The sequence below is a fragment of the Nocardia sp. NPDC058519 genome, assembly GCF_042719755.1.
Classification (GTDB): Bacteria; Actinomycetota; Actinomycetes; order Mycobacteriales; family Mycobacteriaceae; genus Nocardia.
In genome coordinates, this window is record NZ_JBHXNK010000028.1 from 1 (window position 1) to 57,671 (window position 57,671).

General features: G+C 69.3%; 43 protein-coding genes and 3 pseudogenes (1 of these 46 running past the window's edge). 34 read left to right on the forward strand and 12 right to left on the reverse strand.

What is annotated here, in order from left to right:
• From ACFWPK_RS26330 to ACFWPK_RS26340, 3 genes are all read left to right on the forward strand, one after another.
• Positions 1 to 16,757 (forward strand): non-ribosomal peptide synthase/polyketide synthase (locus tag ACFWPK_RS26330; protein ID WP_378920134.1); only part of this gene is annotated, 16,757 nt, incomplete at its 5' end.
• 264 nt (positions 16,758 to 17,021) lie between these two features.
• Positions 17,022 to 18,353 (forward strand): M16 family metallopeptidase, encoded by a 1,332-nt coding sequence (locus tag ACFWPK_RS26335; RefSeq protein ID WP_378920276.1) that lies wholly within the window; start codon positions 17,022 to 17,024, stop codon positions 18,351 to 18,353.
• Between the two features lie 103 nt (positions 18,354 to 18,456).
• Complete coding sequence (locus ACFWPK_RS26340; RefSeq protein ID WP_378920136.1) at positions 18,457 to 19,971, forward strand: tetratricopeptide repeat protein; 1,515 nt, start codon at positions 18,457 to 18,459, stop codon at positions 19,969 to 19,971.
• Here ACFWPK_RS26340 and ACFWPK_RS26345 read toward each other — a convergent pair.
• A complete protein-coding gene (locus tag ACFWPK_RS26345; RefSeq protein WP_378920138.1) occupies positions 19,968 to 20,309 on the reverse strand; it encodes an ArsR/SmtB family transcription factor in 342 nt (113 codons plus the stop codon). The two genes, ACFWPK_RS26340 and ACFWPK_RS26345, sit on opposite strands and share 4 nt — an antisense overlap.
• Positions 20,310 to 20,416: 107 nt before the next feature.
• Between ACFWPK_RS26345 and ACFWPK_RS26350 the strand changes: the two are divergent.
• Positions 20,417 to 21,609, forward strand: a pseudogene (locus tag ACFWPK_RS26350) (MFS transporter).
• A 41-nt stretch (positions 21,610 to 21,650) separates the two neighbouring features.
• Here ACFWPK_RS26350 and ACFWPK_RS26355 read toward each other — a convergent pair.
• A complete protein-coding gene (locus ACFWPK_RS26355; protein WP_378920278.1) occupies positions 21,651 to 22,046 on the reverse strand; it encodes a VOC family protein in 396 nt (131 codons plus the stop codon).
• Positions 22,047 to 22,181: 135 nt separating this feature from the next.
• Here ACFWPK_RS26355 and ACFWPK_RS26360 point away from each other — a divergent pair, with 135 nt between their 5' ends.
• Positions 22,182 to 23,288, forward strand: coding sequence for an alcohol dehydrogenase catalytic domain-containing protein (locus ACFWPK_RS26360; RefSeq protein ID WP_378920140.1), 1,107 nt, complete (start codon positions 22,182 to 22,184; stop codon positions 23,286 to 23,288).
• Here the strand turns inward: ACFWPK_RS26360 and ACFWPK_RS26365 are convergent.
• The gene (locus ACFWPK_RS26365; protein ID WP_378920142.1) at positions 23,272 to 24,471 is read right to left on the reverse strand and encodes an MFS transporter; all 1,200 of its coding nucleotides are present in this window, start codon (positions 24,469 to 24,471) and stop codon (positions 23,272 to 23,274) included. The genes ACFWPK_RS26360 and ACFWPK_RS26365 overlap by 17 nt on opposite strands.
• Before the next feature lie 54 nt (positions 24,472 to 24,525).
• On the opposite strand from ACFWPK_RS26365, the gene ACFWPK_RS26370 reads away from it, so the two are divergent.
• The 8 genes from ACFWPK_RS26370 (at position 24,526) to ACFWPK_RS26405 (ending at position 31,324) form a co-directional block, all read left to right on the forward strand.
• Entirely contained in the window at positions 24,526 to 25,269 is a 744-nt protein-coding gene (locus ACFWPK_RS26370; RefSeq protein WP_378920144.1) for an AraC family transcriptional regulator, read from the forward strand.
• Between the two features lie 88 nt (positions 25,270 to 25,357).
• Entirely contained in the window at positions 25,358 to 26,104 is a 747-nt protein-coding gene (gene dapB, locus ACFWPK_RS26375) for a 4-hydroxy-tetrahydrodipicolinate reductase (protein ID WP_378920146.1), read from the forward strand.
• Between the two features lie 53 nt (positions 26,105 to 26,157).
• Positions 26,158 to 26,598, forward strand: coding sequence for a hypothetical protein (locus tag ACFWPK_RS26380; RefSeq protein WP_378920148.1), 441 nt, complete (start codon positions 26,158 to 26,160; stop codon positions 26,596 to 26,598).
• Positions 26,599 to 26,605: 7 nt separating this feature from the next.
• Positions 26,606 to 27,058 (forward strand): flavodoxin family protein, encoded by a 453-nt coding sequence (locus ACFWPK_RS26385; RefSeq protein WP_378920150.1) that lies wholly within the window; start codon positions 26,606 to 26,608, stop codon positions 27,056 to 27,058.
• 115 nt (positions 27,059 to 27,173) lie between these two features.
• Entirely contained in the window at positions 27,174 to 27,848 is a 675-nt protein-coding gene (locus ACFWPK_RS26390; protein WP_378920152.1) for a response regulator, read from the forward strand.
• Positions 27,845 to 29,059, forward strand: coding sequence for a sensor histidine kinase (locus ACFWPK_RS26395; protein ID WP_378920154.1), 1,215 nt, complete (start codon positions 27,845 to 27,847; stop codon positions 29,057 to 29,059). The genes ACFWPK_RS26390 and ACFWPK_RS26395 overlap by 4 nt, the downstream gene beginning before the upstream one ends.
• On the forward strand, positions 29,059 to 30,084 hold the full coding sequence (locus ACFWPK_RS26400) for a hypothetical protein (RefSeq protein ID WP_378920156.1): 1,026 nt from the start codon (positions 29,059 to 29,061) through the stop codon (positions 30,082 to 30,084). Before ACFWPK_RS26395 ends, ACFWPK_RS26400 begins: the two co-directional genes overlap by 1 nt.
• A gap of 40 nt (positions 30,085 to 30,124) precedes the next feature.
• Positions 30,125 to 31,324, forward strand: coding sequence for a winged helix-turn-helix domain-containing protein (locus ACFWPK_RS26405; RefSeq protein WP_378920158.1), 1,200 nt, complete (start codon positions 30,125 to 30,127; stop codon positions 31,322 to 31,324).
• A gap of 9 nt (positions 31,325 to 31,333) precedes the next feature.
• Here the strand turns inward: ACFWPK_RS26405 and ACFWPK_RS26410 are convergent, their stop codons facing one another.
• Complete coding sequence (locus tag ACFWPK_RS26410) at positions 31,334 to 31,780, reverse strand: hypothetical protein (protein WP_378920160.1); 447 nt, start codon at positions 31,778 to 31,780, stop codon at positions 31,334 to 31,336.
• Positions 31,781 to 31,894: 114 nt separating this feature from the next.
• Here ACFWPK_RS26410 and dapA point away from each other — a divergent pair, with 114 nt between their 5' ends.
• On the forward strand, positions 31,895 to 32,803 hold the full coding sequence (dapA, locus tag ACFWPK_RS26415; RefSeq protein ID WP_378920162.1) for a 4-hydroxy-tetrahydrodipicolinate synthase: 909 nt from the start codon (positions 31,895 to 31,897) through the stop codon (positions 32,801 to 32,803).
• Positions 32,800 to 34,899, forward strand: coding sequence for an RNase J family beta-CASP ribonuclease (locus ACFWPK_RS26420; RefSeq protein ID WP_378920164.1), 2,100 nt, complete (start codon positions 32,800 to 32,802; stop codon positions 34,897 to 34,899). Before dapA ends, ACFWPK_RS26420 begins: the two co-directional genes overlap by 4 nt.
• A gap of 68 nt (positions 34,900 to 34,967) precedes the next feature.
• Here the strand turns inward: ACFWPK_RS26420 and ACFWPK_RS26425 are convergent, their stop codons facing one another.
• Positions 34,968 to 35,522, reverse strand: a complete 555-nt coding sequence (locus tag ACFWPK_RS26425) for a hypothetical protein (protein ID WP_378920166.1) — start codon at positions 35,520 to 35,522, stop codon at positions 34,968 to 34,970.
• A 34-nt stretch (positions 35,523 to 35,556) separates the two neighbouring features.
• Positions 35,557 to 35,940, reverse strand: a complete 384-nt coding sequence (locus ACFWPK_RS26430; protein ID WP_378920280.1) for a DUF4189 domain-containing protein — start codon at positions 35,938 to 35,940, stop codon at positions 35,557 to 35,559.
• A 296-nt stretch (positions 35,941 to 36,236) separates the two neighbouring features.
• Here ACFWPK_RS26430 and ACFWPK_RS26435 point away from each other — a divergent pair, with 296 nt between their 5' ends.
• Positions 36,237 to 38,789 (forward strand): DNA translocase FtsK, encoded by a 2,553-nt coding sequence (locus tag ACFWPK_RS26435; protein WP_378920168.1) that lies wholly within the window; start codon positions 36,237 to 36,239, stop codon positions 38,787 to 38,789.
• Between the two features lie 439 nt (positions 38,790 to 39,228).
• On the forward strand, positions 39,229 to 40,209 hold the full coding sequence (locus tag ACFWPK_RS26440; protein ID WP_378920170.1) for a TerC family protein: 981 nt from the start codon (positions 39,229 to 39,231) through the stop codon (positions 40,207 to 40,209).
• 64 nt (positions 40,210 to 40,273) lie between these two features.
• On the opposite strand, the gene ACFWPK_RS26445 is transcribed toward ACFWPK_RS26440, so the two are convergent.
• Both ACFWPK_RS26445 and ACFWPK_RS26450 read right to left on the reverse strand, forming a co-directional pair.
• Entirely contained in the window at positions 40,274 to 40,558 is a 285-nt protein-coding gene (locus ACFWPK_RS26445) for a YciI family protein (RefSeq protein ID WP_378920172.1), read from the reverse strand.
• Between the two features lie 28 nt (positions 40,559 to 40,586).
• Positions 40,587 to 41,153, reverse strand: a complete 567-nt coding sequence (locus ACFWPK_RS26450; protein ID WP_378920174.1) for an amino-acid N-acetyltransferase — start codon at positions 41,151 to 41,153, stop codon at positions 40,587 to 40,589.
• A 256-nt stretch (positions 41,154 to 41,409) separates the two neighbouring features.
• On the opposite strand from ACFWPK_RS26450, the gene pgsA reads away from it, so the two are divergent.
• The 5 genes from pgsA (at position 41,410) to ACFWPK_RS26475 (ending at position 45,078) form a co-directional block, all read left to right on the forward strand.
• A complete protein-coding gene (gene pgsA / locus ACFWPK_RS26455; RefSeq protein WP_378920176.1) occupies positions 41,410 to 42,045 on the forward strand; it encodes a CDP-diacylglycerol--glycerol-3-phosphate 3-phosphatidyltransferase in 636 nt (211 codons plus the stop codon).
• The gene (locus ACFWPK_RS26460) at positions 42,042 to 42,533 is read left to right on the forward strand and encodes a CinA family protein (RefSeq protein ID WP_378920178.1); all 492 of its coding nucleotides are present in this window, start codon (positions 42,042 to 42,044) and stop codon (positions 42,531 to 42,533) included. Before pgsA ends, ACFWPK_RS26460 begins: the two co-directional genes overlap by 4 nt.
• Before the next feature lie 91 nt (positions 42,534 to 42,624).
• A complete protein-coding gene (locus ACFWPK_RS26465; RefSeq protein WP_063004535.1) occupies positions 42,625 to 43,077 on the forward strand; it encodes a helix-turn-helix domain-containing protein in 453 nt (150 codons plus the stop codon).
• A gap of 195 nt (positions 43,078 to 43,272) precedes the next feature.
• Positions 43,273 to 44,097 (forward strand): phage shock protein PspA, encoded by an 825-nt coding sequence (pspA, locus tag ACFWPK_RS26470; protein ID WP_056811431.1) that lies wholly within the window; start codon positions 43,273 to 43,275, stop codon positions 44,095 to 44,097.
• Between the two features lie 105 nt (positions 44,098 to 44,202).
• On the forward strand, positions 44,203 to 45,078 hold the full coding sequence (locus ACFWPK_RS26475) for a hypothetical protein (RefSeq protein ID WP_378920180.1): 876 nt from the start codon (positions 44,203 to 44,205) through the stop codon (positions 45,076 to 45,078).
• A 60-nt stretch (positions 45,079 to 45,138) separates the two neighbouring features.
• Here ACFWPK_RS26475 and ACFWPK_RS26480 read toward each other — a convergent pair whose 3' ends face one another.
• Together ACFWPK_RS26480 and ACFWPK_RS26485 are read right to left on the reverse strand one after the other, a co-directional pair.
• Complete coding sequence (locus ACFWPK_RS26480) at positions 45,139 to 46,632, reverse strand: carboxylesterase/lipase family protein (protein WP_378920182.1); 1,494 nt, start codon at positions 46,630 to 46,632, stop codon at positions 45,139 to 45,141.
• Positions 46,633 to 46,699: 67 nt separating this feature from the next.
• Positions 46,700 to 47,395, reverse strand: coding sequence for a maleylpyruvate isomerase family mycothiol-dependent enzyme (locus ACFWPK_RS26485; RefSeq protein ID WP_378920184.1), 696 nt, complete (start codon positions 47,393 to 47,395; stop codon positions 46,700 to 46,702).
• Positions 47,396 to 47,559: 164 nt separating this feature from the next.
• On the opposite strand from ACFWPK_RS26485, the gene ACFWPK_RS26490 reads away from it, so the two are divergent.
• On the forward strand, positions 47,560 to 47,727 hold the full coding sequence (locus ACFWPK_RS26490; RefSeq protein WP_378920186.1) for a hypothetical protein: 168 nt from the start codon (positions 47,560 to 47,562) through the stop codon (positions 47,725 to 47,727).
• A 23-nt stretch (positions 47,728 to 47,750) separates the two neighbouring features.
• Positions 47,751 to 48,461: a PIG-L deacetylase family protein gene (locus ACFWPK_RS26495; protein WP_378920188.1), complete on the forward strand. Its 711-nt coding sequence runs from the start codon at positions 47,751 to 47,753 to the stop codon at positions 48,459 to 48,461.
• Between the two features lie 16 nt (positions 48,462 to 48,477).
• Here ACFWPK_RS26495 and ACFWPK_RS26500 read toward each other — a convergent pair whose 3' ends face one another.
• Positions 48,478 to 49,035 (reverse strand): HD domain-containing protein, encoded by a 558-nt coding sequence (locus ACFWPK_RS26500; protein ID WP_378920190.1) that lies wholly within the window; start codon positions 49,033 to 49,035, stop codon positions 48,478 to 48,480.
• A gap of 115 nt (positions 49,036 to 49,150) precedes the next feature.
• On the opposite strand from ACFWPK_RS26500, the gene ACFWPK_RS26505 reads away from it, so the two are divergent.
• The 3 genes from ACFWPK_RS26505 (at position 49,151) to ACFWPK_RS26515 (ending at position 51,824) form a co-directional block, all read left to right on the forward strand.
• On the forward strand, positions 49,151 to 50,305 hold the full coding sequence (locus tag ACFWPK_RS26505) for a glycosyltransferase (RefSeq protein WP_378920192.1): 1,155 nt from the start codon (positions 49,151 to 49,153) through the stop codon (positions 50,303 to 50,305).
• A gap of 96 nt (positions 50,306 to 50,401) precedes the next feature.
• Positions 50,402 to 50,593, forward strand: a complete 192-nt coding sequence (locus ACFWPK_RS26510) for a DUF3046 domain-containing protein (RefSeq protein ID WP_378920194.1) — start codon at positions 50,402 to 50,404, stop codon at positions 50,591 to 50,593.
• A 7-nt stretch (positions 50,594 to 50,600) separates the two neighbouring features.
• Positions 50,601 to 51,824 (forward strand): phosphotransferase, encoded by a 1,224-nt coding sequence (locus ACFWPK_RS26515; RefSeq protein ID WP_378920196.1) that lies wholly within the window; start codon positions 50,601 to 50,603, stop codon positions 51,822 to 51,824.
• A gap of 10 nt (positions 51,825 to 51,834) precedes the next feature.
• Here the strand turns inward: ACFWPK_RS26515 and ACFWPK_RS26520 are convergent, their stop codons facing one another.
• Entirely contained in the window at positions 51,835 to 52,350 is a 516-nt protein-coding gene (locus ACFWPK_RS26520) for a CGNR zinc finger domain-containing protein (RefSeq protein ID WP_378920282.1), read from the reverse strand.
• Positions 52,351 to 52,479: 129 nt separating this feature from the next.
• On the opposite strand from ACFWPK_RS26520, the gene ACFWPK_RS26525 reads away from it, so the two are divergent.
• The 7 genes and pseudogenes from ACFWPK_RS26525 to ACFWPK_RS26555 form a co-directional block, all read left to right on the forward strand.
• Positions 52,480 to 52,941 (forward strand): VOC family protein, encoded by a 462-nt coding sequence (locus tag ACFWPK_RS26525; RefSeq protein ID WP_378920198.1) that lies wholly within the window; start codon positions 52,480 to 52,482, stop codon positions 52,939 to 52,941.
• A 39-nt stretch (positions 52,942 to 52,980) separates the two neighbouring features.
• On the forward strand, positions 52,981 to 53,862 hold the full coding sequence (locus ACFWPK_RS26530) for a pyridoxamine 5'-phosphate oxidase family protein (protein WP_378920200.1): 882 nt from the start codon (positions 52,981 to 52,983) through the stop codon (positions 53,860 to 53,862).
• Positions 53,863 to 53,884: 22 nt separating this feature from the next.
• The gene (locus ACFWPK_RS26535) at positions 53,885 to 54,334 is read left to right on the forward strand and encodes a nuclear transport factor 2 family protein (protein ID WP_378920202.1); all 450 of its coding nucleotides are present in this window, start codon (positions 53,885 to 53,887) and stop codon (positions 54,332 to 54,334) included.
• Between the two features lie 172 nt (positions 54,335 to 54,506).
• Positions 54,507 to 55,544 carry a recombinase RecA gene (gene recA / locus ACFWPK_RS26540; protein ID WP_067460620.1) on the forward strand — a complete coding sequence of 346 codons (1,038 nt, stop codon included), beginning with the start codon at positions 54,507 to 54,509 and terminating at the stop codon, positions 55,542 to 55,544.
• A gap of 424 nt (positions 55,545 to 55,968) precedes the next feature.
• Positions 55,969 to 56,517: pseudogene (locus ACFWPK_RS26545) on the forward strand (regulatory protein RecX); the annotation flags it as partial.
• Between the two features lie 159 nt (positions 56,518 to 56,676).
• A pseudogene (locus tag ACFWPK_RS26550) lies at positions 56,677 to 56,835 on the forward strand (recombination regulator RecX); the annotation flags it as partial.
• Between the two features lie 209 nt (positions 56,836 to 57,044).
• On the forward strand, positions 57,045 to 57,671 hold the 5' portion of the coding sequence (locus ACFWPK_RS26555; RefSeq protein ID WP_378920284.1) for an ABC transporter permease. Its footprint extends 24 nt past the window's final position; 627 of the gene's 651 nt are visible here — the first part of the coding sequence; it begins with the start codon at positions 57,045 to 57,047; its stop codon lies beyond the right edge, outside the window.

The following is a 57,671-nucleotide window of genomic DNA, read 5'->3' on the forward strand; positions in this document are numbered from 1 at the left end:
GGCTGTCGGCGACCACCGACATCGCGATCGGCACGCCGGTGTCGGGGCGTGGTGAGCGCGCGCTCGATGATCTCGTCGGCATGTTCGTCAACACCCTCGTCCTGCGCACGGAGGTGACACCCGCGACTTCGTTCATCGAACTGATCGCCCAGGTCCGCGAGAAGGACCTCGCCGCCTTCGGCCACGCCGACGTGCCGTTCGAGCGCCTTGTCGAGGTCCTCGATCCGGTTCGCTCCACCGCCCGCAACCCCCTGTTCCAGGTGATGCTGTCCCTCGACGAGGACACCCGGAGCGCACTCGCGCTCCCCGGCCTCACCGTCGCCGGTTTCGACCTGCCCACCGGTGTCGCCAAGTTCGACCTGGAGCTCACTCTCACCGAACACCGCGACGACAACGGCACTCCCACCGGCATTTCCGGCGCCTTCCTCTACGCCACCGACCTGTTCGACGCCACCACCATCGCCACTTTCGGTACCCGCTTGGACCGCATCCTCACAGCCGTCCTCGCCGACCCGGCACGCGCTGTCGGCGACCTCGACTTCCTCGACGCCGCCGAGCAGACCCACATCCTGACCACGTGGAACGACACCGCCGCCGAGACCGACCACGCCGCGACTCTCGCCTCGCTTCTCGCTGACCGAGCTGCCGCAACGCCCGACGCGATCGCCGTGGTCGTCGACACCGACCCCACCGCGGCCGATGCCATCGCCGCACACCGCGCCGGGAGTGCAGTGCCCGAGATGCTGCGTGCCGCTGTCGATTCCATGGCAGCAGTGGAGCTTTCGTACGCGGAGTTCGGTGGTCGTGTCGCACGGCTGGCCCGCCATCTGATCGGGCTCGGGGCGGGTCCGGGCTCGCTGGTCGCGGTGGCGATGCGCCGTGGTGTGGAGCAGCTGGTCGCGGTGCATGCGGTGCTTGCGGCCGGTGCTGCGTATGTGCCCGTCGATCCGGATCATCCGGTCGAGCGGACCGCTGACGTGCTGGGGCAGACGGCACCAGTCTGTGTGCTGACATCGGCTGGCAGTGGTGTGGCCGACGGGGATTCGGTGCTGGAGGTCGACACGCTCGACCTGTCGGGACTGTCCGGCGATCCGATCACCGATGACGAGCGGGTGGCACCGCTGCGCCCCGAGCACCTCGCGTACGTGCTGTTCACGTCGGGTTCCACCGGCAGGCCGAAGGGCGTGGCCGTGCCGCACAAGGCCGCGGTGAACCAGTTGCTGTGGTTGCAGCGGGAATACCCGCTCGGTGTCGACGATGTGGTGCTGCAGAAGACACCGTTCACCTTCGACGCTTCGGTGTGGGAACTGCTGTGGCCGTTGCAGGTCGGTGCGCGGCTGGTGCTCGCCACCGCCGACGGGCATCGCGACCCGGCGTACCTGGCGGCAGCCACCGTGCGGCATCGGGTGAGCGTTGTCCAGTATGTGCCCTCGGTACTCGCCGCCGTCGTGGCGGAACCGGCTTCCGCGCAGGCGGATTCGCTGCGATTGGTGTTCGCGGGTGGTGAAGCGCTGACGGCCGACCTGGCGCGGCGGGTGCGCATGAGCACCGGGGCGACCGTGGTCAACCTGTACGGCCCCACCGAAACCGCCATCCAGGTCACCACGCACGAGGTCGGTGATGAGCGCAGTGCCACGGTGCCGATCGGTGTGCCTGTCGCCGATACCCGTGTGTACGTGCTGGATTCGCGCCTGCATTCCGTGCCCGCGGGTGTCCCGGGTGAGCTGTATGTGGCGGGCGCGCAGCTCGCCGACGGCTACCACGGCCGCACCGACCTCACCGCCGAACGCTTCGTCGCCGACCCCTTCGGCACGGGCGAACGCCTGTACCGCACCGGCGACCTCGTCGCCTGGCGCACGGGACCCGACGGCCCGGCGCTGCACTACCTGGGCCGTACCGACTTCCAGGTGAAGCTGCGCGGACTGCGCATCGAGCCCGCCGAGATCGAAGCCGCGATCGCCTCCGTTCCGGGCGTCAGCCGTGTCGCCGTCCTGGTCCGCTCGGACGAAGGCAGGCCCGACCAGCTCGTCGCCTATGTCGTCCGTGCTGTCGCACCCGAGGTCGACATCGCCACCACGGTCGGCGGCACCGATTCCGATGCAGCCGATGCGGTTCGTGCGAGCGATGTCGCGCCAACTGTTTCGGGGCCGGCCGCTTCGGCGGTCCCCGCCCCCGCCGACCTCGACTCCGCAATCGCCGCGACCCTGCCCTCCTACATGGTTCCGGGCGCCTACGTCTTCCTCGACGAGTTGCCCGTCAATGCTTCCGGCAAGCTCGATCGCCGCGCACTGCCCGCGCCGGAATCGCGGCAGCTCGACTATCGGGAGCCCACCACCGCCACCGAGAGGGTCGTTGCAGCGACCTTCGCCGGGGTGCTCGACCTGGACCGGGTCGGCGCGGGCGACGATTTCTTCGCACTCGGGGGCAACTCCCTGCTGGCGACCCAGGTGGCGGCGCGGCTCGGTGCCGCGCTGGACGCGCGGGTCCCGGTGCGGGAGCTGTTCGAGGCGAGCACCGTCGATGGACTCGCTGTGCGGCTGGACGCGCTACGCGGCACCGGCAGCAGGCGTGGACCCGTGGCAGGTCAACGCCCGCAGCGGATTCCGCTCTCGCCCGCGCAGCAGCGGATGTGGTTCCTGCACCGCTTCGCCCCGGACTCCGCCGCCTACCACATTCCGGTCGCGATCCGGCTCAGCGGCGAACTCGACCCGGACGCGCTGCGCGGTGCGCTGGGTGACCTGATCGCCCGGCACGAGACCTTGCGCACCACCTATCCCGAATTCGACGGGCAGGCAACGCAGCTCGTCGGATCACCGTTCGTGCCCGACCTCGCTGTTGCCGATGTCGACGCCGATGACGTGCCCGCGGCGGTGGTCGCAGTCCTCGCCGGTGGTTTCGATATCACCACCGAGGTGCCGGTGCGCGCCGCACTGCTCCGGGTGGCGGCGACCGAACACGTGTTGGTGCTCGTGGTGCACCACATCGCGGCCGACGGCTGGTCGATGGGCCCGCTGACCCGCGATCTGGTCACCGCCTACGCCGCCCGCGTGGCGGGTGCGCCACCGCGGCTGCCCGCGCTGGCCGTGCACTACGCCGACTACGCGCTCTGGCAGACCGAAGGACTCGGCAGTGCCGACGACCCGGACGCACCGCTGGCCCGCCAGCTCGGGTACTGGACCCACCGGCTCGCGGGCTTGCCCGATGTCTTGACGCTGCCCGCCGACCGGCGCAGGCCGCTGATCGCCTCCAACCGGGGCGCCACCTTCATCACCGCCCTCGGTGCCGACCTGCATCGCGGGATCGAGGAGTTGGCTCGTGCGCACCGCGCCACCCCGTTCATGGTGCTGCACGCGGGCCTTTCGGTGCTGCTGGCACGGCTCTCGGCCGGTGCCGACATCGTTGTCGGTACACCCGTGGCCGGTCGCGGCCATCGTGAGCTCGACGACATCGTCGGCATGTTCGTCAACACGCTGGTGCTGCGTGCGCGGGTCCGCGCCGATACCCGCTTCGGCGATCTGCTCGACGAGGTCCGCGCGGATGATCTCGATGCCTTCGACAATGCCGATGTGCCGTTCGAAAGCCTGGTCGACGCGCTGAATCCGGCTCGGTCACAGGGTTATTCGCCGCTGTATCAGATCTCGCTCGCACTGCAGAACCAGCGCAGGACCGCGTTCGAGCTGCCCGGTCTCACCCTGTCGGGGCTGGCGCTGCCGGACGCGCCGATCGAAGTGGATCTGGACTTCACCTTCGTCGACCGTTTCGCGCCCGACGGTGCGCCCGACGGCCTCGACCTCGAACTGCGCTACGCCACCGATCTTTTCGACGCCGAGACCGTCGCGACGATGGTGGGGATGCTCGAGCGGGTGCTGCGGGACGCGGTCACGGCGCCCGGCACCGCTGTCGGTGACCTCGCCCTGCTCGCGGACACCGACGAGATCACGCTGCCGGTGGGTCCCCACGGCGATGTGGTCGCACTCGAGGGTGCACTGACTGAGCTGGGCGTGCGCGCCCCACTCGCGGCGCACCTGCTCGATGCGGCGGCCGCGCGTGCTCCGCAGGCGGTCGCGGCGGTATTCGAAGGTGTCGAGATCACCTACGGGGCGCTCGCCGCCAGGGCCAACCGGTTCGCCCGCCGGTTGATCGAATGCGGAGTCGGCCCGGAAACACCGGTGGCCGTCGCCGTTCCGCGCAGCATCGAACTGCTGGTGGTGCTGCACGGTGTGCTCGCCGCCGGTGGCGTGTACGTGCCGATCGACGCGGGCCAGCCCGCCGAACGCATCGGGCAGGTGCTGGCGACCGCTACGCCGCGACTCGTCGTTGTCGCGTCCGCCGGAGACCTCGACCATGTGGACAGCGGCATCCGATCCGCCACGGCCTCAGTGCATTTCGCTGCCGCGTCGCGCTCCGGTTTCCCGGTGCTCACCGTCGCCCAGCTCGAGGAATCGGTGCGCGGCACCGTCACCGGAGCTCCGCTCACCGATGCCGAACGCCTTGCGCCGCTGCACCCCGAGCACCCGGCGTATGTGCTGTTCACCTCCGGCTCCACCGGCACACCGAAGGGTGTGCTCATCTCGCATCGCGCCGTCGTCAATGAAATCTGCTGGCTGCGTGGCGAATACAACATGACAGCAGCGGACCGTTTCCTGCAGCGCGCGCCGCTCACCTTCGACGTCTCGCTCTGGGAACTGCTGGCTCCCGCCCTGCTCGGTGCCCCGCTGGTGCTGCTGCGTCCAGGCGGTCACCTCGACCTGGCGTATCAGGCGCGGGTGGTGCGTGAGCAGGGCGTCACCATCATGGAGATCGTGCCGTCGGTGCTGGCCGCGATGCTGGCCGAAGGGCTCGGTGACGCGCTGAGTGGGCTGCGGATGCTGCACGTGGGCGGCGAGGAACTGCCCGCCCCGCTGGCTGCTACCGTGCTCGCCGCGATCCCCGGCGAGCTGCACAACACCTATGGCCCGACCGAAGTGGCGATCACCAGTACTTTCCAGCGGATCACGGCGCCGGTCGAGCAGACCGAGCTGCCCATCGGCAGGCCCACCTGGAACGTGCGCGCCTACGTCCTCGACGAGCGCCTGCACCCGGTGCCCGGCGGTGTGGCGGGAGAGCTGTATCTCGCGGGTGACCAGCTGGCCCGCGGCTATCTCGGCAGGCCCGACCTGACCGCCGACCGCTTCGTCGCCGATCCGTTCGGGGCCGACGGTGCCCGCATGTACCGCACGGGCGACCTCGTTCGCCGCGATCGGACGGGTGCGCTGATTTACCTGGGCCGCAACGACTTCCAGGTGAAGATCCGTGGCCTGCGGATCGAGCTGGGTGAGATCGAGGCCGCGCTCGGCGACGCACCCGGCGTCACCCACGCGACTGTGCTGCCCGCCATCGACGATGCCGGGCGGCAGTGTCTGGTCGGGTACGTCGCGGGCGAGGTCGACAGCGTGGCAGTGCGCGCGCACGTCGCCGGCCGGGTGCCCGCGTACATGGTGCCCTCGCACCTGGTCGTGCTCGACACTGTTCCGCTCAACTCCGCGGGCAAACTCGACCGGGCCGCGCTACCGGCCGCCGACCTGTCCACCACCACCGAATACGTGGCGCCGCGACCGGGTGCGCAGACCGCTCTGGCCGGCGTGATCGGTGAACTGCTCGGGGTGGCGCGCATCGGTGCCAACGACGACTTCTTCGCCGTCGGTGGCAATTCGCTGCTCGCTATGCGGCTCGTCGCCCGAGCCAACGCGGCCCTCGGCAGTGCGCTGGACGTGCGGGATGTGTTCGACGCACCGACCGTCGCCGGACTCGCCGAGCGGGCGGGCACCGGCCTCGAACAGTTGCCGCCGCTGACCGTCGTGGAACCGCGCCCGGATCGAATCCCGCTGTCGCTGGCGCAGACTCGCCTGTGGCTGCTGAACCGGATCGATCCCGAATCGGCCGTCTACACCCTGCCGATCGCCCTGCGCCTGACCGGCGACCTCGACACCGCTGCCCTGTGGGCGGCGCTCGCCGATGTCCTCGACCGGCACGAATCACTGCGCACCGTCTTTCCAGAAGACGCCGACGGCCCGACCCAGGTCGTCCTGCCCGTCGAGGCGGTATTGCCCGCCACCGTCGTGCGCGAGATCGCCGAGGCCGATCTGGCCGACACCGTGCGGACCATCATCGGCGAGGGTTACGACCTGACCAGCCAGCCCCCGCTGCGCGCCGCGCTGCTGCGTCGCCAGGCGCGGGTCGCAGCTGCGGACCGCCGATCCGATGAGGCGGTGGGCGGTGCTGTTTCGCGTCCCGCTGCTGTGGCTTGTGCGGGTTCGCACGAGACCGAGCATGTGCTGGTGCTCGCGGTGCATCACATCGCCGCCGACGGTGTGTCGACGACGCCGCTGGCACGTGACCTGATCGCTGCCTACGCCGCGCGCGCCGCGGGGATCGCACCGGCGTGGGAGCCGTTGCCGGTGCAGTATCCGGACTTCACCCTCTGGCAGCATGCCGCGCTCGGCGATGCGAGTGACCCGGAGTCGCGGCTGGCGCGGCAGTTGGCGCACTGGCGTCACGAATTGGCCGGGATCGCACCGGTTCTCGAACTGGCCACGGACCGGCCCCGGCCACCGGTACGCACGGGTGTGGGTGGGGCTGTCGGGTTCGATGTGCCCGCCGATGTCGTCGCGGGGATCGAGGCGCTGGCTCGCCGACACGGGGTGTCCACGTTCATGGTGGTGCACGCGGCGTTCGCGGTGCTGCTGTCTCGTCAAGGTGCCGGTGCGGACGTTCTCGTCGGCACGCCGGTCGCCGGGCGGGCCGATGCCGCGCTCGACGATCTCGTCGGCATGTTCGTCAACACCCTCGTATTGCGGACGGCGGTCGATGCCGGTGCCGGGTTCGGTGAGCTGCTCGCCGAGGTGCGGGCGGCCGATCTGCGGGCCTTCGCGAATGCCGATCTGCCGTTCGAGCGGCTGGTCGACGAGCTGAATCCGGTTCGCTCCACGTCGTATTCGCCGATCGCGCAGGTGATGCTGGCGTTCGAGCATCGCGAGGACACCACCATCGAACTGCCCGGGTTGCGGATCGACGAGTTCGCGCTGCCGGCAGCGACAACCCAGTTCGATCTGTCCCTGGCGATCAATGAGATCGTCGGTGCCGCAGGGGAACCCGGAATGCGCGGGTGGCTGCGCTATGCCACCGATCTGTTCGACGCCGACACGGTGGCTTCGTTCGGTGCGCGGTTCGTGCGGGTGCTTAAGGCTGTTGTCGCCGATGACACCGTCGCGGTCGGTGAGATCGAGTTGCTCGATGCCGCCGAGGCCGCGCAGCTCACGGCGTGGAACGACACCGCGGCTGCGCTCGACACCGACGCCACGCTGGTCTCGTTGTTCGCGGCGCGGGCCGCGCGCACCCCCGACGCGATTGCCCTCGAGTTCGAGGGACAGCGGATCACCTACGGCGAGTTCGCGGTTCGTGTCGCCCGCCTGGCTCGGTGGCTGATCGCCGAGCAGGTCGGACCCGGCGCGGTCGTCGGTGTCGGGCTGCGGCGTGGCATCGATCTGCTGGTTGCCATCTACGCCGTGCAGGCCGCGGGCGCCGCGTACCTGCCGCTGGATCCCGACCATCCGGCCGACCGGATCGCCGATGTCCTGGCGACCGCGGCTCCCGTCTGCGTGCTGGCCGCCGCCGACTTCCCTGAAACCGGCTCGAGCCCAGCCCTGCCCGACACGACGCGCACTGTCGAGCCCGCCTCGCTCGACCTGTCCGGGTTCGCCGCTGACCCGGTGACCGATGCCGATCGGATCCGGCCGCTGCGCGGCGCCGATCTGGCGTATGTGCTGTTCACCTCCGGCTCGACGGGTAAGCCCAAGGGCGTCGCGGTTACCCACACCGCGATTGTCAACCGCCTGGTCTGGATGCAGGATGCCTACCGGCTCGACGCCGCCGGCATCGTGCTGCACAAAACGCCGATCACCTTCGACGTCTCGGTGTGGGAACTGTTCTGGCCCTTGCAGATCGGCGCCACCCTGGTGATCGCTCGTCCCGACGGGCACCGCGACCCGGCGTACCTGGCCGAGCTCATCACCCGCACCGGAGTCGGCGTCGCCCACTTCGTGCCGTCGATGCTGGCGGCCTTCCTCGCCGAACCGCTCGCCGCCGAGTGTGTTTCGCTGCGGCAGGTGTTCGCGTCCGGTGAGGCTCTGCCCGCCGCCGATGCCCAGCGCCTGCGCGCGCTGATCCCCGGTGTCGCCGTGCACAACCTGTACGGACCCACCGAGGCCGCTGTCGACGTCAGCTTCCACGAGGTCACCGACGCCGATATCGCCACGGTGCCGATCGGCGCCCCGGTCGCCAACACCGCCCTGCACGTGCTGGACGCGCGCCTGCGCCCCGTTCCTGTCGGCACACCGGGTGAGCTGTACCTGGCCGGCGTACAGCTGGCGCGCGGGTACCTCGGCCGCCCCGACCTGTCCGCCGACCGCTTCGTCGCGAACCCGCTCGGCGCTCCCGGCGACCGCATGTACCGCACCGGCGACCTCGTGGTCCGCACCCGCTCGGGTGAACTGGAATACCTGGGCCGCACCGACTTCCAGGTGAAACTGCGCGGCCTGCGCATCGAGCTCGGCGAAATCGAAGCCGTACTCGCCGGACTCGACACCGTTGAACGTGCCGTGGTCACCGTCCGCGACGACGGCACCGGTGACTACCTCACCGTGTACCTCGTTCCCGCGCAGCGGATCCGGGAGGGTGGGTCGATCGACGCATCCGAGGCGATGGCGACTCGCGCGGCCCGAGACGCCCTAGTTGTCGGTCTGGCGCCGGTGGGCGATGCTGCCGCGTCGTCCGACGGTGCTGCCGTCGCCGAACGCGCTCACAGCGTCGCCGGTTCGGTTCCGGTGGTTGACCTCGATGTGGTGAAAGCCGCATTGCAGCAAGCTCTCCCGGCCTACATGGTGCCGAGCGCGTTCGTCGTGCTCAGTGAGTTCCCTGTGAACGCTTCCGGCAAGCTCGATCGACGCGCTCTGCCCGCACCGGAGCTGGTCGCTCGCGCATTCCGGGCCCCGGCCACACCGTCGGAGCTTCTGGTGGCGGGGGTTGTCGCCGAGGTCCTCGGCGTCGAACCGGTCGGTGCCGATGACGACTTCTTCGATCTGGGCGGCAACTCGCTGATCGCGACCCGGGTCGCCGCGCGCCTCGGGGCCGCGCTGGATCGACAGGTGCCCGTGGCGCGGATCTTCGAGACGCCGGTAGTTTCCGCGTTGGCCGCCGCGCTCGATGCCGAGGCCGGTGCGGCGCGACTGGCGCTGGTGGCGGGGGAGCGGCCTGCTTCGCTTCCGCTCTCGCCCGCCCAGCAGCGCATGTGGTTCCTCAATCGATTCGATCCGGATTCGGCCGGGTACAACGTGCCGATCGCGGTGCGGCTCAGCGGTGTGCTCGACCTGGACGCGCTCGCCGCCGCGGTGGACGATCTCATCGGTCGCCACGAAGTGCTGCGAACCTTCTACCCCGAGACCGCCGCCGGACCGGAGCAACGGATCCTGTCCGCCGCCGAAGCCGGTGTCGCACTGCGGGTTCGCGATGTCGACGCGGCCGAGATCCTGGCGGCGGTGACGGCGCTGGCCGCCACCACCTTCGATGTCACCGCGGGTGTGCCGTGGCAGGTGGTGCTGTACCGGATCAGCGCCGACGAGGCGGTGCTGGCCATGGTGGTGCACCACATCAGCGCCGACGGTTCGTCGATGCCGCCGCTGGTGCGTGACCTGATGACGGCCTACCTCGCACGCCGCGACGGTGCGGCACCGCGGTGGACGCCGCTGCCGGTGCAGTACGCCGACTACGCGCTGTGGCAGCGCGCCGTGCTCGGCGACGAAGCCGACCCGGACTCGATGGCCGCCCGCCAGCTCGACTTCTGGCGCGGCGAACTCGCCGATCTGCCCGATGAGCTGGCATTGCCGCTGGATCGCCCACGCCCGACGGTGCGCGATCTCGCCGGTGGGACCGTGCCGGTGACACTCGACGCGGATACGCACGCCCGACTCAGCGCGCTGGCTCGGGAATCCGGGGCCACGCTGTTCATGGTCGTGCACACCGCGTTCGCCGCCCTGCTCGGGCGACTCTCGGGCAGCGCCGATATCACCGTCGGCACACCGGTTGCCGGGCGTGGCGAGGCCGCGCTCGAAGACTTGATCGGCATGTTCGTCAATACACTGGTCTTCCGTACCCGCCTGCGGGCGGGAGAGTCGTTCCGGCAGTTGCTGATTCGCCAGCGTGCGACCGACCTCGCGGTGTACGCCAATGCCGAGGTGCCGTTCGAACGCCTCGTCGAGGTGCTCGATCCGGCCCGCTCCACCGCCCGGCACCCGCTGTTCCAGGTCGGCTTCTCGTTCCAGAACTTCGAGCGGGCCGAACTGGCGCTGCCCGGGATCACCGTGTCGGGGCTCGACACCGAGAACGAACTGTCGCAATTCGATCTGCACCTCATCGTCAGCGACGAGTACGCGACCGACGGGACCGCCGCCGGTGTCACGGGCGTACTCACCTTCGCGCACGACGTTTTCGACATCGAGACCGCCACGACGATCGGTGCCCGTCTGGAACGGCTGCTCACCGCCGTCGCCGCCGCACCGCACACTGCGCTGGATTCCCTGGATGTGCTCGAGCCCGCCGAGCGGCACCGCATTCTCGAGCAGTGGAATGCCACCGCCCATGAAATCGACCGCACCGAGACGCTGCTCACGCCCTTCCAGGCTCAGGTGGCGACCCATCCGGCTGCGACCGCGCTCGTGTTCGACGGCACGGAACTGACCTACGCCGCCTTCGGCGCGCGGGTGAACCGGCTCGCCCGTCATCTGATCGCGGAGGGCGTCGGCCCCGATGTCCTCGTCGCCCTGGCGATGCGGCGTTCGATCGACCTCGTCGTCGCGATGTACGCGGTCCTCACCGCCGGTGGTGCCTACGTGCCCGTCGACCCCGACCACCCCGCCGAACGTATCGCGCAGGTCCTCGACACCGCCCGTACCCACCTCGTACTGACCACGATTCGGGACCAGTTCGCCGCTGCTGCGGTCGTCGGATCCGGCGCATCGGCGGGGGTGAGCTTCGACAACTCAGCCGGGGGCGTCCTCGCGGCCGCCGGCTCGAACCCGCGGATTGTCACAGTGGACGACCTCGACACCGACGGCTATGCCGATCACCCGGTCGCCGACGGCGAACGTCTTGCGCCGCTGCGGGATTCGAACCTCGCCTACGTGCTGTTCACGTCCGGCTCGACGGGCAAGCCCAAGGGTGTGGCGATGAGCCATGCCGGGATTCGCAATCAGATCGCCTGGCTGATCGAGCAGTACGGTCTCGACGGCGACGACGTGTACCTGCAGAAGTCGGCGGCCGGTTTCGATCTGTCGGTGTGGGGCTTCTTCGCTCCGCTCGCCGCCGGGGCGACCCTCGTGCTCGCCACACCCGACGGGCACCGTGACCCGCTGTATCTGGCGGAACTGGTTGCCGCGCAGCAGATCACCGTCGTCGACTTCGTGCCGTCGATGCTGGCGATGTTCGCCGCGCACGCCGACGCCGATCAGCTGCGGAGCCTGCGGCTGGTCTTCGCGATCGGCGAGGCGCTCACCCCGGAGACGGTGGCGGCGCTGCGGGTGAAATCGGCTGCGGCCGTGCACAACCTGTACGGGCCCACCGAGGCCGCCGTATCGGTGACCGCCTGGCCTGCCGACGGCGCGACCGGGCAGACAGTGCCGATCGGTCGGCCCGAGTGGAACACCAGGGTCTATGTGCTCGACGAGCGGTTGCGGCCGGTGGCGCCAGGCGTCGCCGGTGAGCTGTACCTGGCCGGTGCGCAGTTGGCGCGCGGCTACCTCGGCCGACCCGACCTGTCGGCGGATCGCTTCGTCGCCGACCCGTTCGCGGGGTCCCGCACGGCGGGTGCCCGCATGTACCGCACCGGCGACCTCGTGCGCTGGACTCGCGACGGCGTGCTCGTCTACCTGGCACGCATCGACTTCCAGGTGAAGTTCCGTGGTCAGCGCATCGAGCTCGGCGAGATCGAGACCGCGTTGCAGGGGCTGGACGGGGTCAGTCAAGCGGCGGCGGTGGTCTCGCCGAGCGCGACCGGTGATCGGCTCGTCGGTTACGCGGTGCCGACGCCGGGCGCCCAGCTGGACCCGGCTGCCCTGCGGTCTGCCGTGGGCGCGGTGTTGCCGTCGTACATGGTGCCGTCGGTGATCGTCGTGCTCGACGCGTTCCCGCTCAACACCTCCGGCAAGCTCGACCGGAAAGCCTTGCCCACACCGGAATTCGTGGCAAGGCCGTTCCGGGCCCCGGTCAGCGCGGCGCAACGGGCGGTGGCCGAGGTGTTCGGCGCGGTACTCGGGCGTGAGCAGGTGGGGCTCGACGACGACTTCTTCGAACTCGGCGGCAACTCGCTCGTCGCGACCAGGGTCGCGGCCCGACTCGGCGCGGCATTGTCGACCCGGGTGCCGGTGCGGACCCTGTTCGAAGCGACCACCGTGGTCGACCTGGCCGCGGTGCTCGACGGCCGGGCAGGCAGTGGCGCGGGGATCGCGCTGATGTCGGGCGAACGACCGGCGCGGATTCCCCTGTCGGCGGCCCAGCAGCGCATGTGGCTGCTCAACCGCCTCGATCCCGCGTCCGCCGCCTACAACATCCCGATCGCGGTGCGGCTCACCGGCGATGTCGACGCCGGTGCGCTGGCCGCCGCGGTCACCGATGTGCTCGACCGGCACGAGGTGCTGCGCACGGCCTACCCCGCGATCGACGGGATCGGGCACCAGACGGTGTGGGAGTTCGTGCCTGCGCCGGTGGTGGAGACCGTCGATCCGATCGCGGTACCGGCGATCGTCGCGGCCGAGATCGGGCGTGGATTCGATGTCACCGTCGCACCGCCCGTGCGGGTGCGCGTACTGCGCTGTGCCACCGACGAAGTCGTGCTGGTCGTGGTGATCCATCACATCAGCGCCGACGGATTCTCCGCCGGGCCGCTGCTGCGCGACACCACCGCCGCCTACCTCGCCCGTCGTGCGGGCACCGAACCCGGCTGGGCGCCACTGGAAGTCCAGTACGCCGACTACACGCTGTGGCAGCGTGCGGTGCTGGGCAGTGAGGACGACGCGGAATCGGTCGCCGCACGGCAGCTGCGATTCTGGCGCGGCGAACTGGCCGGGCTGGCCGGGCTGCTCGAACTCCCCGTCGACCGGCCACGTCCGGCTGTCGCATCGCATCGTGGCGCGAGTGTCGACATTGTTGTGCCGCAGTCTGTTTGGCAGCGGGTGGGGCAGTTGGCCCGTCGCAGCGACGTCAGCGAGTTCATGGTCGCCCACGCCGCGCTGGCCGCGTTGCTCGCACGGCTGAGCGGCACCGGCGACATCGCGATCGGCACCCCGGTGGCGGGTCGCGGTGAGCAGGCACTCGACGATCTCGTCGGCATGTTCGTCAACACGCTGGTGCTGCGAACCGGTGTCGACCCTGCCGCCTCGTTCGCCGCGCTGCTGCGCGAGGCCAGGCGGGTGGACCTGGATGCCTTCGAGCATGCGGAGGTGCCGTTCGAGCGGCTCGTCGACGTGCTCGACCCGAACCGCTCCGCCGCGCACAGCCCACTGTTCCAGGTGATGCTGGCCTTCCAGAACCTGGCCGCGAGCCCGGTCGAGGTGGTCCTGCCCGACCTCACCGTGACCGGACTGGAAGCCGACGCCGCCATCGCCAAGTTCGACCTGGACCTGGTACTCACCGGCACCACCGACGGTGGCTGCGCGGTGAGCCTGACCTACGCCACCGATCTGTTCGACGCCGAGACGGCCACCCGCATCGCCGACGGCTACGTGCGGATGCTCGACGCGGTGACGGCGAACCCGGAGGAATCGGTCGGCGATGTCGACCTGCTCACCGACGACGACCATCGGATGCTCGACAGCTGGTGCGACACCGCGCATCCGGGTCGGATCTCCGACACGGCCGGTGCACGGATCGCAGTGACAGCCGACGCCCTCATCGAGAGCGCTCGCGGCTCAGCGGAGTCCGACCGCAGAGTCGCCGCAGCGCCGAGCGAGATGACACTGCCGGACGTCACCCGGCGTGCCGACGTTCTGCCCACAGCGTTCGATCGCCAGGTCGCTGCGACACCGGACGCCCCCGCGCTCGTCGACGGTGACACGGTTCTCACCTACGCCGAGTTCGCGGCGCGGGTGAACCGGCTCGCCCGTCATCTGATCGAACACGGGGTGGGGCCGGACTCCGCGGTGGCCGTGGCCGTGCGCCGGTCGACAGAGCTGCTCGTCGGGGTGTACGCGGTGCTGGCGGCGGGTGGCACCTATGTGCCGGTGGATCCCGACCATCCGGCCGAGCGCGTCGCCCGCATCCTGCGGATCGCGCAACCGGCGTGCGTGCTCACCACCGGCCGCGACGGCACCGAGCTCCCGCTGCGCGGGCTCGACGCGGTTTCCCTCGACACGGTGGACCTCACTGCCTACCCGGCGGGGCCGATCACCGACGCCGAGCGCGTGCAGCCGCTACTGCCCGAGCACACCGCGTACGTGATCTTCACGTCCGGATCGACCGGCCTGCCCAAGGGTGTCGGTGTATCGCACCGCGCGATCGTCAACCAACTCGACTGGCTGGCACAGCGTTTCGAGTTCGCCGCCGGCGACACCGTGCTGCACAAGACACCGACGACCTTCGACGCCTCGATCTGGGAACTGTTGCTGCCGCAGCGGGTGGGTGCCCGGACGGTGATCGCCCGCCCCGGCGGCCACGGCGATCCGGCCTACCTGGCCGAGCTGATCACCGAACACCGCATCGACACAGTGCAATTCGCGCCGACCCTGCTCGCGGCCTATGTCGCCGAGCCCGACGGCATCGCGAGCGGGTCGCTGCGGCGGGTGTTCGCGGGTGGCGAGGCCCTGCCCGCGGCACTGGCTCAGCAGGTGCGGGCGTTGACCGGCGCGGAGGTGGTGAACCTGTACGGGCCCACCGAGACCGCGGTGCAGGTGAGCAGTCACGTGGTGACCGACGACGACCTCGTCACCGTGCCGATCGGTGCGCCGGTGTGGAACACCGGGCTCTATGTGCTCGATGCGCGGCTGCGACCCGTGGTGCCCGGTGTCACCGGCGAGCTGTATGTCGGTGGTGCGCAGCTTGCGCACGGGTACATCGGGGCGGCCGAGCTCACCGCCGAGCGGTTCGTGCCGGATCCGTTCGGCGCGCCCGGTGCGCGGCTGTACCGCACCGGTGACCTCGTGCGCCTGCGGGCAAGCGGCACGCCCGCACTGGAATACGTGGGTCGGGCCGATCTGCAGGTGAAGCTCAACGGTCAGCGCATCGAACTGGGCGAAGTCGAGGCCGCGCTCCAGCGGCAGCCGGGGGTCGCGCAGGCGGCGGCCGCCGTGGTATCCGGTGTCGGCGCGGATCGGCTCGTCGCCTACGTGGTCGCGTCGCGCGGCAAGGCGTTCGATGCTGTCGGCACCGATGCGGCGGGTGGTGCCGGTGACGCTGTTGTCGACGCTGCCGGTACCAGCGCCGATACCGTTGTGGCGCGGGGTGGTTCGTTCCTCGATGCGGCGGCACTGCGCTCGGCGCTGGCCGCGGAACTGCCCGGCTACCTGGTGCCCGCGGTGGTGCTCGAGCTGGACGCGTTGCCGGTCAACGCCTCCGGCAAACTCGACCGCGGCGCCCTCCCGCGCCCGGAACTTCGCCAAGCGACCTATCGGGCACCGATCACCGAGACCGAGCGACTCGTGGCGGGCGCGTTCGCCCGGGTGCTCGGACTGGATCGAATCGGCATGGACGACAACTTCTTCGACCTCGGGGGCAACTCCCTCACCGCGGTCCAGCTGTCCTCGCGACTGAGTGACGCGCTGGGCGGCACGGTGCCGGTGGCGTGGTTCTTCACCGACCCCACTCCCGCCGTCGTCGTGGAACGGTTACGCGCCGAAGACGATTCGAGCGACGACGCGTTCGCGGTACTGCTACCGCTGCGTGCGGGCGGCACCGGCGCACCACTGTTCTGCATCCACCCCGTGGGCGGTGTGTCCTGGTCGTTCGCCGGACTGACCCGCCACCTCGACCCGCAGCGCCCGATCTACGGGTTGCAGTCGCCTGCCCTCACCGCCGACGAACCGCTGCCCCTCACCATCGATGCCTGGGCGCAGCGCTACATCGCCGCCATCCGAGCAGTGCAGCCGCAGGGTCCGTATCACCTGCTCGGCTGGTCGCTGGGTGGGCTACTGGCCCACGCCGTCGCCACCGACCTGCAAGCCGACGGCGAGCAGGTGGCACAGCTGGCCATGATGGACAGCTGGCTCGGCGACGGACCCGAACAGACCCCGATGCCCACCGTCGGCGACCTGCTCGGCGGCCTCGCCGGTGCCGATCTCGCCTTCGACACCGACGGCCTCGCCGCCGCGGCCGCGGGCATCGGCGGACCACTGGCCGCACTCGACCGCGCCCGCATCGCCCGCATCATCGACGCCGCCACCGCCTCGATGCGGATGGTCGACGACTACCGCCCGCGTCGCTTCGACGGCGACCTCGACTACTTCGCCGCCACCATCGACGACCCCAGCGGATCGCGGGGCGCGGCGAGCTGGGCCACCGCTGTCGAGGGCACAGTGCACCGGCACGGCATCGACGCCACGCACTGGGCGATGGCGGGCGAGGCGGCGCTGGCCCGGATCGCGCAGGTCCTCGACGGGCGCGGATCCGGTGCCCGCGGGTTCGCGAGCGAGGACCCGGCGACGAGGGCCGATGCACGGGCGGGGGCGATGGGCGCATAGAATCGCGGAGTCGGCCTTCGTGCCTGCTGCCTGCGTAGTGAGGCATTTCGCGCACGTCGCCAGCTCCCATTCGAGAGGTTGAGGAACCATGCCAGAACAGCCGTCCGGTGGGATCGGGTGACGACGTCGAAGTTGACCGAATCGGATACCGCGCCCGATGTGGACGCCGCTATCGAGGATCGGGTGACGAAGCCGAAGCTGACAGAATCGGATACCGCGTCCGATGTAGACGCCGCAATTGGGGATCGGGTGACAGAGCCGAAGTTGACCGAGTCGAATACCGAATCCGCTGATGATGTCTCCACCGACGGTGGGGTGCGCCGCACCGTGCTACCCGGTGGTCTGCGGGTGGTCACCGAACACGTGCCCGGCGTGCGCTCCGCCTCCATCGGGGTGTGGGTAGGCGTCGGTTCGCGCGACGAGGGCCCCACCGTGGCGGGCGCCGCGCACTTCCTCGAACACCTGCTGTTCAAGGCGACGCCGACGCGTACCGCCCTCGACATCGCGCAGTCCATGGACGCGGTCGGCGGCGAACTCAACGCGTTCACCGCCAAGGAACAGACCTGCTACTACGCCCACGTCATCGACGAGGACCTGCCACTGGCGGTCGACCTGGTCTCCGATGTGGTGCTCAACGGTCTGTGCCGCGCGGTCGACGTCGACGTGGAGCGCCAGGTGGTCCTGGAAGAGATCGCGATGCGCGACGACGACCCCGAAGACCTGGTCGCCGACTCCTTCCTCACCGCCATGTTCGGCGACCACCCCATCGGGCGCCCGGTGATCGGCAGCGTCGAATCCATCGAGAACATGCAGGCCGCCCAGCTGCGCGGCTTCCATCAGCGCCGCTACCGGCCCGAGCGCATGGTGGTCGCGGTAGCGGGCAATGTGGAGCACGAGCGCGTCGTGGAACTGGTGCACCGCGCGTTCGGGCCGCACCTCGACACCGCCGCCGAACCCGCGCCGCGTCGCGAGGGCAAGTTCCGCGCGCAGGGCGCACCCGGGCTGATCAGGATCAATCGCGACAGTGAACAGACCCACCTCGCCTTCGGTGTGCGGGCGTTCGGCAGGCACGAAGGCCAGCAGCGCTGGCCGCTGTCGATCCTCAACACCATCGTCGGCGGAGGCCTGAGTTCCCGTCTGTTCCAACGCATCCGGGAAGAACGCGGCCTGGCCTACTCGGTGTACTCGAGCGTCGACACCTTCGCCGACACCGGCGCGTTCTCGGTCTCGCTCGGCTGCCAGCCCGAAAACCTCGGCCAGGTAACAACGTTGGCGCGTGACGTGCTCGACGAGATCGCGGTCAACGGTGTCACCGACGCCGAATGTGCCAGGGCCAAGGGCTCTTTGCGCGGCGGACTGGTTCTCGGTCTAGAGGACTCGGCCTCCCGCATGAACCGCATCGGCCGCAGCGAACTCAGCTACGGCAACCACCGCAGTGTGTCGGCGACCCTGGCCCGCATCGACGCCGTCACCACCGAGGAAGTCAGCGACATCGCCCGCACGCTGCTCGCCCGTCCCTACGGTGCGGCGGTGTCGGGCCCGTACCAGCGCACCCGCGATCTGCCCGCCTCGGTACGAAAGCTCGTCGAACGCTGAGTAATTCGGCCTTGTCGCGATCCTGAGCGGTCGCACGCTCGGCTTCGGCGATTCCCGGCCGGTACTGTGCACTCGGATATCGCACAGGGGGAGGGGATCGGTCATGCCGGTGCAGGTGGCGCTCGAGCGGGCTCGCGTGGCCCAGGAGATCGGGCGGATCGAGGAGGCGCGGCGGATTCTCGGGACGGCGTTGCTGGAGGCACCCGACGATCCGCGGGTGCTGGTCGCACTGGCGGACATCGCCTATGACCTGGACGAGTACGACGACGCGCTGTGCTTCGCCGGACAAGCGCTGCTCGCCGATCCCGATTCCGACCGCGCGCACGTCCTGGTGGCGATGGCGTACTCGATGCGCGAGGAGTGGGACCTGGCGCTCGAACACGGCTACACCGCGGCCAGGCTTCGACCCCACGACGCGGCGACACTGCTGTTGCTGGCCTTGCTGCACACCAGCGGCCCACGCAAGGACAAGGACCGGGCGCGCGCGGCACTGGTCGAAGCGGTCGCGCTGGAGCCCAACGACGCCAACGTCCACTGCTCGGCGGCCGAGACCTATCAGCGGCTCGGCGATCCCGAAGCCGGGCGGCATCACGTCACCGCGGGGTTGGCGATCGACCCCCTGCACGTCGACCTGCTCCGCATGCAGGCGCGGGCGGAGTTCGCCGGCTTCGACGGTGGCCGCAACGCCGCCGTCGCGACCCTGCGCGGCCTGCTCGCGAACGCGCCGACCGATACCAGGGCGCGGCGCTTGCTCGCCGAAGTGCACTGGCGGGCACTGCTCCGACTGGCGGCGTGGGTCTGGGTGTTCGCGGGTTGCTATGCGGCCGTGGCGATGTGGGCGCCGCCGATCGTGTTGCGAGTGCTCTCCCCGATGATGTTCGCGGCGCTGCCGCTCGCCTGGTACGGGGTGTTTCGCAAGCTGCGCAGGCAACTACCGCCGGGTTATCTGCGGGCCAGGGTGCTGCGGGCTCGGGTGTTGTTCGCGCTCGCCGCGCTGGCGATGTCGGGGCTGATCGTGGACCTGGGCGCGATCGTGATGCGGTCGGAATTCGCCGGGCTGGTGCGGGTGGGGTGCGTCCTGCTGGTGCTCGGTGCCCTCGGCGCGGCCGTCGGGCATGTGCTGCTGTTCACGGCGTGGATGCGGCGTGGTCTCGATGATCCGGATCCCGACGACGGTCTCGACTTCGCCGGTATCCAGGTCGTCGCGCTCGGCGTGTGCGTGCTGCCGCTGGTCGTCGTCGCGGGGTTCGTGCGGGGATGGGCGCGCCAGCCCGCGGTGTTCGGCGCGCTGGCCGCGGTGTTCGGCATCGTGCTCGTCACCCTCCTGATCGAGGCGGCGATCACCGTCTGGCTCGACCGGCGCGCGTTCCGCCACACCTGGGGGATCGCGCTGATCTCGCTGTTCATCGCGGTGCCGCTGGTGGGGTCGGGTGTCGCTGTGTGGTGGAGCGGCGGCGAGATCGTCAGCGGCGAGGTACGCGGTCGAGAACTGGTGGAGGCCCCGGCGACACCGACGACCACGCGGCGACCGCTACCCACGATCCCGAGTCGGCTGTTGCAGACGCCGATCCGGCCACTACCGAGCGCGACGGCGCCACCACCCCCGACCGAACGCTAGCGAGCAGGCGCGGCATCGGCTTGGTTGGCGGCGTCGACGATCGAGGGGAGCAGGCCGGGGAGGGCGTGCTCGATGGCGTCGGTACGCAGGTTCTGGAAGGTCTGGCCGTCGATGGTCAGGCGCTCGATCAGGCCCGCTTCGCGCAGGATCTTGAAGTGGTGGGTCGCGGTGGACTTGTTGATCGCGTCGTAGAGGGCCGCGCAGCGGATAGGGGCGGCCGCGTTGCTCAGGCGCCGGACCATTTCCAGGCGGACAGGGTCGTGCAGGGCGCCGAGGACGGTGGGCAGCGCGGCGACGGGCATGGTCGGCGCCGGGGGTAGATCTTTAGCCTGTGTCATGAGTTACCTCACTCGGGGGTTTGATACTCATCATACTCGGCGTAGCCTGAGGCTCGTTCGATGGTTATCAAACTCTGCTGATGGGGGCTGCTGTGGCAGCGACAACGATGGCGCCGGTCGAGGCCGGGCAGCGCTGGGCGTACGGGCTCGTCCTGGCCGCGAGTGCGGTGGCGCTCGGGGTTTCCGGGGCGCCCGCCCCGCTCTACGGGATCTATGAGACCGAGTGGCATCTGTCGCCGCTGACCACGACCATGGTCTTCGCCGTCTATGCCTTCGCGGCGCTCGGCGCGGTGCTGGTCTCCGGGCGGATCTCCGACGTGGTCGGCCGCAAGCCGGTGATGATCGGCGCCTTCGCGACCATGATTGCAGGGCTGGTCGTCTTCCTGCTCGCCGATTCGGTGCCGATGTTGTTGCTGGCCAGGGCATTGCACGGCGCGGCCGTCGGAGCCACCGTCGTCGCGGGCGCCGCGGCGCTGCTGGATCTGCGGCCCGAGCGTGGTGCGCGCTCCGGGCAGCTCAGCGGGGTGGCGTTCAACGTCGGCATCGCGATCGCTGTTCTCGGCACCGCGGTGCTCGCGCAGTACGCGCCGTCGCCGTTGCGCACGCCGTATGTGGTGATCACAGTCGTCTGTGTGGCCGCGGCGGCCGGCATTCTCGCCCTTCGTGAACCGCACACCGCTCGGGTGAAAGCACGCATCACTATCTCGAAACCGTCTGTGCCGCACGAGATCAGGGCCGACTTCTGGTTCTCCGCGATCGGCGTGATGGCCGCTTGGTCGGTGCTGGGTGTGCTGCTGTCGCTGTATCCGTCGCTGGCCGCGGCCGAAACCGGCGTGCACAACCTGGTGTTCGGTGGCGTCGTCGTCGCGAGCACCGCGCTGGCAGGCGCGTTGGCGCAGTTGCTGGCCACCCGTGTTCCGGCCCGTCGCGCCGCGGTGATCGGCGACCTCGGTATGGCGGCGGCACTTCTCGCGACCATTCCGGCGCTGGCCACGAAAGAGCCCGCGGTAGTGGTCCTCGCGGGTCTGGTGCTCGGCGCCACCTTCGGTCTCGGTTTCGGTGGGTCGCTGCGGCACCTGTCCGAGTCGTTCCGCCGCATCGCCGTGGCGAGACCATGTCGGCCTTCTACCTGCTGGCCTATTCGGCGATGGCATTGCCGACGCTGGCAGCGGGCTGGGCGGCGACGACCTGGGGACTCACGACGGTGTTCCCGTGGTTCATCGTGGGCGTCTCGGTGGCGTGTGTCGGCGCCGCGCTGCTGGGTCTGCGCGGCACCCGCGCAGCCGCGAAACGCGCGTAATCGCCGACAGGCCGGTCCCGGAAGGGACCGGCCTGCTGTGACTACTCGGGCCAGCCGCCGTACGGAACGGTGATCAGTTCCAGGAAGTGGCCGTTGGGGTCGAGGAAATAGACGCCGCGACCGCCGTCGTTGTGATTGATCTCGTTGACCCCGTGTTTCTGGGGGTCGGCCCAATGGTCCAGCTTGTAGCGCTGGATCTTGGCGTAGGCCGCATCGAACTCCGCCTCCGAGACCAGGAACGCGTAGTGCTGTGGCTGGATCTCGGAAACGAACGGCGGAACCTTGGCGAAATCGAAGGCCGCGCCGTGATCGAGGGCGATCGGAATGAACGGCCCCCACTCTTTTCCTATGTCCAACCCGAGGATGTCCGCCCAGAACTCGGCGGTCTCCCGATTATCGTGACATCCGACAATGGTGTGATTGAACTGCACTGACAGGGGATTTCTCCTTGTTTCGTGATGGCACCGACCCTGGGCTCGGTACGAGGCGGCCAACAGGAGCACCATCACCGAGATCGAGGTTAGCGACAGATCCCGGAACCTGTAAAGGGCTCTCGCGGTAGCGTCGCGAGCATGAAGATTCGTGGAGCCGTTCTGGAACGGATCGCCGACCCGGCACCGTTCGCCGATTCGCAGCCGATCACCGTGTGCGACCTCGAATTGGCCGAACCGGGTCCGGGCGAATTGCTGGTGCGAATCGAAGCGGCCGGGCTGTGCCATTCGGATCTGTCGGTGGTGGACGGCAATCGGGTGCGGCCGGTACCGATGCTGCTCGGCCACGAAGCCGCGGGCATCGTCGAGTCGGTGGGCGCCGGTGTCGACGATGTGACGCTCGGGCAGCGGGTCGTGATGACGTTCCTGCCGCGCTGCGGTGACTGCCCTGGCTGCGCGAGCAACGGGCGCACGCCGTGCGGTCCGGGCAGTGTGGCCAACAACGCGGGCGAGCTGCTCGGCGGCGGGCGGCGGCTCACCCGCGACGGCGAGCCGGTGCAGCACCACCTCGGAGTCTCCGGCTTCGCCACGCACGCGGTGGTGGACCGGCGTTCGGTGGTGCCGGTCGACGACGATGTGCCGCCCGAGGTGGCGGCGGTGCTCGGTTGCGCGGTGCTCACCGGCGGCGGTGCGCTGCTCAATGCGGCGAAACCCGTTGCGGGAGACCGGATCATGGTGGTCGGGCTCGGCGGGGTGGGGATGGCGGCCGTGCTCGTCGCGGTCTCGCTCGGCCTCGGTGAGGTGATCGCCGTCGATACCGTGCCCGAAAAGCTCTCGCTCGCACGCGAATTCGGTGCGACGGTGGCCTGCACACCGGGCGAGGTCGCCGAGCAAGGCGTGGTGGCGGACGTGGTGGTCGAAGCGGCGGGCAACGTGCGCGCGTTCGAAACCGCTGTCGCCGCAACGGCACCCGGTGGCGTCACCGTGACAGTCGGCCTGCCGGCGCCCACTGCCACCGCCACGATCTCACCGCTGGCCTTGGTCGCGCAGGGTCGCACCATCATCGGCAGCTACCTCGGGTCCGCGGTCCCCGCCCGTGACATTCCCGAATACGTGCGGATGTGGCGAGAGGGCAAGCTGCCGTTGGAGCGGCTCGTCTCGGCCCGTATCGGCCTCGACCAGGTGAACCAGGCGATGGACGATCTCGCGGCCGGCGCGGCGCTTCGTCAGGTCATCGTCTTCGACTGACAACTGGATCGTCGGCTGAACTACGAGGTCGACCGCCGCGTGGTCGGCTCGGAACGGGTTCGGGCAATGTGCGCAGCAGCAGCCAGCTCAGAGCGGGCATCAGGATCAGCGGTGTCAGAGCGGTTCGCAGGGAGGTCGCGTCGGCGATGCTGCCGATGACGGGCGTGGCCAGGCCGCCGACGCTGACCGTCAGTCCGAGGGTGATCCCGGCGGCGGTGCCCACGCGCGTGGGCAGGTAGTCCTGGCCGAGGGTGACGTGCAGGGAGAAGGGGATGTACAGCCCCACGGAGGCGAGCGCGATGAACATGTACAGCGCGGGGCCGGGTACGAACACGATCCCCGCGATGGCGGCGACGGTGCACAGGTAGGACCAGCCGGCGACGGTAACCCGATCCCAGCGGCCGGCCAGGCTGCCGCCCAGCACCGAGCCCACCGCGCCGCCGAGGTAGAGCACGAACAGTGCCGTGGTGCCTGCTGTTACGTTGCCGCCCATTCGTTGCTGGGCGTACAGCGCGATGAAGGTGCTCAGGCCGACGAAGGCGATGGACCGAAAGGCCACGGCCAGCGACAGTTTCACGAACGATGCCTTGTCATCGATGTTGGTGCCGACAGTGTCGCCGTCGCCACCGAGAGCTGACTTGCGCACTGCGCGCAGGACCGGCAGGCACAGGACGCTGCCTGCCAGCGCAGGCACCATCAGCAGGGGCGAGAGGTGCAGGCCGCCTGCGGCGACGACGACGGTGACCATCAGCGGCGCCGCCGCGAATCCGAGATTGCCGCCGAGGGCGAACCAGCCCATCGCGCTGTGACTGCCCTGGCTGACGAGCCGCGCGACGCGGGCGGACTCGGGGTGGTAGGCGGCCACCCCGATCCCGGACACCGCCACGAACGCCAGGGTCAGGGCGTAGGAGCCGCTCAGTCCGCTCAGCGCGATGCCGAGTCCGGCCAGGATCGTGCTGACCGGCAGGAGCCACGGCATCGCCCAGCGGTCGGTGAGCAGGCCGAACACCGGCTGGGCCACCGAGGACAGCAGTGACGCGGCGAGCACGATGCCCGAGACCGCGGCATAGCTGTAGGCGTGCTCCGCGACGAAGAACGGGACGAGTGCGGCCACCGCGCCCTGATAGATATCCACGCAGGAATGGCTGGTCGACAGCATGACGATCGCTCGGTTCTTTGCCACGTCACCATGCTCATCGACGAGCCATCTGTCGTGCTTCCGATAATCTGCCAACTGATGACGGAAATCCGCCACGTGCCGGTAGCGCCGACCCGCACCCAACCGATGATGCCCGGCGGCGCCATCGACGCGCACCGCCACGACGACCACCAGATCGTCTACGCGGGCCGTGGAGTGCTGGCCGTGACGACCAGCGCCGGTGTGTGGATCGCGCCGAGCACGCGCGCCATCTGGGTGCCCGCGGGCACCATGCACGCGCACCAGGCGCACGGCGAGCTCCAACTGCACCTGGTCGGCCTGCCCGCCGCCGACAATCCGCTCGGCCTCGCCGCGCCGACCGTGCTCACCGTCGGTCCTCTCCTGCGGGAACTGATCCTCGCCTACACGCACAACCCGCACGACGACAGCCCGGAACGCGCACGACTGCGCGCGGTCCTGCTCGATCAACTGCGAGCCTCGGTCCAGCAGCCCCTGTATCTGCCCACACCGACCGCTCCTCTGCTGCGGGCAGTGTGCGAGATCCTGCACGCGAACCCGGCCGATGATCGCACCCTGGCCGCGCTGGGCAGGCAGGTCGGCGCCAGTGACCGCACGCTGTCGCGCCTCTTCAAAGCCGACCTCGGCATGAGCTTCCCGCAATGGCGCACCCAATTGCGCCTCTACCACGCCCTTGTCCTGCTGGCCGAGAACACTCCTGTGACCACGGTGGCGCACCTGTGCGGCTGGTCCTCGGCCAGCACGTTCATCGATGTCTTCCGCCGTACCTTCGGACACACTCCCGGAACACGCCGACCCCGCTAGTACCCCGACCGGCAGAGGTCGGCGCCGGTGTGTGCGCCGCTGCTCGATAGGCTTTCCGGGAAAGCTGAGTCGAGGACGAGGAGATGCGGTGACCATTCGGGTCGGAGTGCTCGGAGCACGCGGCAAGGTCGGGCAGGCGATCTGCGCGGCGGTGGAGGCGGCGCCCGATCTGGAGCTGGTGGCGCAGGTCGACAAGGGTGACGCGCTCGAGACGTTCACCGAGAACGGCACCCAGGTGGTCGTCGATTTCACCCACCCCGATGTGGTGATGGGCAACCTGAAGTTCCTGATCGAGAACGGCATCCACGCGGTCGTCGGCACCACCGGCTTCGACGAGGCCCGCCTCGCCGAGGTGCGCGGGCAGCTGGCGCAGCGGCCCGAGGTGGGGGTCCTGATCGCACCGAACTTCGCCATCGGCGCCGTGCTGTCGATGCGCTTCGCCGAGCAGGCGGCACGGTTCTTCGAATCGGTCGAGGTCATCGAGCTGCACCACCCGAACAAGGCCGACGCGCCCTCGGGCACCGCCTACCGCACCGCCGCGGTGATCGCCGCGGCCCGCGCCGAGGCCGGGGTCGGGATCAGCCCCGATGCCACCACCACCGAACTCGAGGGCGCGCGCGGCGCCGACGTCGACGGTGTGCGAGTGCATTCGGTGCGCCTGGCCGGGCTCGTCGCCCACCAGGAGGTGCTGTTCGGTACGCAGGGCGAGACCCTGACCATCCGCCACGATTCCATCGACCGGTCCTCGTTCGCGCCGGGTGTGCTGCTCGGGGTGCGCGAGATCGCCGGGCGGCCGGGTCTGACCGTCGGGCTCGACCCGTTCCTGGATCTGTGAGCACCTCCGACGCGCAGCGACCTGATCGGCAGGTCCTGAAAACCGTTGCGGTCGTGGCATTTCTGGTTGTCGCGCTGCTGTTCTATTTCGTCCGGCTCGGCGGGCTCGCCATCGCCTACATCGCCGACGGCACGTTCGCGGGCATCGCGATCGGCATCGGCATGCTGCTGCTGCCCGTGGTCGGTATCTGGATCCTGTGGGCGACCTTGAGCGCTGCGTTCGATCATCAGCGGCTGGCCCGGCGTATTCACGAGGAGGGCCTCGAGGTCGACACCTCGGAACTGCCGCGCCGACCCTCCGGCCGGATCGAACGCGACGCGGCCGACGCCCTGTTCGCCCGGATCAAGACCGAGTGGGAAGCCGACCCGGACAACTGGCGCTCCTCCTACCGGCTTGCCCGCGCCTACGACTACGCCGGTGACCGTGGCCGCGCGCGCGACACCATGCGCCGCGCGGTGGCACTGGAAAAACTGGAACGCGACCCAGGAGAGTAGCGAGCCCATGGCCCGGTTGCTGATCATCCACCACACTCCCTCGCCGCACACCCAGGCGATGTTCGAAGCGGTCCTCGCCGGGGCCAGCGACCCGGAGATCGAGGGGGTCGAGGTGGTGCGCCGGGCCGCGCTCGCGGTCACCGCCGTCGACGTGCTCGAAGCCGACGGATACCTGCTCGGCACCCCGGCCAACCTCGGCTACATGAGCGGCGCGCTCAAGCACGCCTTCGACACGATCTACTACCCGTGTCTGGACTCCACCGGCGGCCGTCCCTATGGCCTCTACCTGCACGGCAACGAGGGCACCGAAGGCGCCGAGAGCAGCGTGGAGCGGATCACCACCGGGTTGGGTTGGCAGCGCGCCGCCGCGGCCGTGGTGGTCTCGGGACCGCCGAGCAAGGCTGATCTGGAGAAATGCTGGGAGCTCGGCGCGACCATCGCCGCTGGTCTGATGGACTGAATCGGGCCCGCCCCGAATATTGGTGGGCTGACACGCGGGCTCGGGATGCGGTAGAACTCGAGACCGACGTGTTGCGGGCTGGCCGCGGTGGGTGTTCGAAGATGGGGAGTGGTCGGTGAGCGAGTTGGAGCAGACGCGCACGGTGCGACGGGTCGGTCTGGTGGAGGACCACGAGTCCGTGGCGATCGGGTTGGCCGCCATGCTCGGTCCCGAAGCCGATCTGGAACTGGTGGCGGTGGCGGAATCGGTCGCCGGGCTGCTCGCCGAGACCACCGACCTCGATCTCGTCGTCCTCGATCTGCGTCTGCCCGACGGGTCGGCGCCCGAGGACAATGTCACCGCACTGCGCGAACGCGGCATCGAGGTGCTGGTCTTCACCGGCGCCGACAACGCCTTTCTGGTCCGCTCCGCAGCCAAAGCGGGCGTGCTCGGGGTGCTGCGCAAGTCCGAGAGTGTGGCGACGGTGGTCGCGGCGGTGCGCCGGGCCGCGTCGGGGGAACAGGTCGTGACCACCGACTGGGCCGCGGCCATCGACGGTGATCCGAAGCTCTCCGACGTCGGGCTCAGTCCGCGTCAGGAGGAAGTGCTGATGCTGTACGCCTCGGGGGAGAAGGCCTCGCGGGTGGCCCGGTTGACCGGGCTGTCGGAACAGACCGTCAACGACTACCTGGGCCGCATCCGGCAGAAGTACTCCGACGCGGGCAGGCCCGCCCCGACCAAGACCGATCTGTACAAACGGGCCGTCGAGGACGGGTGGCTGCCCGTGCCGGAGCGGCAGCAGCGCACGTGAGTGATCTCGCGGTCGCGACGGCGCCCGCACCGGTCGGCGACGCCGAATTCTCGCGGGCGGCGACCGAACAGATCCTGCGCAGACTCGGGCTGGTGATCGGAACCGGCGCCACGATCGTGATGGTGCTGGAACTGCCCGCGGTGCTGGTTCAGCCGACCAACCAGTCCCTCTGGCCGGAACTGCATCTGGCGGCCGCGTATCTGATGTTCGGGGCGCTGGCGATCGTGTCGGCGCGCGGCACCGCCCGCGCGATCCGGCGCACCGCCGCCGCGGCCGCGGTGTGCTATCTCGCGGCGACCGTGGCGACGCCGCTGGTGTATTCGGTGGTGCATATCGGCTCGTTCGCGTCCTGGCCCTATCGCGGGCTGGCCGTGGGTGTGATGGCGGCGGGGCTCGCGTGGCCGCGGCGCGGTGCGGCCGGCTTCGCGGCCGTGCTGGCGGTGGCGACCAGTGTGTCGAATGCCCTTGTCGTGCCGGATAGTTCGATGGGCGCGCTGTTCGGCGACATCACCAGGGCGCTCGGCGTGGCAGCGCTGTTCCTGTGGTGTGTGGTGTACGCGCGCGCCGCCGCCGAACGTGTCGACCGGGAAGCGGTCCGGCAGCGCAGCCGGGCGGCGGCGGTCGCGGCGACGGCGGCCAGGGAACGCGAGGGCGCCCGTTTCGCGGCGCTCATCCACGACGCGGTGCTCTCGACGCTGCTGGAAGCCTCGCGCGCGCAACAGTCCTCGTCGGTGCTGCGCAACCAGGCTGGGCGCACCCTCGAACAGCTCGAGCGGTCGCGGACCGCGCCCGAGATCGACCACCTCGACGCCGCCGCGACGATCGAATTCCTGCGCGAGGCGGTGCGCGAGGTGGAGTCCGAGATTCCGGTGCAGGTGTCCTCGCGGCGCACGGCCGATCTGTGTCTGCCGATCGAGGCCGCCCAGGTGCTCGGGGCCGCGCTCTCGGAGGCGGTACGCAACAGCTTGCGCCATGCCGACGTCGCAGGCCGCACGGTGCGGCGCGGTGTGTCGGTCACAATCGCGACCGGGGGCATCCGGGTGGTGCTCTCCGATGACGGCGCCGGGTTCGACCCGGCGCGGGTGCCGGCCGATCGGATGGGGATCGCGGGCAGCATCCTCGGCCGGATGCGCGCGCTCGCCGGTGGCGCGGCATTCGTGGAATCGGCGCCGGGCGCGGGGACCGTGGTGACTCTGGTGTGGGGTAGTTGATGGTCGAGCGTGATCTGCCGTTCGCGATGCGCGACCTGTTCGGCCTCAGCGACGGCACGGCGTGGCTGTTCGTGGTGATCTTCGAAGCCACCATCGTGATGTATCTGCGGGTGAATTTCGATATCGCGCCGCCCGCGGCCGCGTTCGCCGCGCTGGTGCTGATGGCCGTGGCGGCACTGGTGGTGCTGGTGTTCCCGGTGGATCCGCTGCCGTGGCCCGCCACGATCTTCGTGGCGTGCGCGGGGCCCGCGGCGATGGCGCTGACCGTGCCGTGGCTCGAGAGCGCGTCGGGGTTCTCCCATCAGCTGTGGACCGCCTATCCCACGTCGTATCTGCTGGCGATATTGGTGCTGCGCGGGCGGATAATCGCGGCCTGGCTCGGCGTGGCCGCCGCCGCGACGGTGCTGATCACGATGGGTGTGTTCACCACCTGGCATGCCGAAACCGTGGTGCGCGCGCTGACCCCGATCGCCACGGTCGGCGCGGTGACGGTGTTCATGTCGATCATCCGGCCCACCCAGCGTTCGCTGCGGGAACTGCGCAGCGAGGCCAATCGCCGGGCCGCGACCGAGGCCGCGCTGGCCGCGGCCAACGCCGAACGTGATCGTCAGCTGGGGGCGCTGGACCGGGTGGCGGGGCCACTGCTCGCCCGCATCGCCGCGGGGATCGAGCTCACCGACACCGAACGCGAACAGTGCAGGCTGCTCGAAGCCGAACTGCGCGACGGTCTTCGGGCGCCGCAACTGGTCACCGACCGGCTCAGCGCCGCGGCGCGCGGGGCGCGATCGCGCGGGGTCGAGGTCACCCTGCTCGACGACGGCGGCTTCCGCGGTGTGCCGGAATGGGTGCGCCACAACGTGATCGAAGCCGCGGTCGGGGAGCTCGACATGGCGGGAGCGGGCTCGGTGACCGTGCGGGTGCTGCCGGTCGGCAGGCGCTGGGTGGCGACCGTGCTGGCGGCCGCGCCGGGCGGGGACCGGCGGACCGAGATCGACACCGCGGGCGAGGTCCGGGTCTCCACCTGAGCGCTGAAAACTTGTCGGACCCCTGTGTCAGGCTGAGGCAATGCAGCGGATGAATGCGGCGCAGGCCCGCCGAACGGCGCTGGCCGCGCAGGGCTTCGGCAAGCGCAGGCCGACCAACCCGAAGCGTCGGGCCGTGCTCGATGTGGTCGCCAGAACTCGTCTGCTGCAAATAGATTCGGTATCGGCGGTGGTGCGCGCGCATTACGCGCCGGTGTTCAGCCGGATCGGCCCCTATGATCGCGGCCTGCTCGACGGTGCCGCCTGGAGCGACAGCGCGAAGGCACGGCGGGGGCTGGTGGAGTACTGGGCGCACGAGGCCGCGCTGATCCCGGTCGCCGACTGGCCGTTGATGCGCTGGCGGATGGCGGAGTACCGGCACGGGCGCTGGGCGGGCATGCGCAAGGTCGTCGAACGCAATCCGACGCTGGGCAAGGACATTCTCGATGTCGTGACCGAGGTGGGTGCCGCGAGCGCGGGGGAGATCGAACGTCATCTGGAGCTGGACAAACCGCGTCCGAAGGGGACCTGGTGGAACCTGAGCGATACCAAGATGATCTGTGAGCAGCTCTTCGCCGCGGGCGAGCTGGCCACCGCGCGGCGGGTCGGGTTCACCCGGCACTACGACCTCACCGAACGAGTCGTCCCCGCCGATGTGCTCGACCGGGAGATCGGCGAGGACGATGCCGTGCGCGAGCTGATCCGCCGGTCCAGCCGGGCCCTCGGCATCGGCACCGAGGCCGACCTGCGCGACTACTACCGCCTGGCCCGTCGCCAGAGTGCCCCGGCGATCGCCGACCTGGTCGACGCGGGCGAACTGCTGCCGGTCGACGTCGACGGCTGGGACGCGCCCGCCTACCTGCACCCGGAGGCCGCCACCCCGCGCCGGATCACCGGGACCGCGCTGCTGTGCCCGTTCGATCCGCTGATCTTCTTCCGCCCGCGCACCCAGCGCGTCTTCGACTTCCACTACCGGATCGAGATCTACACCCCCGAACCCAAACGGGTGCACGGCTATTACGTCTTCCCGCTGCTCGTCGACGGCAAGCTCGTCGGCCGGGTGGATCTGCGCGCCGAACGCGCCACCGGCCGACTACTCGCCCCCGCCGCGTTCGCCGAACCCGGCTACGCCACCGCCGAGACCGCCCAGGCATTGCGCGGGGCGCTGCGGGAAATGGCCGACTGGCTCGAACTCGACGAAGTCGTTATCGGCGAACGCGGCGACCTGGCCCCGCTGCTGTGAACGTGGCGCCTACCAGCCCTTGCCGCCGTAACCGCGCATCTGATCCTTCAGCGCGCCACTGACGGCACCGGAGAGCCAGGAGTTCAGCGACTGGCCGTTCTGCTGGGCCGCCTCCTCCGCGCGCGACTTGAGCTGCTCGACCAGTCGCAGGGTGACCCGGCTGATATCGCCGGTCATCTCCTCGAAAGTCTGCGGCTCGTCCGCACCCGACGGCGTGTTCTTGCGCACGTCGGCCTTCGCCTCGGTGCCCTCCAGTCGGACGTGCACGGTGCGGTCACCGAGTTCGGTACTGATCTCGGCGGCCAGTTCCGACAGCGCCGAGAACAGCACCAGGCGGCTCGAGCTCTCCACCGCGGCGGCGAGGGCGGCGGCGGTGGCCTGCGTTTTCTCGTCGCCGAGCGCGGCGGCGGCGATCAGTTCCTCGCGCAACCGCGCGGTATGAGCATTCAGATCCATGACATCAGTGTGACGTCATAAATGACATCACGCAAGGTGAAAAACACCCACCGGCAGCCGCTTCGGGCGCTAGGGTGTCGAGGCACATCCGGCGACCGGGTAGCCTTTCTGACCATGACGAACGGTGAATCGACGCCAACGGAGCTGCGCGCGTCCGGCACGGTAGGTGTCGCGATGGTGACCCCCTTCAGCGCTGCGGGCAAGCTCGACGTCGATGCCGGTGTCGCACTGGCGGCACGCCTGGTCGACCGTGGGGTCGACCTGCTGATCATCTCGGGTACCACCGGCGAGTCGCCGACCACCAGCGAAACCGAGAAAGCGGACCTGCTGCGTGCGGTCGTCGACGGCGTCGGCGACCGGGCCACCGTGGTCGCCGGTGCGGGTACCTACGACACCGCGCATTCGATCGAACTGGCGCGTGCCGCGGAGAACGCGGGCGCGCACGGTTTGCTCGTTGTGACGCCGTATTACTCGCGGCCGACGCAGGAAGGCCTGATCGCGCACTTCACCGCGGTCGCCGACGCCACCGCCCTGCCGGTCACGCTCTACGACATTCCACCGAGGTCGGTGGTGCCTATCGCCATCGACACGATCCGGCGCCTTGCCGAGCATCCCAACATCGTCGCGGTGAAGGATGCCAAGGGCGATCTCGTCTCCGGAGCCGATCTCATCGCGACCACCGATCTGGATTTCTACTCCGGTGACGACGGACTGAATCTGCCCTGGCTCTCGGTCGGTGCGGTCGGATTCATCAGCGTCATCGGACACCTCGTGCCGGAACGACTGCGCGAGATCCACCAGGCCTACACCACCGGTGACGTGGCCAGGGCGCGAGAGATCAACGCGACACTACTGCCGCTGTACGCGGCCATGACCCGCCTGGGAGGTGTGGCGATGTGTAAGGGAGGACTCCGATTGCTCGGCATCGACGTAGGTGAGCCCCGGTTGCCCCAGCTGATGCCGACGCAGGCACAGCTGGCGGAACTGGCGTTGGACCTGCAGGCCGCGGGGGTGTCGGCATGACCGAACCCGTAGCCCGTAAGCCCCGTCGCCGTTCGGCATCGCGCGCCGCCGGTGCGCCAGAGCCGACACCCGTGGAGGCTGTGCAGCCCGCGGCGAACAAGGTCGTGGCCCCCGAGCCCGCCCCCGCTGCGAAGGAACCGGCGATCGCCGAACCGATCGCCGAGGTCACCGCCGAGGCGAACCTGGTCGGTTCCGCCGAAGGGGGCACCGATCTGCAGAACGTCGCCGAGGAACGCGTCGCCGCGAAGAAGACCGCGCCGCGCCGCGCCAGGACCAAGCCGGCCACCGAAGCCAAGACCAAGCAGGCCGAAGCCAAGACCAAGCCCGCCGAGCAGTCGCGCGGCGGCGGTCGTGGCAGGCAGGGTGGCGGTCGCGGTCGAGGTGCGGCACCGGTCGCCGAGCCGCGCGAGAAGGCCGCCCACGACAAGCTGGGCCCGCCGCCGAAGCTGGTGAAGAACGGTCTTCGCCTGTTCGCACTGGGCGGTATCGGCGAAATCGGCCGCAACATGACCGTGTTCGAATACGGCGGCAAGCTGCTGATCGTCGACTGCGGTGTGCTGTTCCCCGAGGACCAGCAGCCCGGTGTCGACCTGATCCTGCCGGACTTCGGGCCCATCGAGGACCGGATGGCCGACGTCGAGGCGATCGTGCTGACCCACGGCCACGAGGACCACATCGGTGCCGTGCCGTTCCTGCTGCGCTTGCGCCAGGACATCCCGGTGATCGGCGCCAAGTTCACCCTCGCCCTGGTGGCGGCCAAGGCTCGCGAGCACCGCTTGCAGCCCAAGCTGCGCGAGGTCGCCGAGGGCGAGACCACCGTGCACGGCCCGTTCGAGCTCGAGTACTTCGCGGTCAACCACTCGATTCCCGACGCGCTGGCCGTGGCCATCCGCACCGGTGCGGGCGTGGTGCTGCACACCGGTGACATCAAGCTCGACCAGCTGCCGCTCGACGGCCGCCTCACCGACCTGGCCGGTTTCTCCCGCCTCGGCGACGAGGGCGTCGACCTGTTCCTGGTCGACTCCACCAATGCCGAGGTCCCCGGCTTCGTCACCCCCGAGCGCGAGATCGGTGGCGTGCTCGACAATGTCATCGGCAAGGCCACCAACCGCGTGATCGTGGCGTCGTTCGCCAGCCACGTGCACCGCATCCAGCAGGTTGTCGACGTCGCGCAGAAGTACAACCGCAAGGTCTGCTTCGTCGGTCGCTCGATGGTCCGCAACATGGAGATCGCGCAGGACCTCGGTTACCTGACGGTGCCCGACAACGTCGTGGTCACCCTCGATCAGGCCGCGAACCTGCCCGGCAACCGCCTGGTGCTGATCTCCACCGGTTCCCAAGGCGAGCCGCTGTCGGCGCTGTCGCGGATGGCGCGTGGCGAGCACCGGCAGATCAACATCCGCGCCGACGACCTGGTCGTGCTGGCGTCCTCGCTGATCCCGGGCAACGAGAACTCGGTGTTCGCCGTGGTCAACGGCCTGGCCCGGCTCGGCGCGACCGTGATCACCCAGCAGAACGCGAAGGTGCACGTCTCCGGTCACGCCTCCGCGGGTGAGCTGCTGTACCTGTACAACGCGGTGCGCCCGACCAACGCCATGCCCGTGCACGGCGAATGGCGTCACCTGCGCGCCAACGCCGCACTGGCAGTGGCGACCGGTGTGCCAGAGGAGCGGGTCATGCTCGCCGAGGACGGCGTGGTGGTCGACCTGGTCGACGGCATCGCCTCCATCGTCGGCCGCGTGCCGGTCGGGCACGTCTACGTCGACGGCCTCTCGGTCGGCGATGTCGGCGAGTCGACCCTGTCGGACCGTCTGGTCCTCGGCGAGGGTGGATTCATCTCGATCACCATCGTCATCGACTCGACCACCGGCAAGGCGGTCAGCACGCCCGAGCTCAACGGCCGCGGCTTCTCCGACGACCGGACCGCGCTCGACGGCGCGAACGAACTGGTCGAGGCGGAACTGCTGCGCCTGGCCGGTGAGGGCATCACCGACACCCACCGCATCGCCCAGGGCGTGCGCCGGGTGGTCGGCCGCTGGGTCGCCGACGTCTACCGCCGTCGCCCGATGATCGTGCCGACGGTCGTCGCCGTCTGATCGACTGATAACGGAGAACCGCTGGGCGACTTGGTCGCCCAGCGGTTTTCTTTTATGCCCGCCGGGTGTCAGGCCTGGCAGGCCGCGGAGTCGAGCTGGGCCGACTTCACGATATTGCAGGCGAACACGTGCGAGACCTTCCAGGAATCGTCCTCGGCGACGAAATCGACGAAGGCATCCTTGACCGGGGTGCCGTCGATCGTGACATCGGCATTCGCCTTGAGCTTGCCGTCGGCGGGGTCGCCGACGGTGGTGATGACGACCTTGACATTGTTCTGCTTGGCCGCCTCGACGAACTTGTCGACCAGCATCGGATCCTGGTCGGCATCCTCGATGTAGGTCTTCTTCTCGTCGCCGGCGAGCTGACCGGCCAGGGCCTTGGTCAACCGGGCGTTGAGGTCGGCGGCGGTGGGCTTGGGCAGGTTGGGCACGGTGGTGGCCGCCGGCTCGCCACCCTCTTCCTTGCCCGACTTGGCGTCGCCCGATTCGAAGGCGCCACCCTTACTGGTCGTCGTGCCCGCGCCCTTGCTGGTCGAGCCCTCGTCGGAACTGCACGCGCTGAGGCCGAGCGCCGCGACGATCGCGACGAGAACGGCAGCGGTTTTCACTGGACGGATATTCACTACAACTCCCATGATCATGGTCGAAACGGTCGGGCTAGAGCTGGTAGCCGCTGGTGCAGTTCCAGTGCTTGATGTAGGCGTTGCCCGGATTGTTGTTCAGCGCTTCGCGTTTGGCGCCGCCGATCGTCGACGCGGAGCCGTAGCTCCACCACCCGCGCGAGATCGCGATGGCGCCACAGCCGTTGCGGTAGGACACCTTCACATCGCACCCGCCACCGCCACCGCCGCGGCGGCAGGCCGCCATGGCACCGGCCTCGGCATCGGCGTAGCTGCCGTAATCCGTTGCGTATCCGTAAACCCCCGGTTTGACCGACACCGCGATGGCGCCGTAATTGCCCGACTGCGCCTGGGCCGGTGCGATGTGCCCCGCGAAAATCGCGACTGCGGTGGCACCCAGCACGGCCGCGCTGGTGAGCATTCTCTTCACTTGTAGCGTCCCCTTCATATGCACGGGTCGACGACCCGATAGAGCGCTGTCAAAGTACCGAGCAGGCCGGTGCTCGCGCCAGCATCGCGAGCCCAGAACGGCCGAAATAGAGGAGTTCGGCAAGGATTCCATAAGTTCGGGCCCGCGAAACGCGGTTCCCGGCGAGATTTCCCCGCGCTGACCGGGGCGCCGCGACCTGCGCATCCGGGTCGGATCGGGCCCGTCAGCGGGGTGGGACCAGTGTTGCGGATGGTCTCGGAGGTGTTGGAGCGGCTAGCCTGATGGTCATGGCAGGTAAGTCCCGCAGCACCACGACCTCTCGTGCGCGGGCGGGATCGACCAGGGGGCAGACGCCGGCGGCGCGGTCTCGCTCGGCGACCCCGCGAGCGACGGCGGCTCCACGTGGGCGCACCACGCCCGTGCGCAGGCCGGTCAAACGCGCCTCCGACACCGCACCCCTGACGGTGATCGGCCGCGGCATCGGGAGCAGCTGGACCATGCTGGCGCGTGGCCTCGGTGCCACCACCCGCACGCTGAGCCGGGCAGGCGACCTCGATCACGGGCACCGGCGCGACGGAATCGGGTTGGCGCTCATCGCGTTGAGCGCGATCATCGCCGCCGCGATGTGGCTCTCGGCGGGCGGACCGGTCGGGCGGTTCCTCGAAGACGTCGTGCGCGCGATCGCCGGTTCCGCGGCCGTGCTGGCGCCGATTCTGCTGGTCGCGCTCGCCGTGGTGCTGATGCGCACCGAACCACATCCGGAGATCCGGCCACGGCTGGTCCTCGGTGGGCTGCTCGTCGTGCTCCCCGCATTGGGGGTGTGGCATCTGGCGGCCGGATCCCCGACCGACGCGGACGGCCGCGCCACGGCGGCGGGCGCGTTGGGATACGCGATCGGTGGACCGCTCGGCCAGGGGCTCACACCCTGGCTCGCGCTGCCGCTGCTGTTGCTGGCCATGATGTTCGGCGTGCTGCTGCTCACCGGGACCACCGTGCGCGAGGTACCGGGCAAGCTGCGCGAATACTTCGGTCTCGGCGAATACGCCGACGACAGCGACCCCTATGATCCGGCCAATTACGACGCCGACGGATTCCCGGTGCACCGCAACCGAACCCGGCGCCGTGGCCGCAACCCCGACGACAACTACCCGCCCGACGAATTCGGCGGCTCCGACGCGGTCACCGAGTCACTGGGCGAACCGCCGCTGCGCGATGCCAAGCCGATCGAGGAACCGCCCGCGCCCGCACCCGCACCGAAACCGGCGCGTAAGCGGCCTGCGGTCAAGCCGGTCGACCAGACCCCGCTGCCGCTACCGGAACCGGAGTTCGTCACCGACCGGGTCGTCGACGGCGACTACACGCTGCCCCCGCTCACCCTGCTGCTCGACGGCGACCCGCCCAAGAAGCGCTCCGCGGCCAACGAATCGATGATCGAGGCCATCACCGAGGTGCTGGTGCAGTTCAAGATCGACGCCGCGGTCACCGGCTTCGTGCGCGGCCCGACCGTCACCCGCTACGAGGTGGAACTGGGTCCCGGCGTCAAGGTCGAGAAGATCACCGCGCTGGCCCGCAACCTCGCCTACGCGGTCGCCACCGAGAACGTGCGCCTGCTCGCGCCCATCCCCGGTAAATCGGCCGTCGGCATCGAAGTGCCCAATGCCGACCGCGAATTGGTGCGCCTGGCCGACGTCCTGAAGTCGCCGCACACCCGCAACGACCACCATCCGCTGGTGATCGGCCTCGGCAAGAACATCGAGGGCGAGTTCGTCTCGGCGAACCTGGCCAAGATGCCGCACCTGCTGGTGGCCGGTTCCACCGGTTCGGGTAAGTCGAGCTTCGTGAACTCGATGCTGATCTCGCTGCTGCACCGGGCCACCCCCGAGGAGGTCAGGATGATCCTGATCGACCCGAAGATGGTGGAGCTCACGCCGTACGAGGGCATTCCGCACCTGATCACGCCCATCATCACCCAGCCGAAGAAGGCCGCCGCCGCGCTGGCCTGGCTGGTCGAGGAGATGGAACAGCGCTACCAGGACATGCAGGCCAACAAGGTTCGCCATATCGACGACTTCAACAAGAATGTGCGATCGGGCAAGATCACCGCCCCGCTGGGCAGCGAACGCGTCTACCGGCCCTACCCGTACATCCTGGCCATCGTCGACGAGCTCGCCGACCTGATGATGACCGCCCCGCGCGACGTCGAGGACGCGATCGTGCGGATCACCCAGAAGGCGCGTGCCGCCGGTATCCACCTGGTGCTGGCCACCCAGCGCCCCTCGGTGGACGTGGTGACCGGTCTGATCAAGACCAATGTGCCCTCGCGGCTGGCGTTCGCCACCTCCTCGCTCACCGACTCGCGCGTCATCCTGGATCAGCCGGGCGCGGAGAAACTGATCGGCATGGGCGATGGGCTGTTCCTGCCGATGGGCCAGGGCAAGCCGACCCGCCTGCAGGGCGCGTTCATCTCCGACGAGGAGATCCAGGCCGTCGTCGAGTTCAGCAAGACCCAGGCCGAACCCGAATACCAGGAGGGCGTCACCGCGGCGAAGGCCGGCGAGGTCAAGGACGTCGACCCCGATATCGGTGACGACATGGACGTGTTGCTGCAGGCCGTGGAGCTGGTGGTCACCTCGCAGTTCGGCTCCACCTCGATGTTGCAGCGCAAGCTGCGGGTCGGCTTCGCCAAGGCGGGCCGGTTGATGGATCTGATGGAGACACGCGGAGTGGTGGGTCCCAGTGAGGGCTCCAAGGCGCGCGACGTACTGGTCAAGCCCGATGAGCTCGACGGTTTGCTGTGGTCGATTCGTGGCGGCGATCCGGGCGCGTCCGAGGACGAGTAACGCCGTTCCCGGTTTGCTCTGACCGTGCCGGAAGCAGGCGGCGACGAACGAGGAGGGACCTGGCACGGCTCATGGTCGCCGAAGGGTGCCCGGACGCGGGGCCGGGCGGGAATCGCCTGGTCAGGCGGTGAAGCGGGCGCGCACGAGGCGGGTACCCGGCATCAGAACACCGGGGCAGAGCCGGTGCTTCGCGGTGGGGCGCAGTAGTTGCGCGGTGGATTCGTACACGGCTCGCTCCTCTCGGGTCTGTATCGTTCGCCGATGATGCGGTGACGGTAGCAGCGGTGGTGAATCGGGCGAAAGGGCTTTTCCGCGTGCGCGGCGGTGGGGTGGCCCGCTGATGTGTGTGAAATCATGGCGGGCAATCGTTCTGCAAGCCAACTGAAACGGACAATTCGGGCATGATGGACGACATGAACTTCATCGATCGGACCACCACATGCAGGTGACCACGCTCGAGTGGGTGATCACCGGACTGGTGATCCTCGGCCTGTTCGTCTTCGACTTCTTCGCCCACGTGCGCACCCCGCACGAGCCCACCTTCAAGGAATCGGGCATCTGGTCTGCCGTCTACATCAGCTTGGCGCTGCTGTTCGGCCTGTTCGTCGCCTGGAAATGGGGCGGCACGTTCTCGGGGGAGTACTACGCGGGCTTCGTCACCGAGAAAGCGCTCTCGGTCGACAACCTGTTCATCTTCCTCATCATCATGAGCACCTTCGCGGTGCCGCGGATCTACCAGCAGAAGGTGCTGCTGATCGGCATCGTGCTGGCGCTGGCGATGCGCGGTGTGTTCATCGCGGTCGGCGCGGCCGCGATCAGCGCCTACAGCTGGGTGTTCTACCTGTTCGGCGCGTTCCTGATCTACACCGCGATCAACCTGCTGCGCGAGAGCGGGCACGAGGTCGAACACGAGCAGAAGCGCGACAGCTACATCGTCTCGCTGGCCAAGCGGGTCCTGCCGACCACCGACGAGTACGACGGCGACAAGCTCGTCACCCGGATCAACGGCAAACGCGTGGTGACTCCGCTCCTGCTCGCGCTGCTGGCCATCGGTTTCGCCGACCTGCTGTTCGCGCTGGACTCGATTCCGGCGATCTACGGTCTCACCGAGGAGCCGTACCTGGTGTTCACCGCCAACGCCTTCGCGCTGATGGGCCTGCGCCAGCTGTACTTCCTCATCGGTGGGCTGCTCGACCGCCTGGTGTACCTGTCCTACGGTCTGGCCGCGATCCTGGCGTTCATCGGCGTCAAGCTGGTGCTGCACGCGCTGCACGAGAACACGCTGGGGTTCATCAACGGTGGTGAGCACGTGAGCGTGCCGGAGATCTCCACGGCGTTCTCGCTGAGCGTGATCATCGGCATTCTGGTCATCGCGACGGTGGCGAGCCTGCTGCGCACCCGTAACACCGACAAAGCCTGACACCACCGCGGACGACGCTGCCCGGAACCCCAAGGGTTCCGGGCAGCTCTGTCTCCGGGCCGCGCTACTCGGCGAAGGCGCCCATCACCGGCAACCACTCGACCACGCGGACGGCGTCGATCAGGTCCAGCTTCGCGAACGGGTCGTTGCCGAGCAGTTCGGTCAGCGAGGGCGCGTCCTCGGCGCGGAACAGCAGCAGCGCCCCCGAACCGTCGGGGTAGGGGCCGCTACTGAGCACTGTGCCCGCGTCGACGAGAGCGTTCAGCCAGCCGCGGTGCTCGGGCCGGTTGGTCGCGCGGTCGGCCGCGGTGGACTCGGAGTAGGTGTAGTGGACAGCGAAGATCGGCACAGTCGATCACTTTCTGGCGATGGAGTTTCTACAGGGTCAGCAGCATGCGGGTGTTGCCGAGGGTGTTCGGCTTGACGAAGCTGAGATCGAGGAATTCGGCGACACCGGTGTCGTAGGAGCGGCACATCTCCGCGTACACCTCGGCGGTGACGGGCGTGCCGTCGATCTCGACGAACCCGTGCCTGCCGAAGAAGTCCACCTCGAAGGTCAGCACGAACACGCGCTGCAACTGCAGTTCGCGGGCGACGGTGACCAGATGCTCGACCACCGCGCCGCCGACTCCGCGGCCCTTGACGACGGGATCCACCGCGACAGTGCGTACTTCGCCCAGATCGGCCCACAGCACGTGCAGCGCACCGCAGCCGACGACCTGTCCGTCGAGCTCGGCGACCCAGAACTCCTGCACCGATTCGTACAGCGTGACCAGGTTCTTCTCCAGCAGGATGCGGCCGGCGTACTCGTCGACCAGGCGCTTGATCTCGGGGACGTCGGAGGTTCTCGCTCGTCGCACGACCACGCCGGAAACAGGCGCCACAGTGGGCGCGACAACATGCGCGTCGCTGGTCGGACTACTCGAGGGTCCCCGTGAGGTCATGGGTGCACAGTAGTCGGCCGGGTTACCGATAGTCTGAACATGTGCCGCACATCCTGTCGTTCCGCTCCTCGCATCGCGCCGGGCTCGACGACCGGATCGGGTGGCACCGATCGTGCGGGCAAACAGCTCGCGAAACCGTTGGATTTCGGCGCAGTGCCGGTGAGTGCCGAGAGGGCAGGGCATGAGCGGTCAGCGGCCGGAGGCGGTTGCGAAGCGTCACCACGTAGGCCGTTCGAGCATGCCGGAGAGACACAGGATGAGCGTGCGACCCGAAGAGATCGATCGTGGGTCGAGTGCGCCGACACCGATGCACCCGGTGCCGGAGACCCAGGTTCCCCTGCTCAATATCGCCAATGTGCTGACAATCGCGCGCATCGTGCTGGTGCCCCTGTTCGTGCTGGCACTGTTCGCCGAGGGCGGGCACGACACCCGCTGGCGGGTCATCGCCGCGGCGGTCTTCGGGGTGGCCGCGATCACCGATCGCTTCGACGGGCAACTGGCCCGCAAATACGGGCTGGTCACCGATTTCGGGAAGCTCGCCGACCCCATCGCGGACAAGGCGCTGATCGGAGCGGCGCTGATCGGGCTGTCGGTGCTCGGCGATCTGCCGTGGTGGATCACCCTGGTCATCTGCGGCCGCGAAATCGGCATCACGCTGCTGCGGCTGGTGGTCGTGCGGCGCGGGGTGATCCCGGCGGGGCGCGGCGGCAAGCTGAAGACGCTGGTGCAGTCCGTGGCGATCGCGCTGCTGGTGCTGCCGCTCTCGGGTGTCTTCGCCACCGCGGGCATGTGGCTGATGTACCTGGCCGTGGCGCTGACGGTGGTCACCGGCCTGGACTACGTGGGGCAGGCGGCCAGAGTGTGGCTGGCGGGTGGACGGTCGCGCTCGTGAGCGATCCGCTCGTCGACGGTGCGCCGGTCGCCGAACTGGTCAGGGCCCTGAACGCGGCGGGTCAGACCGTCGCCACGGCCGAATCGCTCACCGCGGGTCTGCTGGCTGCCACCGTGGCGGGGGTCCCCGGTGCGAGCGCGGTGCTGCGGGGCGGGTTGATCGTCTACGCCACCGACCTCAAGAGCCGTCTGGCCTGCGTCGAAGACGACCTTCTTCGCGCCGACGGACCGGTCGCCGCCTCGACCGCCGAACAGCTCGCCGTGGGGGCGCGGCAGCAGTGTGGCGCGGACTGGGGCGTGGGATTGACCGGGGTCGCCGGACCCGATTCCCAGGACGGGCATCCCGTCGGCACGGTATACCTCGGGTTGGCCGGTCCACGTCACAGCGAAGTGGTCCGGTTGAAACTGCACGGTGACCGGTGGACGATCAGACTCGGTGCGGTGCACAGTGCGGTGCGGGAGTTGCTGCGCTGTGTCAGTGTGAAGTAGCCGGGTTCGGGAACCACCGGTCCATGCTCGACGTTGTGCCAGAAAGAGGTGAGCACCGCTACGGCGGTGACACGAGGTGGAGGAGAACGAGATGACGCTGCTGCGGGAGGCAATCGGGGACAGTCTGCGGCGTGCGCGTCTCGCCCAGCATCGAACGCTGCGCGAGGTGTCGACCTCGGCGCGCGTGAGCCTCGGCTATCTGTCGGAAGTGGAGCGCGGCCGTAAGGAAGCCTCCAGTGAACTGCTCGCCAGCATCTGCGAGGCACTCGACGTGCCGCTCTCGCGCGTGCTGTGGGACGTGAGCACCCTGATGGCGGGCGCCGACGGCTCCGCGCCGCGCGAACCCGCGCTGACCGGCCCCGCCGCCGAGCGCGAGCCGACCGAAGCCGAGCCTGCGACTCTGCCCGAACCGGCCGCGGGCGAGGCATCCGCCTCCGCGAGCGCGGCGGCCGAGCAGGGCGCGCGCATCGGCATCGCCGAAGACACCCGGATCGTCATCCCGGCCCCGAGGGCCGAGATGCTGGTACTGGTGAAGGGAATGTGACGCGGCGAACCCTGCGCCCGGCGCGCGAGACGCTGCACACCGCTGATGAGAACGGATAGATTCTCATCAGGCGTCGATCGGTCCGGTCATTCCGGTTCGGGTGCCGCATGGTGAAGGATAAGCACGTATCTGGTGCGTGACGGTCGCGTACCACCAGTCGCACGAGCGACGCACAGATGGAGGCGGGATCAATCGATGGCTAATCCGTTCGTGAAGGCCTGGAAGTACATGATGGCCCTCTTCGACTCCAAGATCGAAGAGCATGCGGATCCGAAGGTCCAGATTCAGCAGGCTATCGAGGAGGCGCAGCGTCAGCACCAGGCGCTGTCGCAGCAGGCGGCGTCGGTGATCGGTAACCAGCGTCAGCTGGAGATGAAGCTGAACCGCCAGCTCGACGAGGTCGAGAAGCTCAACGCCAACGCCCGTCAGGCCGTCACCCTGGCCGATCAGGCGCAGGCGGCGGGCGACACCGAGAAGGCGATCCAGTACACCAACGCCGCCGAGGCGTTCGCCGCCCAGCTGGTCACCGCCGAGCAGTCGGTGGAAGACCTCAAGGTGTTGCACGATCAGTCCCTGCAGGCCGCCGCACAGGCCAAGAAGGCGGTCGAGCAGAACGCGATGATGTTGCAGCAGAAGGTCGCCGAGCGCACCAAGCTGCTCAGCCAGCTCGAGCAGGCCAAGATGCAGGAGCAGGTCTCGGCTTCGCTGCAGCAGATGGACTCCACCCTGTCCGCGCCGGGCTCCACGCCCAGCCTGGACGCCGTGCGCGACAAGATCGAGCGCCGCTACGCCAACGCGCTCGGTTCGGCCGAGCTGGCGCAGAACACGGTGCAGGGTCGCATGATGGAGGTGCAGCAGGCCAGCGTCCAGATGGCCGGGCACAGCAAGCTCGAGCAGATCCGCGCCTCCATGCGTGGTGACGCGTTGCCCACGGGCAACAACAACGCGGCGATCGACCCGGCGCAGCCACAGGCCGCACCGGCGCCGAACATCAACAAGGGCCAAGCGGCTCAGCAGTAAGCAGTACGTGGAGTCCGGCGAGGGCGCGGAAACCCGGCGGTGACGCCCGGTGGCCGCGCCATCAACGGTTTCCGCGACGACCGGCACCCGGGGGAAGGACAGGCGATGAGCGGGAAAATGCGGCGCGAACGTGCCGAGATCGTAGATCCGGCGACGCTCGCGCAGGCCGCGATGGCAGGCTCGGTGCCCGCGACCCTGCGCGGGGTCGGCGAGCAGGCCATGGTCGCGGTACGGCGCTGGGCCGACCCGCGTGAACGTGAGTTGCGCCGTCGGCGCCGGGTGCGCAGGCGCAGCTTCCAGCTGGGCACCGTTTCCGGCATCACCACGGTCGGCGCGGTCGGGCTGGCCGTGATCTCGGCGCCCGCCTGGGCGGTCGTGGTGATCGGCGGTGGCGCCGTCGCGTTCGTCACCGGAACCGCGCTCACCGCCCGCCGCTATCTGGAATTGCGCGGCAAACCCCTGCCCCAGGCGGCGTTCGTCGCCCGCAAATCGCCCGGCATGCGATCGGCCGCGCGCGCTCCCATCCAGCGCCTGATCCGCGCCGAACGGGCGCTCTACGACCTCGGTGCCCAGATCGCGCGCACCCGCCGTCTCCCCGAAGACGAACTGCGCGACCTGCTCGAGACGGCCCGCTCCGGTGCGGCCGCCCTGCACGCGCTCGCCGCCGACGTGGTCGCGATGGAACAGGCCGCCGACACCGTCGGCCGAGCCAACCCCGACACCGTCGCGGCCTTGAAAACCACGGTCCTCGGCGTGCTCACCCGCCTGGAAACCGGCGTGGTCGAATACGAACAACTTGTCGCCGCCGCGGCCCGCATCCTGGCGGTCCCCGAGGACTCGGTCCTGGCCTACCAGTTCAACGGCATCGTCGCCGACCTGCGTGAAGCCGCCGACCGCCTCGACGGCTGGGCCCAGGCCCTCACCGAAATGGCCGACCACGGCACCGACTTGTTCGCCGGTGGAACGGAATCCCCCCGCTAGTACCCCTCGGACACCGATCGGTCGGCACGCCGGTCCTGGACGCGGCGTGCCGACCGGTGCTCAGGCTGGGGTCACGGCCTCGCGCAGGGCCGCGAGTTCCCCGGAGCGGGGGTCGGTGACGGTGGCGGACTCGGGGGTGTCGAAGATCCGGACGTTCTTCTCGTCGGCGGTGAACGGTGCCCAGCCGGCGGTGCCGTCGGTGGCGAAAGACACCCAGGCGGCGTGGATTTCGTCGGCGAGGGACTGTGGTGGGGTGGGGCCGGTGAGGGAGTGGGCGTCGTCGATGGTGTCGAAGACGAAGGGGACTTCCAGGACGTGGCAGGCGCCGAGGCCGGGGAGGGCTGTGGGCCAAGCGAATTCGTAGACGTGGGTGGGGACGGTGGTCGCGCTGGCTTCGGCGAAGTCGTAGGTGCCCGCGCGGAAGCTCATGTCGGTGAGGACGGCGTTGAAGATCTCGGCGGGGGTGGCGTCGGGGCGCTCGGTCGAATAGGTCTGGGCGACAACGGGATCGATGCCGTAGCGGGTGAGGACGAAGGGGAGAGTGTTGGTGGTGATGGCGGCTGCGAGGCCTGCGGGGACGGTGAAGAAGCGGAACTCGTCGGCGGTGGTGCCCGCGATGAGGGGGACCGCGCGGTCCGGGTGTGCGCGCAGGACCTCGGTCGGTGGGCCTTCGACGATGTCGTTGTCGGTCACCGGGAACAGGCTCATGATGCCGCCGCCCAGCTGGATCACCGATCGGCCCCACCGCTCGGGGTCGGGATCGGTCATCAGGGCCAGCGCGACGGCGTTCTGCGCGGTGCGTAATTCATCCGGGCCCAGTTTTCCGAAATCTTGGGCGGTAGGCGAGATTCCGAGCTCCGCGGCCAGTGCGGCGGATACCTTGCGCGCGTCCTCGGGATCGGCGGCGACCGCGCCGTTGCCGCTCTGCATGATCGCCCGGCGGAACAGCCCGGCGGTCTGCGGTGCGGCGATCAAGGCCGCCACACTCATCGCGCCCGCGGACTCGCCGAAGATCGTCACATTGTCCGGGTCGCCACCGAAGGCGGCGATGTTCTCGCGCACCCAGCGCAACGCGAAGATCTGGTCGTGCAGACCGCGATTGGACGGCGCGCCCTCGATCTCGGCGAATCCCGACACTCCGAGGCGGTAGTTGATCCCCACCATGACCACACCGTCGCGCGCGAACGCGGTGCCGTCGTAGATCGCCCGCGCGTTGGACCCGCGGACGAACGCACCACCGTGAATCCACACCAGTACCGGCAGACCGGTGGCGGCGGTATCGGGCGTCCACACGTTCGCGTTGAGGTACTCGTCGCCGGGGATACCGTCGCTGCCGATCAACGCGTGGATCGGCGCGGGATACGGCGATTGCGCGCAGGTGCCGCCCATCGCGGTCGCGTCACGCACTCCGTCCCAGGCGGGTGCGGCCTCGGGCAGCTGGAATCGTTTCGGCCCGACCGGCGCCGCCGCGAACGGCACGCCCAGGAAGCGGGTGACGCCTGCCTCGGTGTGGCCGCGGACCGCGCCGCTCGTGATCGTGACGATGGGATCCATGAAAGTCCTCCTACGCGCAGTGAGCCCCGATTATGGACGTTCGTCCGGCTCACCGTCAGTCGTTTGCCTACGGAACGAGCGGTCCGGCCAGCACGTGTTCGCCCGCGGCCCGGTCGCCGTCCCAGGTGAACTCCGGGTCGTCGCCGGACTTGCGTGCCCACAGGGCCAGGAGCAGGTCCGACGCGGCCCCCGCGAGCTCGGCAACCGGCTCGCCGGGGCCGTAGGTCCACTCGCCCTCGGTGTCGGTGGCACGGACCCGCAGCGCCACCGCCGGTTCGACCGCGAGGCCGCGATGGATCATCCGGGGCGCGAACAGCTCGAAGACCTCGTCGATGCCGTCGACCGCGAGATCGGGGTCGAACGGGTCGGCCTTGCCGAGGGCGTTCTGACCGTCCCACAGGTGCATGAGCGTCTCGTGCGCGCGACGGCGCCGCCAGAAGCCGACGGTGCGCGGCATGGTTCGGGTGAAGGTCCAAGCCTCCTGGTCTTCGTCGGCGGACAATGATGTCACCAGGGCGTCGGCGGTCGACTCATACCACTCCCGCAGCGCCGCGGGATCTTTCGGCGCGGGCTCGCCCTCGAAATCGCCACGCAGTTCGGCCACCGCCGTGACCACCCACAGATTGCCGTGCCCGACATGGTCGACGAGGTCGTAGAACACCCAGTCGCCGCAGGATGGCACCGGCGCGGCGAGATCGGTGTCGGGAACGATGAGCTCACCGAAGGCGGTGAGCTTCGCGCAGAGCAACGCCAAGTAATCCATGCCGATCACGGTAGCCCGGTACCCGACCCCGTGCCGGTCTCGGGGTGAACCCTGATCTACACCCGGATATCGGTGCTGACCTGGTGATCTATTGCTCGCGGGGTGGGAGCATCGAGATATCGGATCGCTGGACAGCGGTCGTAGAGCTGGCGAGGAGTCACATCATGGTTCTGAAAGTCATCGGCATCGTCGTGGTCGCGGTGATCGCGTTCTGGATTCTCGGCGCGCTGATCGAGGCGCTGATGCCCATCCTGGTGATCGGGGCGATCGGTACCGGCCTGTACCTGCTGTACAAGGCGATCTCGGGCAGCGACAAGACCCCGATCAGTTAGCCGTCTCTGGTTAGCATGGCGGGGTGGAACAGCTACCCGAGGACTGGCAGCGCGGACTGGTGATCGTCGCGCACCCCGACGACATCGAATACGGCGCCGCGGCGGCGGTGGCGCGATGGACAGGGCAGGGCAAGGACATTCGCTATCTGCTCGTCACGCGCGGTGAGGCGGGGATCGCCGGGATGCCGCCCGCGCAGGCCGCGCCGTTGCGGGAGATCGAGGAGATCTCCGGCGCCCGCGAAGTCGGCGTGCACACCGTCGAATTCCTCGACCATCCCGACGGCCGCATCGAGGAAGGCCTCCCCCTGCGCCGCGAACTGGCCGCCGCGCTGCGCAGGCATCGCCCGGAGATGGTGGTGCTGTTCAACTTCGGCGACACCTGGGCACCGGGGATGGTCAACAGCGCCGATCACCGGGCTGTCGGCCGATCGGCGATGGACGCGATCTCCGACGCGGGCAACGAATGGATTTTCCCCGAACTCGCCGACCTGCCGCCGTGGTCGGCGCGCTGGGCGGCCGTCGTGGGTCCGGTCGCCACCCACGCCGTCGATGTGGGCGCGCATCTGGAGCAGGCGCGCGCATCGCTGTCGGCGCATCGGCGGTATCTGCAGGTGCTGAGCCCGGTGCCGGTGGCGGAGCAGGTGCGCGAAATCGTCACGTTCGCAACGGGTCCGAAGGAAGGGTTCCCCGCCGAGCACGCTGTCGGCTTCGAACTGTTCACCTTCGGCGGCTGATCGGCGGGTGCCGGTGTCAGAGCCCTCGGGCCGCGACACGTTCGACCAGCGGTCGCCACTCCTGGAGTGGCGCGACTCGTAGGCCGACCACCTTGCCCGCGTCATCAGCCCTGCGCAACGCCAAGGCGGCGGTGAAGTCGGGATCCGCGCGGAAGGAATCGGCCTCGGCGGGTGGCATCGGCCCGCCCTGCGCGGTGAGTGTGCGCTGACTCGACGCCGACAGTGCGGCCGCGTGTGCTGAATCCGTTGCCACCAGAAAACGTTTCGCGGTGACGTGCAGTTCGATCAGGCGGGCCACCCGGCTGCCGAGCAGTCCGCGCACCGCCTCGGCGCCGTGCCTGCCGTGGCCCGCGTCGTCGCCGGGGAACAGCACGTGGCCGATGTCGTGCAGCAGGCCCGCCACCTGGAGTTCTTCGTCATCGGGGAAGTCGCGGCGCAGCAACTGCGCGCACTGGCGATCGTGATCGAGGATGTCGACAGGGTCGCCGGTGCGGTCCGCGGTGTCCCAGGCGTCGGCGCACCGCTCGAGTAGCGCGAACAGGTCGTCGACGGTGTCGATGCTCGGGGGACGCACGTGCTCGCTCCGGTTTCGCTCGGTGCTGGGTGATGCGTCGGTCAACGTATCGCAGAAATCGTGGGTTCGCCTCGTCCGAGGTAGGCGCGGCCTGGGGATATGGCAGGGTGGGCGAATGCGAATAGCTGTGGTGGCCGGGCCCGATCCAGGGCATGCGTTTCCCGCGATCGCGTTGTGTCTGCGATTGCTGGCCGCGGGGGACGAGCCCGTGTTGTTCACCGGGCCGAGATGGCTGGACAAGGCACGCTCGGCGGGGATCAGCGTGCGCAAGCTCAAGGGCCTCGCGCCGCGCCCCACCGACGACGACGCTGACGCGGGTGCCCGAATCCACGATCGCGCCGCTCATATCGCCACCGAGAACCTGCCCGAACTCAGCGCGATGCTGCCGGACCTGATCGTCTCCGACATTCTCACCGCGGGTGGCGGGATGGCGGCCGAGCGGCTGGGGTTGCCATGGGTCGAATTGTCACCGCACCCGCTCTACCTGCCGTCGAAAGCCCTGCCGCCGATCGGTAGTGGCCTGGCACCGGGGGAGGGTGTGCGTGGCCGCATGCGCGATGGTGTCCTGCGCACGATGACCGCGCGCGCGGTCCGCAACGGTCACCGCCAGCGCTCCGCGGCCCGCGAGACCATCGGCCTGCCCGCCGAGGACCCCGGTCCCACCGCGCGCCTGGTCGCCACCCTGCCCGCGCTGGAGATGGACCGCCCCGACTGGCCCGCCGACACCCACGTCGTCGGACCGCTGCTGTGGGAACCCACCGACGCTGTCCTCCCGCTGCCCCCCGGCGACGCCCCGCTGGTGATGGTGGCGCCCTCGACCGCGCACACCGGCGTCGCCGACATGGTCGACGTGGTCGTGTCCGGCCTGGCCGAACTCGGTGTGCGTGTGGCCATCTCGACCCTGGACACCCCACCCGCGGACCTGCCCGGCTGGGCTACCGCGGGCCTGGGCCGCCAGGACGAACTGCTCACCCACGCAGCGGTCGTCGTCGGGGGCGGCGGGCACGGCCTGCTGGCGAAATCCCTGGCCGCAGGCGTGCCGGTGGTGACCGTCCCCGGCGGCGGTGACCAGTGGGAGCTCGCCAATCGCGCGGTGCGGCAGGGAAGTTCGGTGCTCGTGCGGCCGCTCACGCCCGAGGCCGTCGGCGCCGCGGTGCGCAAGGTACTCGACGACCCCGCCTACGCCGAAGCGGCTCGCCACGCCTGCGCCGGTCTGTCGGACGTCGAGGACCCGGTCCAGGTCTGTCACGACGCCGCGAAGAAGGGGTGATCCGTCGCCGCGGACACCGTGGGCGCCGCCGGGTGCTGTGGAGATGGCTGAGCGGGGCCCTGTCGGCTGTCGCCCAGCGCGAGTATCTTTGGCAACGTGCGATTGACCGAATTCCAGGAGCTGATGCACACCGAGTTCGGCGTGGCGCGCGCCGACGCCATGCTGACCGATCACGTGATACCCCAGCTGGGGCGCACGGGCGCGGTAGCGATCGACAGCGGCGTCGACCCACGCGATGTCTGGCGGGCGCTGTGTGCCGACTTCGACGTCCCCCCGAACCGGTGGTGATCAGGCAATGGCCGTGACAGCGCAGAACTCGGAAACGCGACCGTATCGGTTCGACGAACGGCTGCGGATGATCCCGGTCGACCCCGAGACCCTCGCGGTTCGGGTCGCCCTCGCCGACCCGAACGATTTCCCCGGCCTGCGCAGGCTCGGCATCGCGTTGATGCTGCTCGGGCGGTACGACGAGGCCCTCGACCGGCTCGATCAGGCCCTCGAACTGGCCGACACCGAGCAGCGCCGGGTCACCGTCTGGATCAACCTGGCCGATGTCTACCGGTACCAGGGCGAACCGGGACACGCCGAGATCCTCTACCGCCGGGCTCTGCACGCCAGCCGTGTGCTCGACGACCCGGACCTCGTGTCCTTCGCCACCCACCACCTCGGCAAGTCGCTGGCCGAACAGCACCGGCCGCAGGAGGCGCGCCGGCTGCTCAACGAGGCCATGCGGCTGCGCGTGGCCGACGGCGATTCCGAGCTCATCGAGTCCACCCGCGCGGCCTTGGATCACCTCGACGAACTGGCGCTGCCGCTGCCGCCGGTGATCGAGGAGCTGCTCGGGCCGGTGCCGGAGTGGTCGGACGAGCACGAGGGCTGTGACGGGAATCTGGTGCGGTCGGGCATGTACTGGATCAACCGTGGTCCGCGCGCGGTGGCCGAACACGCGCGGCTGAGCTGGTTGCGCGACAACGGGATCGCGGTGCCGGAGGTGGTCGCGTTCGCCGAGGACGTCCTCGTCCTCGCCGATGCGGGTGGATCGCTCGCCGGACAGGCTGACCCGGCCGAAGTCGGTGCGCAGATGGGCCGTGCCCTGCGGTCGCTGCACGATCTTCCGGTGGCGGACTGCCCCTTCGCCGGTGGTCTCGATGTCACCCTCGCCCGCGCCCACCGCCATGTGGTCGAAGGTTTCGTCGACACCGCGGATTTCGACGACGATCACCGTGACCTCTCGCCCGCCGCGATACTCGCCCGGCTTCGGGAGCGGCGCCCGGCCACCGAAGATCTCGTCGTCACGCACGGCGACTTCACACCGGGCAATGTGCTCACCGGTGGCCTGCTGATCGATGTCGCGGCACTCGGCCCCGGTGACCGTTATCACGACCTGGCGCTGGCCGAGCGCGACCTGGCCGGGGACTTCGGCGCCGCGGCGGTCGCGGCGTTCTACACCGCCTACGGCTTGACCGAACCCGATCGCGCCAAGCTCGACTACTACCGGCTGCTCGACGAACTGTTCTGAGGACCGCTGCTCAGCTGGTCTTGGCGTAGTGGCGCGCGGCCTTGGTGCGATTGCCGCAGGTCGCCATGGAATGCCAGCGCCGGGTGCCGTTCTTGGACGTGTCGTAGAAGAACAACACGCAATCGGGGTGCGCGCACTGGCGGATCCGATGCGGTGCCTCGGCGATCAGGTGGAGCAGATTGTCGGCGGCGAGCCAGCCGGGTAACCACACCGGGTCGTCGACCTCGGGGATGTCGCGGGGGCCCTCGTCGGTGAGTTCGCGGCGGATACGCCCGTGCTCGAGAACCCGGTTCAGTGCGGCGTGATCGGCACGGGTGACGGCGTCGTGCACGGCATCGCGCGCGGTGTGCAGTGCGGTGAGAGCGTGGTTGTCGACAGGTACCCGATCGGCGAGCCCGATGAGCTCCAGCCACGTGCGCAGCCCGTCGAGATCGGCGAGCAGATCGCCGGGTTCAGCGCCCGCCCACCGGGTGTTGAGCAGGTCGAGAGCGGGGGGTTCGCCGGTGTGCGGACGGGGATCGCGCATGCCCGAGGTTAACAACACGACCCTCCTAACTGTCTATCAAGGTTTCAAGGGTTGACGAAGTGGGTGACCTCATCCTATGTTCTAACTGTTGAACATCGGATAAACGGTTAAGCATTCCAGGAGGAAACCATGACCACCGTCGCCGCACCCGTGCTCACCACCGGCCATATCGGACTCAACGTCGCCGACCTCGACCGTTCCGTCGACTTCTACCGCCGTGGCCTCGGCTTCGAACAGCTCGGCAGCGGCGCCGACGGCGATCGGCGCTGGGCCTTCCTCGGCCGGGGCGGTGCGCTGGTGCTCACGTTGTGGCAGCAGAGCAGCGGCGAATTCTCCACCAGCACACCGGGTCTGCATCACCTGTCGTTCCAGGTCGACGACCTCGACACGGTGCGCGTGGTCGAGTCGGCACTGCGTGCGGTCGATGCGGAGTTCTTCCACGACGGTGTGGTCGCCCACGGCGAGGGGGCGTCCTCCGGTGGCATCTTCTTCGCTGATCCCGATGGCATCCGGCTCGAGGTCTTCGCCCCGCTGGGCGCCGGCACCGCACCCGCACCGGCCGGGCCTGCCCCGACGTGCGGATTCTTCTGACTCGCGGGCAATTTCCCGTCGTCGACCAGGAGGGCGAGGATGTTTCACTCCGGCGAGCTGGCCGTACAGCACCGCATGGGGCAGGCCGAGGCGGCTGCCAGGGTCGGCCGCTCGATCCGTACCGGGATTCCGGCGGTTGCCGCGTCCTTCCTTGCCGAGCAGTCGATGGTGGTGCTCGGCGCCGCCGATCCGGCAGGGCGCCTGTGGGCGAGTCCGCTCACCGGTCCCGCCGGATTCGTTCACGCGGTCGGTGACGCGAGCATCGACATCGACACGCTGCCAGAGGACGCTGATCCGCTGTCGGTGGCGCTGTCGCGTGAGATCGAGGTCGGGTTGATCGCGCTGCAGCCGCAGCGCCGTCGGCGGATGCGCGTCAACGGCATGTCGGCGGTGCGCGCGGGTGGGCTGCGGATCACCACCGAGCAGGTCTACGCGAACTGCCCGAAGTACATCTCGCGCAGGCAGATTCAGGACGCGGCGGCGGCCGGCGCGCCCGGCCCGGTATGGCGCGGTACGGCGCTGACCACCGCCGCGGCCGAGATGATCGGTGCCGCCGATACGTTCTTCGTCGCCACCGCCGACGGCGACGGGCATGCCGACGCCTCGCACCGCGGCGGCAATCCCGGCTTCCTGCAGGTTCTTTCACCGACTCGATTGCGCTGGCCGGACTACCGCGGCAACTCGATGTTCATGACGCTGGGCAACCTCGCCGTGCAACCCCGCTGCGGGCTGCTCGTCGCAGACTGGTCGACCGGTGCGCTGCTCCAGCTCACCGGCCGGGCCGAATTAGTCTGGGATGCGGCGGCATTCACTCCCGGTGCGCAGTGCGCCGTCGATTTCACCGTCGAGCAGGTGGTGCAACGCCCCGGTGCGCTCGCGGTGCGCTGGGGACCGCCCGAGCTCTCCCCGAACAACCCATGATCACACCGAAAGGCTGCTCCCCATGCGACCACCGCTGCCACCCTTCGACCTCGATACCGCCCGCGCGAAGGTGCTCGCCGCCGAGAATGCCTGGAACACCAGGGACCCCGAACGGGTCGCCGCGGCGTACACCGAGGATTCGGTATGGCGCAACCGCGACGAGTTCTTCACCGGCCATGCCGCGATCGTCGACTTCCTGACCCGCAAATGGTCGGCCGAGAACGGCTACGTGCTGCGCAAGGATCTGTGGGCTTTCCACGACAACCGCATCGCCGTGCGCTTCCAGTACGAATGGCACGACGAGTCGGGGCAGTGGTGGCGCAGCTACGGCAACGAGCAGTGGGAGTTCGCGCCGGACGGGCGGATGGCGCGGCGTGAAGCCAGCATCAACGATGTGCCCATCGAACAATCGCAGCGGCGGCTCTTCGGTCCACGCGTCGAGGGCGACGACTCGGTGCTGCCGCAGCACTGACCGCTGGTTTCGCTCCCGGATTGCCGGTCGGAGCGGCTGCTGCGCGTGTTGGTGGGCGCGTCGCTTGACTCGAATGGGTGTTCGACTAACCTGGGCGCCAGAACTTGTCGGTGCCGGCCTCTACTGTGGGCGCCAACCAGAGAGACACTCACCTCGAGAAGGGGCACACATCATGGCACCGCAGGCCTACGATCGCGACAAAGCGCTGGAACTGGCACTGGCGCAGGTGGAGAAGAGCTTCGGCAAGGGCGCGGTCATGCGTCTCGGTGAAGAGACCCGTCAGCCGATCGCCGTCATCCCCACCGGCTCCATCGCGCTCGACGTCGCGCTCGGTATCGGCGGGTTGCCGCGGGGTCGCGTCGTGGAGATCTACGGCCCGGAATCCTCGGGTAAGACCACTGTCGCGCTGCATGCCGTCGCCAACGCCCAGGCCGCGGGCGGTGTCGCCGCCTTCATCGACGCCGAGCACGCCCTCGACCCCGATTACGCCCGCAAGCTGGGCGTCGACACCGACGCACTGCTGGTCTCCCAGCCCGATACCGGTGAGCAGGCCCTGGAGATCGCCGACATGCTGGTGCGCTCCGGCGCCATCGACATCCTCGTCATCGACTCCGTCGCCGCCCTGGTGCCGCGCGCGGAGATCGAAGGCGAGATGGGCGACAGCCACGTCGGCCTGCAGGCCCGCCTCATGAGCCAGGCGCTGCGCAAGATGACCGGCGCGCTCAGCAACTCCGGCACCACCGCGATCTTCATCAACCAGCTGCGCGAGAAGATCGGCGTCATGTTCGGCTCGCCCGAGACCACCACCGGTGGTAAGGCGCTGAAGTTCTACGCCTCCGTGCGCCTGGACGTGCGCCGCATCGAAACCCTCAAGGACGGCAGCGACGCGGTCGGCAACCGCACCCGCGTGAAGGTCGTCAAGAACAAGGTCGCCCCGCCGTTCAAGCAGGCCGAGTTCGACATCCTCTACGGCCAGGGCATCTCCAAGGAGGGCTCGCTCATCGACATGGGTGTCGAGCACGGCTTCATCCGCAAGTCCGGCTCCTGGTACACCTACGAGGGCGACCAGCTGGGCCAGGGCAAGGAGAACGCCCGCAAGTTCCTGCTGGAGAACACCGACGTGCGCGACGAGGTCGAGAAGAAGATCAAGGAGAAGCTGGGCATCGGCGCCGTACTGACCGCCGAGGCCGACGCACCCGCCGACTTCTGAGCCGATGACCACGCCGAACCCCGGCGGCCACCGCGATTCGGCCGACCCGGTCGAACAGATGCGCAGGCAGCTGGCTCGCCTCGGAATCGAGGTCGAGCCGGAGCCGGTGCTGCCGCCCGCGGTGGGTCGCGGCAGGGGTGCGGGCGATGAACTCGTCCGGTCGGCTCGCGACAAACGAGCCGACCCGGACGCGAAGAGGATTCGGTCGGGTGCGGGCGATCCGCAGCGCGCGCACCCGACCGGATTCACCGACGGTGACAAACCACCGCATTTCGCTGCGCGGGTTGGTGTTGATCATGAAGAGTGGGGGAGCGAGGGTCGGCGACGGCCCCGCAGCGCCCGACGCGAACGTAGGTCCGCGCGGCGCGACGAAGTCTCCCTGTCGACCGTCGTCGGTGGTGACGACGGACGGCAGGCGGATCCGGTGGCGGCCGGATCCCAGCCGGGAGAGCCCGACAGGCGGGCCGGCACACGCCGGCTCGCCCCGGGCGACCGTCCCGATGCGACTCTGGAACAAGCCAAAGACGCCTGCCTGCGATTGCTCTCCATCCGTGCTCGCAGTCGCGCGGAACTGGAGAAACGCCTCGGCGAGAAGGGCTTCCGCCTCGAGGTGACAGAGGCCGCGCTCGAACGATTCACCGAAATCGGCCTGATCGACGACGCCTCGTTCGCTGAACAGTGGGTCCACGAACGACACACCTACTCCGGCCGGGGCAAAAAGGCCCTCCAGCGTGAGCTGCGCGAGAAGGGCGTGGCCCCGGGCGACGCCGAAGAGGCGTTGTCGATGGTCACCGACGATGCGGAGAACGCTCGCGCCGCCGACCTGGTCCGCCGAAAACTCCGCACCCTTCCCCGCGAGATGGAATGCGACAAGGCAGTGCGCCGCCTCGTCGGCATGCTCGCTCGCCGCGGCTACGACCAATCCACCGCCTTCGCCGTCGTCACCGCCGAACTGGACGAAGCAGGCTTCGAACGCACGTCTGTCGAGGTCAGGACGGCGCGCGCGAAGACTTCGGAGGGCGACGCGGACCGATCAGAGATCGCGGCAGACGAAACGCCCAGTGACACAGCGGAGCCGGACGCTTCGCCTGGCTACCCGTCACGCAGACCGACGCCCGGCGACGAACAAGCCGCCATCGACCTGGTCCGCCGCAAGCTCCGTGCCATGCCCGCCGATCTGGACCGGACCAAAGCCACGCGCCGCCTGGTCGACATGCTCGCCCGTCGCGGCTACAGCTCGGCAACGGCGTTCGCGGTGGTGAAGACCGAACTGGAGGAGGCGGGCAGATGAGCTCGCCGGTGGTGGGAGTCCGGAATTCCCACGGGGGTTGTTCGCGGCGCGTAGGATGATCGCGCCGGTGAAACATGTTTTCGCGCAGGCTGATTCGTCGCATCGGTGATGCGGTGGGGTGTGGGAACGTCGATGTTTCACCTTGATTCGGGGTGGGAAATCCGGGGAGCAGGGCCGTAGGCGGCCGCCGAACGACGGGGAGGTGGACACTGGACGCGTTGTGGTCGTTCGTGGTGAATCGGCGGGAGCAGTTGCTGGTCGATTCTTACCTGCATGTGTCGGCGGTGGTGCAGTCGCTGGTGCTGGCGACCGCGATCGCGGTGGCGCTCGGGGTGCTCGTGTACCGGAGCCCGCTCGGGTCCGCGGCCGCTACCGCGACAGCGGGGGCGATTCTGACCGTGCCCTCGTTCGCGTTGCTGGGGTTGCTGATTCCGTTCCTCGGGCTCGGTGTCGGGCCGACGATCGTGGCATTGGTGCTGTACGCACTGCTGCCGATCCTGCGTAACACGGTGCTCGGGTTGTCGTCGGTGGATCCGGCGGTGACCGATGCCGCGCGCGGTGTCGGCATGAACCGGTTTCGCCTGCTGACCAAGATCGAACTGCCCCTTGCCTGGCCGTCCATTCTCACCGGAATGCGGGTCAGTACCCAGATGATCATGGGCATCCTGGCACTGGCGGCGTATGCGAAGGGCCCGGGTCTCGGCAACCTGATCATCTCCGGCCTCGGGCGGCTCGGTAGCCCGAACGCGGTGCCGCAGGCGCTCACCGGCACCGTCCTCATCGTCGTGCTCGCGCTCGCACTCGACGGCGTCCTGGTTCTGCTCGGACGGCTCACC

What these genes read in the sequence shown, in the direction of transcription:
- ACFWPK_RS26400 (WP_378920156.1), top strand. Translation starts at nt 29,059, where the DNA reads ATGGTCGAGCGTGATCTGCCGTTCGCGATGCGCGACCTGTTCGGCCTC.
- ACFWPK_RS26410 (WP_378920160.1), bottom strand. Translation starts at nt 31,780, where the DNA reads ATGGATCTGAATGCTCATACCGCGCGGTTGCGCGAGGAACTGATCGCC.
- ACFWPK_RS26485 (WP_378920184.1), bottom strand. Translation starts at nt 47,395, where the DNA reads ATGGATTACTTGGCGTTGCTCTGCGCGAAGCTCACCGCCTTCGGTGAG.
- ACFWPK_RS26505 (WP_378920192.1), top strand. Translation starts at nt 49,151, where the DNA reads ATGCGAATAGCTGTGGTGGCCGGGCCCGATCCAGGGCATGCGTTTCCC.
- ACFWPK_RS26385 (WP_378920150.1), top strand. Translation starts at nt 26,606, where the DNA reads ATGGCCCGGTTGCTGATCATCCACCACACTCCCTCGCCGCACACCCAG.
- pspA (WP_056811431.1), top strand. Translation starts at nt 43,273, where the DNA reads ATGGCTAATCCGTTCGTGAAGGCCTGGAAGTACATGATGGCCCTCTTC.
- ACFWPK_RS26530 (WP_378920200.1), top strand. Translation starts at nt 52,981, where the DNA reads ATGTTTCACTCCGGCGAGCTGGCCGTACAGCACCGCATGGGGCAGGCC.
- ACFWPK_RS26345 (WP_378920138.1), bottom strand. Translation starts at nt 20,309, where the DNA reads ATGACACAGGCTAAAGATCTACCCCCGGCGCCGACCATGCCCGTCGCC.
- ACFWPK_RS26480 (WP_378920182.1), bottom strand. Translation starts at nt 46,632, where the DNA reads ATGGATCCCATCGTCACGATCACGAGCGGCGCGGTCCGCGGCCACACC.
- ACFWPK_RS26490 (WP_378920186.1), top strand. Translation starts at nt 47,560, where the DNA reads ATGGTTCTGAAAGTCATCGGCATCGTCGTGGTCGCGGTGATCGCGTTC.
- ACFWPK_RS26525 (WP_378920198.1), top strand. Translation starts at nt 52,480, where the DNA reads ATGACCACCGTCGCCGCACCCGTGCTCACCACCGGCCATATCGGACTC.
- ACFWPK_RS26520 (WP_378920282.1), bottom strand. Translation starts at nt 52,350, where the DNA reads ATGCGCGATCCCCGTCCGCACACCGGCGAACCCCCCGCTCTCGACCTG.
- ACFWPK_RS26420 (WP_378920164.1), top strand. Translation starts at nt 32,800, where the DNA reads ATGACCGAACCCGTAGCCCGTAAGCCCCGTCGCCGTTCGGCATCGCGC.
- pgsA (WP_378920176.1), top strand. Translation starts at nt 41,410, where the DNA reads ATGAGCGTGCGACCCGAAGAGATCGATCGTGGGTCGAGTGCGCCGACA.
- ACFWPK_RS26475 (WP_378920180.1), top strand. Translation starts at nt 44,203, where the DNA reads ATGAGCGGGAAAATGCGGCGCGAACGTGCCGAGATCGTAGATCCGGCG.
- dapA (WP_378920162.1), top strand. Translation starts at nt 31,895, where the DNA reads ATGACGAACGGTGAATCGACGCCAACGGAGCTGCGCGCGTCCGGCACG.
- ACFWPK_RS26435 (WP_378920168.1), top strand. Translation starts at nt 36,237, where the DNA reads ATGGCAGGTAAGTCCCGCAGCACCACGACCTCTCGTGCGCGGGCGGGA.
- ACFWPK_RS26370 (WP_378920144.1), top strand. Translation starts at nt 24,526, where the DNA reads ATGACGGAAATCCGCCACGTGCCGGTAGCGCCGACCCGCACCCAACCG.
- ACFWPK_RS26360 (WP_378920140.1), top strand. Translation starts at nt 22,182, where the DNA reads ATGAAGATTCGTGGAGCCGTTCTGGAACGGATCGCCGACCCGGCACCG.
- ACFWPK_RS26450 (WP_378920174.1), bottom strand. Translation starts at nt 41,153, where the DNA reads ATGACCTCACGGGGACCCTCGAGTAGTCCGACCAGCGACGCGCATGTT.
- ACFWPK_RS26340 (WP_378920136.1), top strand. Translation starts at nt 18,457, where the DNA reads ATGCCGGTGCAGGTGGCGCTCGAGCGGGCTCGCGTGGCCCAGGAGATC.
- ACFWPK_RS26465 (WP_063004535.1), top strand. Translation starts at nt 42,625, where the DNA reads ATGACGCTGCTGCGGGAGGCAATCGGGGACAGTCTGCGGCGTGCGCGT.
- ACFWPK_RS26515 (WP_378920196.1), top strand. Translation starts at nt 50,601, where the DNA reads ATGGCCGTGACAGCGCAGAACTCGGAAACGCGACCGTATCGGTTCGAC.
- ACFWPK_RS26405 (WP_378920158.1), top strand. Translation starts at nt 30,125, where the DNA reads ATGCAGCGGATGAATGCGGCGCAGGCCCGCCGAACGGCGCTGGCCGCG.
- ACFWPK_RS26440 (WP_378920170.1), top strand. Translation starts at nt 39,229, where the DNA reads ATGCAGGTGACCACGCTCGAGTGGGTGATCACCGGACTGGTGATCCTC.
- ACFWPK_RS26535 (WP_378920202.1), top strand. Translation starts at nt 53,885, where the DNA reads ATGCGACCACCGCTGCCACCCTTCGACCTCGATACCGCCCGCGCGAAG.
- recA (WP_067460620.1), top strand. Translation starts at nt 54,507, where the DNA reads ATGGCACCGCAGGCCTACGATCGCGACAAAGCGCTGGAACTGGCACTG.
- ACFWPK_RS26430 (WP_378920280.1), bottom strand. Translation starts at nt 35,940, where the DNA reads ATGCTCACCAGCGCGGCCGTGCTGGGTGCCACCGCAGTCGCGATTTTC.